This is a genomic window from Pontibacillus sp. HN14, assembly GCF_021129245.1.
Classification (GTDB): Bacteria; Bacillota; Bacilli; order Bacillales; family BH030062; genus Pontibacillus.
Map to the genome: position 1 here is coordinate 230,687 of NZ_JAJOLR010000003.1, position 56,783 is coordinate 287,469.

The 56,783-nt window shown below is 43.4% G+C and carries 63 protein-coding genes and 2 riboswitches; of the genes, 17 read left to right on the forward strand and 46 right to left on the reverse strand.

Annotated elements, in window-relative coordinates:
* Positions 1–335 precede the first annotated feature (335 nt).
* From hutP to LQ226_RS12355, 4 genes are all read right to left on the reverse strand, one after another.
* Entirely contained in the window at positions 336–776 is a 441-nt protein-coding gene (hutP, locus tag LQ226_RS12340) for a histidine utilization transcription antiterminator HutP (RefSeq protein ID WP_231418214.1), read from the reverse strand.
* A 141-nt stretch (positions 777–917) separates the two neighbouring features.
* Positions 918–1,790 (reverse strand): DMT family transporter, encoded by an 873-nt coding sequence (locus LQ226_RS12345; RefSeq protein WP_231418215.1) that lies wholly within the window; start codon positions 1,788–1,790, stop codon positions 918–920.
* 289 nt (positions 1,791–2,079) lie between these two features.
* Complete coding sequence (locus LQ226_RS12350) at positions 2,080–3,123, reverse strand: Gfo/Idh/MocA family protein (RefSeq protein WP_231418216.1); 1,044 nt, start codon at positions 3,121–3,123, stop codon at positions 2,080–2,082.
* A 13-nt stretch (positions 3,124–3,136) separates the two neighbouring features.
* Positions 3,137–4,117, reverse strand: a complete 981-nt coding sequence (locus LQ226_RS12355) for a Gfo/Idh/MocA family protein (protein ID WP_231418217.1) — start codon at positions 4,115–4,117, stop codon at positions 3,137–3,139.
* Between the two features lie 533 nt (positions 4,118–4,650).
* Positions 4,651–4,759: riboswitch (TPP riboswitch) on the forward strand.
* 115 nt (positions 4,760–4,874) lie between these two features.
* Between LQ226_RS12355 and LQ226_RS12360 the strand changes: the two genes are divergently transcribed.
* The 8 genes from LQ226_RS12360 (at position 4,875) to LQ226_RS12395 (ending at position 10,838) form a co-directional block, all read left to right on the forward strand.
* The gene (locus tag LQ226_RS12360) at positions 4,875–5,864 is read left to right on the forward strand and encodes an ABC transporter substrate-binding protein (RefSeq protein ID WP_231418218.1); all 990 of its coding nucleotides are present in this window, start codon (positions 4,875–4,877) and stop codon (positions 5,862–5,864) included.
* Between the two features lie 5 nt (positions 5,865–5,869).
* Positions 5,870–6,163: a thiamine-binding protein gene (locus LQ226_RS12365; protein ID WP_231418219.1), complete on the forward strand. Its 294-nt coding sequence runs from the start codon at positions 5,870–5,872 to the stop codon at positions 6,161–6,163.
* Positions 6,160–6,930, forward strand: coding sequence for an ABC transporter permease (locus tag LQ226_RS12370; protein WP_231418220.1), 771 nt, complete (start codon positions 6,160–6,162; stop codon positions 6,928–6,930). The genes LQ226_RS12365 and LQ226_RS12370 overlap by 4 nt, the downstream gene beginning before the upstream one ends.
* The gene (locus LQ226_RS12375; RefSeq protein WP_231418221.1) at positions 6,923–7,663 is read left to right on the forward strand and encodes an ABC transporter ATP-binding protein; all 741 of its coding nucleotides are present in this window, start codon (positions 6,923–6,925) and stop codon (positions 7,661–7,663) included. The genes LQ226_RS12370 and LQ226_RS12375 overlap by 8 nt, the downstream gene beginning before the upstream one ends.
* A 216-nt stretch (positions 7,664–7,879) precedes the next feature.
* Positions 7,880–8,428 (forward strand): NAD(P)H-dependent oxidoreductase, encoded by a 549-nt coding sequence (locus LQ226_RS12380; RefSeq protein ID WP_231418222.1) that lies wholly within the window; start codon positions 7,880–7,882, stop codon positions 8,426–8,428.
* 72 nt (positions 8,429–8,500) lie between these two features.
* Positions 8,501–9,286 carry an SDR family oxidoreductase gene (locus LQ226_RS12385; RefSeq protein ID WP_231418223.1) on the forward strand — a complete coding sequence of 262 codons (786 nt, stop codon included), beginning with the start codon at positions 8,501–8,503 and terminating at the stop codon, positions 9,284–9,286.
* Positions 9,287–9,534: 248 nt separating this feature from the next.
* Entirely contained in the window at positions 9,535–10,182 is a 648-nt protein-coding gene (locus LQ226_RS12390) for a peroxiredoxin-like family protein (protein ID WP_231418224.1), read from the forward strand.
* Between the two features lie 416 nt (positions 10,183–10,598).
* Positions 10,599–10,838 carry a hypothetical protein gene (locus LQ226_RS12395; RefSeq protein WP_231418225.1) on the forward strand — a complete coding sequence of 80 codons (240 nt, stop codon included), beginning with the start codon at positions 10,599–10,601 and terminating at the stop codon, positions 10,836–10,838.
* 62 nt (positions 10,839–10,900) lie between these two features.
* On the opposite strand, the gene LQ226_RS12400 is transcribed toward LQ226_RS12395, so the two are convergent.
* Genes LQ226_RS12400 through LQ226_RS12410 form a run of 3 tightly spaced genes read right to left on the reverse strand, consistent with a single transcriptional unit; the run spans position 10,901 to position 12,766 of the window.
* The gene (locus LQ226_RS12400; RefSeq protein ID WP_231418226.1) at positions 10,901–11,266 is read right to left on the reverse strand and encodes a GntR family transcriptional regulator; all 366 of its coding nucleotides are present in this window, start codon (positions 11,264–11,266) and stop codon (positions 10,901–10,903) included.
* A complete protein-coding gene (locus tag LQ226_RS12405; RefSeq protein ID WP_231418227.1) occupies positions 11,266–11,919 on the reverse strand; it encodes an ABC-2 transporter permease in 654 nt (217 codons plus the stop codon). The genes LQ226_RS12400 and LQ226_RS12405 overlap by 1 nt, the downstream gene beginning before the upstream one ends.
* Positions 11,912–12,766, reverse strand: a complete 855-nt coding sequence (locus LQ226_RS12410; protein WP_231418228.1) for an ABC transporter ATP-binding protein — start codon at positions 12,764–12,766, stop codon at positions 11,912–11,914. The genes LQ226_RS12405 and LQ226_RS12410 overlap by 8 nt, the downstream gene beginning before the upstream one ends.
* 702 nt (positions 12,767–13,468) lie before the next feature.
* On the opposite strand from LQ226_RS12410, the gene LQ226_RS12415 reads away from it, so the two are divergent.
* The 3 genes from LQ226_RS12415 to LQ226_RS12420 all read left to right on the forward strand — a co-directional run bounded on the left by LQ226_RS12415 (position 13,469) and on the right by LQ226_RS12420 (position 15,523).
* Positions 13,469–14,710 carry a dicarboxylate/amino acid:cation symporter gene (locus LQ226_RS12415; protein ID WP_231418229.1) on the forward strand — a complete coding sequence of 414 codons (1,242 nt, stop codon included), beginning with the start codon at positions 13,469–13,471 and terminating at the stop codon, positions 14,708–14,710.
* Between the two features lie 207 nt (positions 14,711–14,917).
* A complete protein-coding gene (locus LQ226_RS21190) occupies positions 14,918–15,013 on the forward strand; it encodes a putative holin-like toxin (RefSeq protein ID WP_370635501.1) in 96 nt (31 codons plus the stop codon).
* Between the two features lie 228 nt (positions 15,014–15,241).
* Positions 15,242–15,523 (forward strand): hypothetical protein, encoded by a 282-nt coding sequence (locus LQ226_RS12420; protein ID WP_231418230.1) that lies wholly within the window; start codon positions 15,242–15,244, stop codon positions 15,521–15,523.
* A gap of 32 nt (positions 15,524–15,555) precedes the next feature.
* Here the strand turns inward: LQ226_RS12420 and LQ226_RS12425 are convergent, their stop codons facing one another.
* The 4 genes from LQ226_RS12425 to LQ226_RS12440 form a co-directional block, all read right to left on the reverse strand.
* Entirely contained in the window at positions 15,556–15,780 is a 225-nt protein-coding gene (locus tag LQ226_RS12425; RefSeq protein ID WP_231418231.1) for a hypothetical protein, read from the reverse strand.
* A 105-nt stretch (positions 15,781–15,885) separates the two neighbouring features.
* On the reverse strand, positions 15,886–17,172 hold the full coding sequence (lysA, locus tag LQ226_RS12430) for a diaminopimelate decarboxylase (RefSeq protein WP_231418232.1): 1,287 nt from the start codon (positions 17,170–17,172) through the stop codon (positions 15,886–15,888).
* A 93-nt stretch (positions 17,173–17,265) separates the two neighbouring features.
* Positions 17,266–17,440: riboswitch (Lysine riboswitch) on the reverse strand.
* A gap of 272 nt (positions 17,441–17,712) precedes the next feature.
* Complete coding sequence (locus LQ226_RS12435; RefSeq protein WP_231418233.1) at positions 17,713–18,162, reverse strand: YkvA family protein; 450 nt, start codon at positions 18,160–18,162, stop codon at positions 17,713–17,715.
* Between the two features lie 182 nt (positions 18,163–18,344).
* Complete coding sequence (locus LQ226_RS12440; RefSeq protein WP_231418234.1) at positions 18,345–18,644, reverse strand: putative glycolipid-binding domain-containing protein; 300 nt, start codon at positions 18,642–18,644, stop codon at positions 18,345–18,347.
* Between the two features lie 174 nt (positions 18,645–18,818).
* Here LQ226_RS12440 and LQ226_RS12445 point away from each other — a divergent pair, with 174 nt between their 5' ends.
* Both LQ226_RS12445 and LQ226_RS12450 read left to right on the forward strand, forming a co-directional pair.
* Positions 18,819–19,673 carry a DUF2268 domain-containing putative Zn-dependent protease gene (locus LQ226_RS12445; protein WP_231418235.1) on the forward strand — a complete coding sequence of 285 codons (855 nt, stop codon included), beginning with the start codon at positions 18,819–18,821 and terminating at the stop codon, positions 19,671–19,673.
* A 12-nt stretch (positions 19,674–19,685) separates the two neighbouring features.
* Positions 19,686–20,252, forward strand: coding sequence for a DJ-1/PfpI family protein (locus LQ226_RS12450; RefSeq protein ID WP_231418236.1), 567 nt, complete (start codon positions 19,686–19,688; stop codon positions 20,250–20,252).
* 58 nt (positions 20,253–20,310) lie between these two features.
* Here LQ226_RS12450 and rbsB read toward each other — a convergent pair whose 3' ends face one another.
* From rbsB to LQ226_RS12480, 6 genes are read right to left on the reverse strand one after another with little or no spacing between them, the layout of a single operon-like run.
* Complete coding sequence (gene rbsB / locus LQ226_RS12455; RefSeq protein ID WP_231418237.1) at positions 20,311–21,243, reverse strand: ribose ABC transporter substrate-binding protein RbsB; 933 nt, start codon at positions 21,241–21,243, stop codon at positions 20,311–20,313.
* A gap of 10 nt (positions 21,244–21,253) precedes the next feature.
* The gene (rbsC, locus tag LQ226_RS12460; RefSeq protein ID WP_231418238.1) at positions 21,254–22,210 is read right to left on the reverse strand and encodes an ABC transporter permease subunit; all 957 of its coding nucleotides are present in this window, start codon (positions 22,208–22,210) and stop codon (positions 21,254–21,256) included.
* Complete coding sequence (locus tag LQ226_RS12465; RefSeq protein WP_231418239.1) at positions 22,203–23,693, reverse strand: sugar ABC transporter ATP-binding protein; 1,491 nt, start codon at positions 23,691–23,693, stop codon at positions 22,203–22,205. The genes rbsC and LQ226_RS12465 overlap by 8 nt, the downstream gene beginning before the upstream one ends.
* Positions 23,694–23,709: 16 nt before the next feature.
* Positions 23,710–24,096 (reverse strand): D-ribose pyranase, encoded by a 387-nt coding sequence (rbsD, locus tag LQ226_RS12470; protein ID WP_231418240.1) that lies wholly within the window; start codon positions 24,094–24,096, stop codon positions 23,710–23,712.
* Positions 24,093–24,983 (reverse strand): ribokinase, encoded by an 891-nt coding sequence (gene rbsK / locus LQ226_RS12475; protein ID WP_231418241.1) that lies wholly within the window; start codon positions 24,981–24,983, stop codon positions 24,093–24,095. Before rbsK ends, rbsD begins: the two co-directional genes overlap by 4 nt.
* Positions 24,984–24,988: 5 nt before the next feature.
* Positions 24,989–25,966: a LacI family DNA-binding transcriptional regulator gene (locus tag LQ226_RS12480; protein ID WP_231418243.1), complete on the reverse strand. Its 978-nt coding sequence runs from the start codon at positions 25,964–25,966 to the stop codon at positions 24,989–24,991.
* A gap of 467 nt (positions 25,967–26,433) precedes the next feature.
* Between LQ226_RS12480 and LQ226_RS12485 the strand changes: the two genes are divergently transcribed.
* The 3 genes from LQ226_RS12485 (at position 26,434) to LQ226_RS12495 (ending at position 27,147) form a co-directional block, all read left to right on the forward strand.
* A complete protein-coding gene (locus LQ226_RS12485; RefSeq protein ID WP_231418245.1) occupies positions 26,434–26,592 on the forward strand; it encodes a hypothetical protein in 159 nt (52 codons plus the stop codon).
* Positions 26,568–26,870 (forward strand): hypothetical protein, encoded by a 303-nt coding sequence (locus LQ226_RS12490; RefSeq protein ID WP_231418247.1) that lies wholly within the window; start codon positions 26,568–26,570, stop codon positions 26,868–26,870. Before LQ226_RS12485 ends, LQ226_RS12490 begins: the two co-directional genes overlap by 25 nt.
* A gap of 91 nt (positions 26,871–26,961) precedes the next feature.
* Positions 26,962–27,147 carry a hypothetical protein gene (locus LQ226_RS12495; protein WP_231418248.1) on the forward strand — a complete coding sequence of 62 codons (186 nt, stop codon included), beginning with the start codon at positions 26,962–26,964 and terminating at the stop codon, positions 27,145–27,147.
* A 71-nt stretch (positions 27,148–27,218) separates the two neighbouring features.
* Here the strand turns inward: LQ226_RS12495 and LQ226_RS12500 are convergent, their stop codons facing one another.
* The 25 genes from LQ226_RS12500 to LQ226_RS12620 form a co-directional block, all read right to left on the reverse strand.
* Entirely contained in the window at positions 27,219–27,671 is a 453-nt protein-coding gene (locus LQ226_RS12500) for a DUF4181 domain-containing protein (RefSeq protein WP_231418249.1), read from the reverse strand.
* A 273-nt stretch (positions 27,672–27,944) separates the two neighbouring features.
* Positions 27,945–28,196: a hypothetical protein gene (locus LQ226_RS12505; RefSeq protein ID WP_231418250.1), complete on the reverse strand. Its 252-nt coding sequence runs from the start codon at positions 28,194–28,196 to the stop codon at positions 27,945–27,947.
* Between the two features lie 36 nt (positions 28,197–28,232).
* Complete coding sequence (locus LQ226_RS12510) at positions 28,233–28,433, reverse strand: hypothetical protein (protein ID WP_231418251.1); 201 nt, start codon at positions 28,431–28,433, stop codon at positions 28,233–28,235.
* Positions 28,434–28,693: 260 nt separating this feature from the next.
* Positions 28,694–29,113, reverse strand: coding sequence for an arsenate reductase (thioredoxin) (arsC, locus tag LQ226_RS12515; RefSeq protein ID WP_231418252.1), 420 nt, complete (start codon positions 29,111–29,113; stop codon positions 28,694–28,696).
* Between the two features lie 13 nt (positions 29,114–29,126).
* Positions 29,127–29,276 (reverse strand): hypothetical protein, encoded by a 150-nt coding sequence (locus tag LQ226_RS12520; RefSeq protein WP_231418254.1) that lies wholly within the window; start codon positions 29,274–29,276, stop codon positions 29,127–29,129.
* 25 nt (positions 29,277–29,301) lie between these two features.
* Positions 29,302–30,594 (reverse strand): arsenic transporter, encoded by a 1,293-nt coding sequence (locus tag LQ226_RS12525; RefSeq protein ID WP_231418256.1) that lies wholly within the window; start codon positions 30,592–30,594, stop codon positions 29,302–29,304.
* Positions 30,595–30,609: 15 nt separating this feature from the next.
* Positions 30,610–30,954: an ArsR/SmtB family transcription factor gene (locus tag LQ226_RS12530; RefSeq protein ID WP_231418258.1), complete on the reverse strand. Its 345-nt coding sequence runs from the start codon at positions 30,952–30,954 to the stop codon at positions 30,610–30,612.
* Between the two features lie 413 nt (positions 30,955–31,367).
* Positions 31,368–32,873 carry a glycoside hydrolase family 32 protein gene (locus LQ226_RS12535; protein ID WP_231418261.1) on the reverse strand — a complete coding sequence of 502 codons (1,506 nt, stop codon included), beginning with the start codon at positions 32,871–32,873 and terminating at the stop codon, positions 31,368–31,370.
* Between the two features lie 25 nt (positions 32,874–32,898).
* Entirely contained in the window at positions 32,899–33,501 is a 603-nt protein-coding gene (locus tag LQ226_RS12540) for a YesL family protein (protein ID WP_231418263.1), read from the reverse strand.
* Between the two features lie 27 nt (positions 33,502–33,528).
* A complete protein-coding gene (locus tag LQ226_RS12545; protein WP_231418266.1) occupies positions 33,529–34,557 on the reverse strand; it encodes a LacI family DNA-binding transcriptional regulator in 1,029 nt (342 codons plus the stop codon).
* A gap of 245 nt (positions 34,558–34,802) precedes the next feature.
* A complete protein-coding gene (locus tag LQ226_RS12550; RefSeq protein WP_231418268.1) occupies positions 34,803–36,992 on the reverse strand; it encodes a GH32 C-terminal domain-containing protein in 2,190 nt (729 codons plus the stop codon).
* 82 nt (positions 36,993–37,074) lie between these two features.
* Positions 37,075–38,673: an ABC transporter substrate-binding protein gene (locus LQ226_RS12555; RefSeq protein WP_231418270.1), complete on the reverse strand. Its 1,599-nt coding sequence runs from the start codon at positions 38,671–38,673 to the stop codon at positions 37,075–37,077.
* A gap of 96 nt (positions 38,674–38,769) precedes the next feature.
* Positions 38,770–39,687 carry a carbohydrate ABC transporter permease gene (locus LQ226_RS12560; protein ID WP_231418272.1) on the reverse strand — a complete coding sequence of 306 codons (918 nt, stop codon included), beginning with the start codon at positions 39,685–39,687 and terminating at the stop codon, positions 38,770–38,772.
* 12 nt (positions 39,688–39,699) lie between these two features.
* A complete protein-coding gene (locus LQ226_RS12565; RefSeq protein ID WP_231418274.1) occupies positions 39,700–40,665 on the reverse strand; it encodes an ABC transporter permease in 966 nt (321 codons plus the stop codon).
* A 379-nt stretch (positions 40,666–41,044) separates the two neighbouring features.
* Positions 41,045–41,278: a hypothetical protein gene (locus LQ226_RS12570; RefSeq protein ID WP_231418277.1), complete on the reverse strand. Its 234-nt coding sequence runs from the start codon at positions 41,276–41,278 to the stop codon at positions 41,045–41,047.
* A 107-nt stretch (positions 41,279–41,385) separates the two neighbouring features.
* Positions 41,386–41,715 (reverse strand): four-helix bundle copper-binding protein, encoded by a 330-nt coding sequence (locus LQ226_RS12575; protein ID WP_231418447.1) that lies wholly within the window; start codon positions 41,713–41,715, stop codon positions 41,386–41,388.
* A 138-nt stretch (positions 41,716–41,853) separates the two neighbouring features.
* A complete protein-coding gene (locus LQ226_RS12580) occupies positions 41,854–43,353 on the reverse strand; it encodes a multicopper oxidase family protein (RefSeq protein ID WP_231418279.1) in 1,500 nt (499 codons plus the stop codon).
* Positions 43,354–43,498: 145 nt separating this feature from the next.
* Positions 43,499–45,511 carry a heavy metal translocating P-type ATPase gene (locus LQ226_RS12585; RefSeq protein ID WP_231418281.1) on the reverse strand — a complete coding sequence of 671 codons (2,013 nt, stop codon included), beginning with the start codon at positions 45,509–45,511 and terminating at the stop codon, positions 43,499–43,501.
* 33 nt (positions 45,512–45,544) lie between these two features.
* Complete coding sequence (locus LQ226_RS12590; RefSeq protein ID WP_231418282.1) at positions 45,545–45,772, reverse strand: SHOCT domain-containing protein; 228 nt, start codon at positions 45,770–45,772, stop codon at positions 45,545–45,547.
* An 81-nt stretch (positions 45,773–45,853) separates the two neighbouring features.
* Positions 45,854–46,543 (reverse strand): response regulator transcription factor, encoded by a 690-nt coding sequence (locus tag LQ226_RS12595; protein ID WP_231418283.1) that lies wholly within the window; start codon positions 46,541–46,543, stop codon positions 45,854–45,856.
* Entirely contained in the window at positions 46,536–47,924 is a 1,389-nt protein-coding gene (locus LQ226_RS12600; RefSeq protein ID WP_231418284.1) for a sensor histidine kinase, read from the reverse strand. Before LQ226_RS12600 ends, LQ226_RS12595 begins: the two co-directional genes overlap by 8 nt.
* A 209-nt stretch (positions 47,925–48,133) precedes the next feature.
* Positions 48,134–49,072: a F510_1955 family glycosylhydrolase gene (locus LQ226_RS12605; protein ID WP_231418285.1), complete on the reverse strand. Its 939-nt coding sequence runs from the start codon at positions 49,070–49,072 to the stop codon at positions 48,134–48,136.
* A gap of 94 nt (positions 49,073–49,166) precedes the next feature.
* On the reverse strand, positions 49,167–49,709 hold the full coding sequence (gene resA / locus LQ226_RS12610) for a thiol-disulfide oxidoreductase ResA (protein ID WP_231418286.1): 543 nt from the start codon (positions 49,707–49,709) through the stop codon (positions 49,167–49,169).
* 111 nt (positions 49,710–49,820) lie between these two features.
* Complete coding sequence (locus tag LQ226_RS12615; protein ID WP_231418287.1) at positions 49,821–50,459, reverse strand: class D sortase; 639 nt, start codon at positions 50,457–50,459, stop codon at positions 49,821–49,823.
* Between the two features lie 63 nt (positions 50,460–50,522).
* Entirely contained in the window at positions 50,523–52,745 is a 2,223-nt protein-coding gene (locus tag LQ226_RS12620) for an LPXTG cell wall anchor domain-containing protein (RefSeq protein WP_231418288.1), read from the reverse strand.
* 365 nt (positions 52,746–53,110) lie between these two features.
* Between LQ226_RS12620 and LQ226_RS12625 the strand changes: the two genes are divergently transcribed.
* Positions 53,111–53,854 (forward strand): STAS domain-containing protein, encoded by a 744-nt coding sequence (locus LQ226_RS12625; RefSeq protein WP_231418289.1) that lies wholly within the window; start codon positions 53,111–53,113, stop codon positions 53,852–53,854.
* A gap of 47 nt (positions 53,855–53,901) precedes the next feature.
* On the opposite strand, the gene LQ226_RS12630 is transcribed toward LQ226_RS12625, so the two are convergent.
* The 4 genes from LQ226_RS12630 to LQ226_RS12645 form a co-directional block, all read right to left on the reverse strand.
* Positions 53,902–54,792 (reverse strand): YitT family protein, encoded by an 891-nt coding sequence (locus LQ226_RS12630; protein ID WP_231418290.1) that lies wholly within the window; start codon positions 54,790–54,792, stop codon positions 53,902–53,904.
* Positions 54,793–55,013: 221 nt separating this feature from the next.
* On the reverse strand, positions 55,014–55,202 hold the full coding sequence (locus LQ226_RS12635) for a hypothetical protein (protein ID WP_231418291.1): 189 nt from the start codon (positions 55,200–55,202) through the stop codon (positions 55,014–55,016).
* Between the two features lie 352 nt (positions 55,203–55,554).
* Positions 55,555–55,782, reverse strand: coding sequence for a YdbC family protein (locus LQ226_RS12640; RefSeq protein WP_231418298.1), 228 nt, complete (start codon positions 55,780–55,782; stop codon positions 55,555–55,557).
* Between the two features lie 141 nt (positions 55,783–55,923).
* The gene (locus tag LQ226_RS12645) at positions 55,924–56,694 is read right to left on the reverse strand and encodes an SDR family NAD(P)-dependent oxidoreductase (protein WP_231418299.1); all 771 of its coding nucleotides are present in this window, start codon (positions 56,692–56,694) and stop codon (positions 55,924–55,926) included.
* Positions 56,695–56,783: the final 89 nt, after the last annotated feature.

Genomic DNA, 56,783 nt, shown 5'->3' on the forward strand with positions numbered 1-56,783 from the left:
GTCTAGTTCCAGCGTGGAGGACCTAGCGAGACAAGTCATCTTTTTTCCAAAGGCTTATCGCCTTTTCCAAAAAGCAGCCTTGCCCGTACGGTCCTAGGCACCACGCTTGCACATTTCTATCTAGGGGAGACCCCACAGAGAGCGTAAGCGAACGAGGAGGCTTCCCAGCTCGCCGCGGAAAGCGAGTGATTTCCCGAACCACCTTACACCCCACCAAACTGACGGAAACTTCCTCTCAACTTCGCAAGAGATATTGAGCCAAAAAAAGGAGGCGACAATGGCATAGGAATACCATTGTCGCCTCCTCATAACTAATGACTATAGGCAACTCTTAATTATCCAATATGATTAATACCAAGACCAAAGGCCTCGTGCTCAAGCCCTTTTACAGGTGCTCCGATGGTGCCGTAAAACGCGACGGCGATCCATTCTCCTTCTTCTAACTCGACGTACGGGGAGCCTCTCACGATGGCGAACTTTAAACCAACGGTTCGCATCATATCCCCAGCACCGATCTGACCTCTCATGACGCCGTTTAATGCTTCTAAAATAGCATGGTAAAGGGCGTGGGTTTCTCTGTATACGTCATCTACTATAATATGATTTCGCTTCGCTGCTGTTTCCACGGCAGCGATAATTTTTTGCATATTCATGGATCCGGCTTTGCCTGTGCAATACTCGACGTCTTTTAACTGATCCGTGAACGGCTCTAATTCTTCATCTGTTAAGGATGATACTAACAGCGCTAACTTCCCTATCGGAATCTTTGGACTCATTGACTTCACCTAAATTCCACATAAACTGTACGAATGACTAGTAACTAACTTAAATTGTAAGCGTTTACTTAATATTCTGTCAATCTACATTTTAGCCTATGAGGATTTCCGTGCGTCTAGAACACTTCCCTAGCCCCCTTCCTAAGAAGATTGTTTCACGCTTAAAATGGTAATGGTGGCTAAGATTAGTCCCATTCCGGCATATTGCATTAGCGTTAACTCATTTCCAAGTAACGCAATACCGAACAAGGAAGCTGTTACAGGTTCCACCATAGCTATTATGGAAGCTGTAGAAGGAGCTGTTCGTTTGACCCCGCGGACATAAAGGATAAACGACAGACCAGCACCGATAATTCCTAAAATGATAAACATTCCAATATCATCTGAGCTTACGACGGAAACCGCTTCTCCGAAGTCTATACGGAGGGCAAGCACCAGAATAAAGAATAGGAAAGCAACCGTTAGTGTAGCTTGAGGACTACCTAATTTAGCGGCTTTCTTAAATCCAAATATAAATAAAGCGTAAGAGATCCCTGCACTTAAACCAGCGACGATCCCCATAAACGAAACAGAACTACCTGAGTTGTAAGCCCCTGTTAACAAGATTACCCCTACAAGAACGAAAGCAATGCTTGCCCATTTAAATAGGGAAGAGCGCTCAATGCCAAGTAAAAAGGAAACGAGTAACACAAAGATAGGTGCTGTATACATTAACGTTGCCGCAATCGGGATGCCGGTTGATTCTATCGCTAGAAAGTAAAACAGGAAGTTCCCTGCTACACCTATTCCAGCCACCGCTGCCCATGAGTAAAAGTAAGGATTTTTGTTCTTGATCTTAATGACTTTCCGTCTGATTAAGTACCAGAGTGCAAAGCAAATAAACCCTATAAACCCACGGTAAAAGGCAATAACCGCTGGATTCCAGCCTCTGTTCATCAAAATATCTCCAACGCCGCCTGTAATCCCCCATAAAACTGCAGAAGTCAGAATAAAAAGTATGCCAGTATAATTCATTGTGTCCCTCCTCTTGATTGTTCTTATTACAGACCTCTTCTAATAGATCGTGCTCAGATTACGGAGGATCTGCCTCGTCTATCGCTATAGTATCGGTCTTTTACTATTCATTCCATCTATACCAACTTTTCAAACTTCTTTCTTAAAACCTCAGAATATTAATCCTGTATAACCTTAAATATGTTATGTTAGTACATCAATTTTTGGGTACTTTGTAGGATACCTCTGCCCGAGTGCATGTGAGCATTGCGCATAAAAAAAGCGTTTGTGCCGAAGCACAAACGCTTTTTTACATCTCAACCGCTTTTCCAGTAGCTGCTGATTCGTATAAAGCTTCAATAATTCTTTGAACAAGCGTTCCTTGGTGGGTGTGTCCACTCGTTTTTTGACCCATAAGAATCGATTCAATAAAGTGGTGCACCATGTCTTTATGGGCATTGCCCTTATCCACATAGGGAGGCGTGAGATCCAGAAGGGTATCGTGTTTTTCCTGATACATCGTGAGCGGAAAAACATCCGCCCCTCCCTGGTCACCCATTACTTTTAGAACTCTCGCATCCTTATCAGCAATGTTCGCCGCGAAGGAGGATTCAAATAAAAGGGAAGCGCCGTTTTGGAACGCAATCATGCCCCGGGCCATGTCTTCGACGGAAAAGTTCTCATGATCCCATTCCCCTAAGAGACCTACACCAGGACGTTTCCCAATTTTATCGTACGTCACTCCAAGTACCGTTTTTGGTTCCGGATACCCCATCAAATACAAGGCTGAATCAAGCATATGGATGCCATTATCGATTAGCGTTCCACCACCTTGAAGCTCCTTGTTCGTAAAGACGCCCCAGCCTGGGATGCCTCGCCTTCTGTTCCATTTCGCTTCCGCTGCATAGATCTCTCCCATTTCCCCTTCATCTATGAAACGCTTCACTGTTTCGACTTCCGGACGAAAGCGAAAGTGGAATCCATACATAAGGTGCTTGCCTAATCGGCTTGCCGCTTCTTCCATCTTCTCTGCATCACTCGATGAGATCGCTGGTGGCTTCTCACATAACACGTGGCAACCTGATTCCATCGCGGCGATCGCCTGCTCCGCATGAAACGCGTTCGGGGTGCAAATGCTGACCGCATCTAAATCCATTTCACGAAGCATATCCTGATAATCTTCGTACGCATGGGAGATGGAGAACTCACGGGCACAGTCTTCAGCCTTTTCCTTATTGTGATTCGCCACGGCAACGACTTCTACTGCATCTCCGTAGTTTTGATAATTGGGAATATGAGCACTCCTTGCGATGCCTCCTGCGCCGATAATCCCAATTCTAAGTTTCCGATTCATATCGTTCGCCCCTTTATCCGTTATAGTAAGCTTGTACCATTTCATCCATCACTCGGTTCGTCCGAAGCGCAGAACGCCTGGTACTCGGTGATTCTCCTTCTCCTAACAGCTCATCGACAATCGTTTGAATCAGGTGCTGCTGAATCGGACTTGGGCGATCGATATGAAATTCCTCTGTTCCGAAACGATTGATTAATTTGATTGGCACTTCATCAAACGTTGAGAAAATAATTTCCCCTTTCGTCCCAACAATTCGGTTTCGATCTTCATTCTTATAGGAAGAAAAGTTCCACACACCAGTTCCCATAACCCCGCTTTCAAATCGGAACGTTCCACTTACACTATCTTCAGCAGGGTAAGAAGCTGCCAGATTGTCCGCATACCCTTTTACCTGTTCAATTGGTCCAAGAAGAAAGTCAAAGAGGTCAAGTGTATGAGAAGCGACGTCGTAAAATAAACCTCCACCGCTCACTTCAGGCCGAACCCTCCAAGGCCATTCTCCGTTTTCATCCTTTTCTAATTGCCTCTGGGTTTGTTCCATCGTCACAAAGCGCACATCCCCGATGGCACCTTCATCGAGCAGTTCTTTTACTTTAAGAAAACGAGGCAGACGGCGGCGATAATAGGCCACATATAAAGGCACATGATGTTCCTCACAAACATCGATCATCGCCTGGCATTCCTCTGTGTTCAGTGCCATTGGTTTTTCGACGTATACAGGCTTTCCCGCTTTCGCCACGAGGTCTGTATACTCCTTATGTGAACCTGGTGGCGTTGCTATGTACACCGCATCTACTTCAGAATCTGACACAAGATCATCTGCTTTGTCATACCACTTTGGCACGTTGTGTCGCTCTGCATAATCTTTCGCAAGCTCACCACTTCGTCTCATCACAGCCACGAGCGAACTGTTTTCCGCTAGTTGAAACCCTGGCCCGCTTTTCACTTCAGTCACATCGCCACAGCCAATGATCCCCCATCGAATCTCTTTCATATGTATGTTCCTCCTTCTTTTATAAAGCCCTTACAAAAAAAGTTACAAAATAATTTATTTCCCCAATTCCGACCAAGTGTAACCTATGAATGTAAAAAAGAGCAATCCCCTCAGCAAAGAGATTGCTCTTTGTCATTAATCTACGAAAACTTCCGCAAAGTGATTGTGAATTTGTCTCTTGTATTGCTCCACGTCCGTACCTTTTACTAGAGAAGAATCATACGGCTACAGGGCTATCTGTGACTTTTTAAAAGCACTTTGTTCCTAAAAGGTCACAGAGCCCACGTCTCTCTTACCTTTTCACCCTTTCAGCTGCGAAAAGGTCATAGATTCGACCTATCTGTTCCCTTTTGAAGTCATAAAGCAACGAAAATGTCACAGAGAGCGCTTCTCTCTTACTTTCCGAGCCCTTCTCCCCCGAAAAAGGGAACAGATCTCAGAATCTCTCCTCTACGAAAAGCCCTCTTGCAATTCCGAAACGAGTGTGGCAAAGTCTTAAGAGAAAGAGCGTTAATCATAATTTAATAGGAACACGTAACATGTAGGGGAACCAGTGTGACTGGTTGAGACGTCCTGTAGACAGACGGACCCTTAGAACCTGATCTGGTTGAGACCAGCGTAGGAAACATATCTAAACGTTTTTAATGATATGCACCCTAGGTATGGTACCTGGTGCTTTTTTTATTGGAAAATTTTCTACGATTCTCTAAAAGTCCCTTACCGTTTAACGCTCTCATTACAAAAGGGAGGAATCATTTTGAAGAAACTATGGATCTTGACGTGTCTAATCGTCCTCTTAACCGCTTGCTCAAGTACAAGTGGGGAAAATGGAGGCGAAAGGGAGTCTCTACAAGACGTGACACTTGTCCTCGATTGGACGCCAAACACGAACCACACCGGCCTATATGTAGCGAAAGAAAAAGGCTATTTCAAAGAACAAGGCTTGAATGTGGATATTATTATGCCAGGAGAGGCCGGAGCTGATCAGCTTGTCGCATCAGGGAAAGCAGACTTTGGCATTAGCGCACAGGAAGCTCTTACGAAAGCGCGCGTGCAGGACATCCCGGTCGTATCAATCGCAGCAATTATTCAGCACAATACATCAGGGTTCGCTTCTCCAGCGGAGAAAAATATTGAATCACCAAAAGATTTTGAAGGAAAGACATATGGCGGCTGGGGCGACCCAGTTGAGCAAGAAGTCATCTCTTCTCTAATGAAAGGAGAGAACGGGGATCCTGACAAAGTGGACATCGTGAACATGGGAAATACCGACTTCTTCACAGCCGTTGAGAGAGATGTTGATTTCGCATGGATCTACTACGGGTGGACAGGCGTTGAGGCCGAGCTCCGTGGTCAGGAATTAAACATGCTGTACTTAACTGATTACTCAGAGAAACTTGATTATTATACCCCCGTCCTCACAACGAACCAGAAACACATCGATGAAGATCCTGAGCTCGTTGAATCGTTCACGAAAGCCGTGTCCCAAGGCTATCAATTTGCGATCGACGAACCAGAGAAGTCAGCTAATATTTTAATAGACGCCGTACCAGACCTTGACAAAGAGCTCGTCAAAGCAAGTCAGAAATGGCTGTCACCGAAATACAAAGACGACGCGGAACAGTGGGGCGTACAAGATCAAGCCGTTTGGGAAAACTATACCGATTGGATGTACGAAAACGGGTTGCTCGACCAAGAACTGAAGGCAAGTGAAGCCTTTACGAACGAATTCTTACCAGAGGAGTGATGACAATGGCCAATTCATTAGTCAGTATTCAAATCATACCAAAGACACCAAACGGAGAACCAACCATTCCGATGGTGGACGAAGCGATTTCCATTATTCAAGAATCCGGAGTGAAGTACGAGGTCCATCCCCTTGAAACGACGATGGAGGGAGATCTATCCGAGCTGTTTCAGATCATCGAAAAGATGAATGCGCGCATGGTCGAACTAGGGTGCCTGAATGTGATCTCACAGGTTAAAGTGCTCTATCAGCCAAGTGGTGCTTCAATGGATGCGTTAACGGAGAAGTATTCCGAGTGAAACAAGCAGTCTTAAAAGGATGGCGGCCTGCACTGGTCATCATCCTTCTCTTTATTAGTTGGGAAGGCGCTAGTCGACTATTTGATATTCCAGAATGGCTCATCCCCTCCCCATTTCAAGTGTGGGAGGAAGGAATAGCCGGATGGTCGTTGTATAACCATCACCTCTACTCGACCATCTGGCTCACCGTGATTGGATTTCTGATCGGGTCCACGTTTGGCATCGTCGTGGCGATTCTTTTGCACGTCACCCCTGTGTTCCGAAACATGTTTTACCCGCTTATTATTTTCTCACAGAATATCCCGATCATCGTGCTCGCACCACTCCTTGTCATCTGGTTCGGATTCGGTATGTTGCCAAAACTGATCATTATCACACTCGTTTGCTTCTTCCCGATTGCCGTTTCAACGATGGACGGATTAAGACAGACGAGCACGGAATTGCTTCATTATATGAAAATGGCGGGCGCAACAAAACGCCAGACGTTTTGGAAATTAGAGTGGCCCCATGCGCTGCCTTCTTTATTCTCCGGGTTAAAGATCTCTGCTACATACAGTGTAATGGGCGCCGTCATTTCCGAGTGGTTAGGGGCGAAAGAAGGGATTGGCGTTTATATGACGCTCGCCTCTTCCTCATTCCGAACTGACCGAGTTTTCGTGGCGATCTTTTTAATTATGGTGTTGAGCCTCACTTTCTTTGCGCTGATCACACTCGTCGAGAAGCGAGTCATTGCCTGGAAAACGAAAGGAGTTGAGACAGATGGCTGAACTCACATTACAACACCTATCAAAGTCTTTTGACGGCCAACTCATTTTAAACGACGTGAACCTCCGGGTCGGAGATGAGGAATTCGTCTCCATCCTCGGCCCCTCCGGCAGCGGGAAAAGTACCCTCTTTAACCTGATCGGAGGCTTGTACCAACCTGAACAAGGCGAGATCACACTAGGTGGTAAAGACATTAAGGGCACAAGAGGATCGATTAGTTACATGCCACAAAGTCCTTCCCTTTTTCCGTGGCGGACGATTGTTGAGAACGTAATGCTCGGGAGTGAAATCGCAGGAAAGACAGACAAACGTGCTGCGCTCTCAATGCTTGACCGGGCAGGTTTATCAGGCTATGAGAACACTTATCCTCATCAGCTGTCTGGTGGAATGAAGCAACGAGCCGCTTTTGTCAGGAGTTTACTTAGCCCACAACCTTTGATCTGCTTAGATGAACCCTTCTCTGCACTCGATGAATTCACAAGGCTCGAGATGCAGAAATGGCTCCTTGATCTTTGGAGCGAGCATAAGCGGTCTGTTCTATTTGTGACGCATAACATTGAAGAGGCTCTGTTCCTATCTGACCGGGTTGTGGTGTTATCAGAACGACCGGCTACAGTACAAAGGGAATTTCAGGTTCCGTTTCCTCGGCCGAGGGAAGAGTCGCTTTTTTTATCAGAGGAGATGCTTCGGTGGAAGCGGGAGATTTATCAGGAATTGAAGGGAACAATACAGTGAAAAAAGCATTCCAACCATGTTGGAGTGCTTTTTTAGCATAGAACGATCGCTTATGAATTTTAGTAAGACATTCACCCATCCTCCTTCAGCGTTTGCTAAAAGAAATAACACTGATTCATCAAAAAATCGAAATGATTGCAATCCACATAAAGTGATGCTATTATTTTCAACAGTTCAATGGTTTTCGAACTATAAAACCACTTAGGAGGAATAATCATGGAAAACATCTTAGTCATCAATGGACATGAATATTGGTCATTTGCACCAGGAAGACTGAACAAAACGTTATTTGATGAAATCATAAGCCAATTGGAAGGCTCCTATAACATCAAGACCACTGTTGTACAGGAAGGATATGATGTGAAAGAAGAACAGGAAAAATTCAAATGGGCAGATACAATTATCTTCCAAACACCCATCAATTGGTTTAGCTTGCCAGGCGCCTTTAAATCATATATTGATGCCGTATATGAACCAGGTGTCTTCTTCGGAGGCGATGCTGAATATGGCCATAATGGAATGATTAATGGCAAGTATATGTTCTCGACAACATGGAACGCTCCAGAGTACGCTTTTAATGCCAAAGACAAATTCTTTAAAGGGCAGGATATTGAAGGTGCCCTTGATCACTTCCACAATATGAATAAATATGTCGGACTTGAGCCACTTAAGAGTTTCGGAGCTCATGACGTTATGAAGAACCCTGACATCGATAAATACCTCACAGAACTTCGCGCACATTTAAAAGAAGTATTCAACGTTTAATTTAATTACAATTATGGCAGATGGAAACGTTCCTAATAAACAAATCCTTATCTCTTATAGGAGGAAATCAGAATGAGCAAAACTGTTTTTATCACGGGCGCAGGCAGCGGCTTAGGTAAAGGTGCAGCCATTGGGTTAGCTAAACAAGGACATCGTGTAATCGCTTCTGTTGAAATTCTTTCCCAAATTACCAGCTTAAAAGAGGCCGCTTCACTAGAAGGTGTAGAGTTAGAAATCATCAAACTCAACATCAATAATAAGCGTGATCAGGAATTAATCCGTGAGTATGATTATGATATTTTCGTAGCCAATGCAGCGATTGGTGAAGGTGGTCCCGTCGCAGAGATCCCCGTTGATCGTGTACGGAATATCTTCGAGACGAATGTGTTTAGTACCTTGGAAAATGCTCAAATTGCAGCCAAAAAATTCGTAGAAAAGAAAGCAGGAAAAATCGTATTCCTTAGCTCTATTGCAGGTGCCGTTAGCATCCCTTACCTAGGGCCTTATGTAGCATCTAAGCATGCAGTTGAAGCGATAGCGAAGAATATGAAGGCTGAGCTTGAAGAGTTTAACGTCCAAGTCGCCACAATCAATCCTGGACCATACGAAACTGGTTTTAATGACCGAATGTTTGAAGAGAAGCAGAAATGGTATGATGAAGACAAAAACTTTACACCTCGCAAATCTATGGCTGGAACAGGAAAAATGTTAGAAAATCAATACCATCCTCAAGAAATGATCGATAAGATGGTAGAGGTAATCGCAGCTGACCACCATGCTTTCCGAACCGCATATCCACAAGATGCAGAAGATATGATTAAAGAAGCGGAAGCGCAGAATTGGGAAGCGAAAATATAAGTATAGCAGGACTACAGACTCCTATAATATGCTTTTTGCAATCAATAGTTCGATTGTTTTTGAATTATAGAACAATTGCGTCGGTCTTAAGCCACTGAAAAGTTTCGGAGTTCACGACGTTATGAAGAACCCTCATATCGACAACTATTTAACAGAACTTCGGGCATATTCGACGCTTCATTCATATTGCGATAGATTAAAGTAATTTTTTAAGAGATACCATTCAAAAGAAATCTTGAGGTGAGAGTATGTTAAAGGACGAACTACAAGCAGTTCGGGAGAAGTTCTTTTCAAAAGCTCCTGAGCACGTGACGAATAACGTAACACAAGCAACTAACGAGCTTATCGAGTCGGGAATAGCCTCTGGATTGGCGGAAGGTGACAAAGCCCCAGATTTCACATTGGAAAACGCCAGCGGGGAATTCGTTACTTTATATGATGAACTGAAGAAAGGCCCTGTTATTTTGAATTTCTACAGAGGAGGTTGGTGTCCTTACTGTAACCTTGAGTTGAGAGCTTATGAAGAAATTCTGAATGATATAAAAGCTGAGGGAGCTCAATTAATCGCCATCTCCCCTCAAACTCCTGACCAATCCTTGACTACACGTGAGAAGAACAACCTCTCATATGAAGTAGTAAGTGATCCAACACAAGAAGTTATCAAGCAGTACAACTTGTTGTTTGAATTACCCGACTACCTTGTCAAAACGTATAAAGAAGATTTCAATATCGACTTGAATCTCTACAATAACCAAGATAATCCTTGGAGATTGCCTGTTGCTGGAACGGTTGTCATCAATCAAGATGGAACCATCATCAAGTCGAGTGCAAATGTTGATTATATGTACCGGGCTGAACCAAGAGAAGTTCTAATGCATCTCAAAAGCTCGAAATAATAAGTATAACCAGAAAAAAGGTACACGATGTACCTTTTTTCTGGTTTTATATATGAATAGAAGGAGTATATTGATGAACAAGTTATTGCCCTAATCGAGTTCGAATCATGTGTCTGGAATCATATTCATAACTCGAATGGGTTACATTCGCTGGTACCTTAAAATGCAACCACTCCTATAATCGCAAATATTACAAATAACACCACAATACCTATAATGATCCCTTTTAGTAGCTTCAAAACACAATCCCCCTATTTCCCTCTTAAACCTATCATAAATTTTTCTGACCCCATTTTACTGGATGATATATGGAAGTAAAACCCTTAATTACGTTATATTAAAATCTTTGCTAAACTGTGTTTATACAAAAGAACGTATTACAGTAGTGTCTATATTTTGAAAGGGTGTTAGTAAATATGTCGATTGTAAGGCTCCCTATTTTCAGGGCGGTCGTATATTGCTTATTGGTTCTAGTGTTATTATTCTCTGATTCTTTAAACTATCTTAACTTTTTTGCTATTAGTGTAATCTATGTCGTGATCCAAAGACTAGCTCTAAGGTATGAATTTGACCGATCCACTAACAATAAACTTATTGATTTTGGTTGGTTACCTATTGTTATTGCAACCATGGTGACAGTTATGGTGACAGTATAAAAGAGCCGCATAAAATGCGGCTCTTAGTGGGTTTCATTCGTATTTCCATTTTTTAAATCCACTTAATAAACCTTCTTCAGAAGTTCCATAACTTCTTCTATCGTCAGACCAAAGGATTTGTAATACGAAATATCAACAGCCATTTGCTCTTCGACCATTTCATTACGCTTTTGAATCATCTCTTCAGAGGAGAGTTCAGCCACGAAGCATCCCTTCCCCGTTATTGTATAGATCAACCCACATCGCTCAAGCTCTTCCCACGCTTTTTTGATCGTTATAATACTCACACGCAGTTCCTTCGCAGCTTGGCGTATGGAGGGTAAGTGATATCCTTTTTCAATTTCACCCTTGAGGATTTGAGCACTAATCTGTTCAAAAAGCTGCTGATAGATTGGTTTTTCAGAGGTATTTGAAATAGCTATGTTCATTAAATATCCACTTTCTTAAATCGTTTAATAGCAATATAATAAGCAATAATCGTAAATCCTGCAAATATTGCCATTCCAGCTAATAGAATGGGAACGTGGATCGCTAGATTATCTGAACCGCTGCCTTTAAACAGATCAAACATCATAGAATTTTTGATTCCTAACCACTCAGCACCTCCCGCAAATAGCATCGCACCTGTGATGGCAGCTATGGTAGGGGCGCCAAATTTGTAGGCTGTCTTAAAATACATAGATATGAAGATTAGATTGAATATGGCTAGCATGATAAAACCAAGTCCCCAAAACCCTACCGTTGGCCCAAAGAAGAAGTTTTGGATATTCGGATATAAGTGCGTACTAATGATGCCAAAGAACACTGCCGTTACAATGTGCAATAATTCTAAGATTACAATAACGGCCACTTTCGCTTTTACTATATCGTTTTTCGTGACAGGCATCATAAGAGAAAACTCTAAATCATTCTGTGATTTATAAGCCCCGCATATATTAGGTACTGTTATCCAGCAAAAGTACAGGAGTACAATAAAGTATAACCATCCTGGAATTAACATTAACGCTCCGGTCAGAAAGGGTAATAGATAAAAGAAGGGATTTACGCCTAGCTTTAATTCCTTCAAAAGTAAATTATACATACTGCCCCTCCCTTTTTGAGAAATAGATCATGATCTCTTCAAGATTAGGCCGCGCTGAGCGAATATCGAGCGTCGGGTCAAAATCTTGATTATGGATCAATCCTGTAAAGCCAAATGAATTCTTTTTGTAGGAAATTAAATCGTCTTTAACCTTTTCAAGTTGACTTTCATCCCCATTCAACAACCGATATGTGTTAATAAATTCATCTTTCTCAGCGCTATTAATGATTTCTCCGTTATGAATATAGGTAATATAATCCGCACATTTTTCTAAATCAGAAGTAATATGAGTCGAGAAAAGAATACTAATTTCGCCTTCCTCCACCAACTCTTGAAATAGGTCTAACAAATTGTCTCTTGCTACAGGATCAAGTCCACTTGTCGGTTCATCAAGGATAAGTAGTTTCGAACCATGGGATAAAGCAAGCGCCAAATTGTACTTTACTTTCATCCCTTCAGACAATTGGGCGATTTTTTTGTTCTCATCTAAGTCAAACCTTTTAAGATAATTGTTGTAGGTTTCTTCATCCCAATTCGTATAAAACTTCTTAATCACATTCGTCACGTTTTTGATTTTACTTCTCGTATAATAATTGACCCCGCCAAAGGCATACCCAATCACTTGCTTCATTTCGAGTTCATGCTCGATGAAGTTCTTACCCAAGGTACTAATTTCCCCACTATCAAACTGAGTCAGATTCAAAATGGATTTTATTGTGGTTGTTTTACCAGCCCCATTCGCACCGATAAATCCCATGATATATCCTTTCTGTAGTTGAAAAGAAACATCTTTTAACTGAAATTGCTCATATTTCTTGTTCAGATTTTTGACTTCCAAAGCCATCATAGGAAAGCTCCTCTCCAAAACCGTATATACTGTGTATACCTTATATACACAATATACCCTTAGGACAAGACTTCTGTCAATTACTTTTGGAATTCATTTCAAGTCATTATAAAAGGACCAAACACGTTAGATGGATCTAAACTGTCCTACATTCCGAACAACAGAACTATCCCTTCTACACAATCCATGATAAAATTCGTAAGGACATCATAGTAGATGGGGCCGTCTTTATTGACTAGTGCTTGGGGTGTCTGGGGAACGACTCGCTTTCCACGGGCGAGCTGTCGAGCCTCCTCGGGCAAAAATCGTGCCCTGCGGGGTCTCGTCGACTTCTTTCTCCCGCAGGAGTCTCCCCGTTCCCCAGACACTCCTTATCTAAGTTTGATGAGACGGCCCTCCAGCTTTGGGTGGTCGCGTAGATTCAACTCTATTTTCTAATATGGCATGTTTTCCGTTCTTCTAAATATGGCAAAGGTGGTTCGGGAAATTGCGAGACTCCTGCGGCAAAAGGAGCCAGTCTAGTTCCAGCGTGGAGGAGGCTTTTAAGGGAATAATGAAGTTCGACTAAGACCGTCACGTCAATCGCCAACGTCGAATGACCCCACCTCGTGTGGGGCCCGTGGAAAGCGAGTCGTTCCCAAGACACCCCAACCACTCATCAAACGTAACGGTCCCAATTATAAAGACAAAGGAGGAAACTCGTTGAAAAAACTCTTCAACACCTACATAGAAACATCTTTCGTACTTAAAATGTTTGTCGGCTTTCTAGCCGGTACACTGCTCGCCCTTGCGATCGGGGAACAGGCAACAGTGGTTAAACCACTAGGCGATTTATTAATTAACTTGTTAAAACTCATTGCGATTCCGGTCATCTTCCTAACGGTCGTCCTAGCTGTGGATCAAATGAACCTACCCACTCTCGGCCGTATGGGTGGAAAGCTCATCCTTTACTATATCGCTACAACGGCAGCTGCGGTGTTCATCGGTCTTGGACTTGGCTTTCTAGTCGACCCTGGTAAGAATCTTGAGCTTCCGAATGCAGACGTCGAGAAACCAGATACACCGTCTTTCGGTGATGTGTTGATGAACATTATCCCGGACAATATTGTCGCACCGTTTGTAAACGGGGATCTGATGTCGATTCTTTTCTTATCGGTCATTATCGGCATTGCGATTTCAACGATGAAGTTCTCAACTGATGAGAAGATGAAGGAATATGGTGAGCTTTTAGACCGCTTCTTCCAGGCGCTAAATGAACTCTTTTACAAGCTCTTAAAAGGCATTCTGTTATATGCGCCGATTGGAATCTTCGGGGTGAGTGCCTCGTCCTTTGGTGGCCAAGGATGGGAAACGCTTCAGTCCTTGCTTAGCTTTACAGCTGTCTTTTATGCAGGTGTGGCTCTTCTATGGATTCTTGTGTATACATCATTCCTTAAGCTATCAGGTCATTCGCTGAAGCCGTTCTTCTCTGCTACGAAGGACGCCTATACAACAGCCTTCTTCACTTCAAGTAGTGTGGCGTCCCTCCCAGTTGCCATTGATACAGCTAAGAAGGCTGGCATCTCAGAGCGTGTCGCTCATTTCACCCTTCCGCTCGGGGCAGTCTTCAACTCTGATGGCGGAGCCCTGCGTATGGGCGTTTCGATTGTGTTCGCGGCAAACATTACAGACTTATCCCTGTCTGTTGGAGACTTCTTCACGATCGTAGTGATCGGAACCCTTCTATCCGTCGGAACAGCAGGGGTTCCAGCAGCTGGTCTTGTGACCTTATCTGCAGTATTAACGATGTTCAACCTGCCCCTTGAAATCGTCGCGCTCATTGCGGGTGTCGATGTTTTAATTGGTATGGCCGGTACGGCTTCGAACGTATTTGGAGATATTGTTGGAGCGGCCGTCGTGGATCGTTCAGAAGAAAAGGTTGGGAAGACGAAGAAAACAGCCTAGACCTTGATAAAAAAAACGGACTCCCTATTCCAATTAGGAGTCCGTTTTTTATGTAACTTTAGCACCATCCCTTGTATAAGGATTGATGGAAGCAAGAACCTTATGACAATAAGTTAAATATTGTAAAACAGTTATGGTATACTGTTCCTAACAGTTTAACCGTTGGGGTGGGCGGTCTATTCCTCTGCGAAGGCGGAGGTGAAAGCCGTGGATTTACAAGTTGTAATAACGTTTGGCATTTTTCTTGTAGCGTTGCTCAACTTAATTGTCGTATTAATCGAAAAGATTAGTAACAAAAAATAATCCACCCCAACGCCGCCGGAAAGGTGTTTAGGGTGGATTATTTCATCTCTAAAATCATCGCAGCCGGCCGCTCTTCAAAGCGGATAAGCTGTTGTTGAGTCCAGTGTACCAGCACTGGGCTCTTTCTTAATAGTATGGTTAATCTACTTTAATTATACAATACCTTATACGATTTAAAAAAGGAATATACACAACCCATTAAATGAAAAAAACAAGGAGAGGATCACATTGAATTACGTTATTCTTTTATGTTCTTTAGTTTTATCCACTTTGGGATCTGTTCTGCTACTCAAAAAGAAAAGCCACAAACGTTTAAGCATGCTACTAGCGCTTGTCTTAAACGCCTCTCTACTCGGAACGCTGACATGGATTTCTTACCGCATGAGTGCGGAGGCAACGGTATTTGGAATCGGGCAGACGAACGTTTATGAACTGATCTTTGCCATCCCGATCCTGACTTGGTTCAACTTTATTATCCTTCAGTTTGTACCAAGCACGGAAATGGAATAACGGGGCGAACGAATTCGCCCTGTACTCATACTTTACAAGAGTGCTGCGATAAACAGGCTCAAAGATACAGCTAAATAAACAATCCCCCGCCTTTTACTTTTATCTCTTAATTCTTCTATCCCAAATCCTAAATTCAGAACAGCCACAAGAGGAAAAATAACCTCAATCGGCCAATCAATCGGATTGATCAACAGATGATACACACATAAACCGATCATAACAGCTGCCAAACCTAAGTTCACTTTCTGCAAAACCATGTTTAAGCCCCCTCTTAAACGAACCGAACCTTCACCATCCAAAAGTTGGTAAATATTGTACTAAGCTTAACATAGGGAGGAATCCTTTACCACACATATCCTTTTCTATTGATCTTTCCTTACCAAATCCTCATACGTCTCACGCTCGATTACGACGCGGGACTCCCCCTTGTCGGCGAATACAACAGCGGGTCGTGGAATGCGATTATAGTTGCTCGCCATGGAATACCCGTAAGCTCCTGTACTGAACACAGCGAGAATATCTCCGTAATTGGTAGGAGGCAACATCAGATCCCAGATCAGCATATCTCCTGATTCACAGCACTTTCCGGCTACGCTTACGAGTTCTGTCGAATCCTCGTCCGGTCGATTGGCTAACATCGCCTGGTACCTTGCCTGATAAAGCGCTGGGCGGATGTTGTCTGTCATCCCACCGTCCACCGTGATATACGTGCGGAGATCGGGGATGATTTTCTTCGATCCGACTTTATAAAGCGTTGTCCCCGCTTCTGCTACCATGCTTCTACCTGGTTCTATCCACACTTCCGGATAAGGGAGTTCGTGAGTCGTATAATGCTTTTTCACACTTTCTGAAATAGCCGTAACATATTCAGAAATGGTCAGCGGCTGATCGTCTTCTGTGTATCGAACGCCAAATCCTCCTCCAACGTTCAGAACAGGTAGCGCTAATCCGTACTTCTTGTTCATCTGATACACAAATCCTGTTAAGATCTGAATCGCCTGATCAAAACCTTCTGTTCCAAACATTTGCGAACCAATATGAGAATGGATGCCTAGCAGTTTATATTGAGGTTTACGGGCAGCAATTTGGATCGCCGTTTCAGCCTGGCCGTTTGATAAACCGAATCCGAATTTCGAATCTTCTTGTCCCGTCATAATGTATTCGTGCGTATGAGCTTCTACACCAGGCGTTACACGGAGCAGGATACTCACTTCTTGATTACGCTTGCTGGCAAGATCATGTAGCATCTCAAGCTCTAGGAAGTTATCAACGACAAAACAGCCGATCTCTGCATCGAGTGCCATCGCTAATTCCTCTTCTGATTTGTTATTTCCATGAAAGTGAATGCGGGCTGCCGGGAATCCAGCTTCAAGAGCCGTGTAAAGCTCACCACCTGAAACGACATCTAGGGATAACGCTTCTTCATTAGCTAATCGGGCCATTTCTTTACATAAGAAAGCTTTACTCGCATAAGCCACCTGAAAGTCGAGTTCGCTTGACTCGAAAGCGCTACGGAAAGCACGGGCGTTACGTCGAATCATGCCCTCATCATACACCATGAGCGGTGTGCCGTATTCTTCTACTAGCTTATCCGTACTCACCCCACCGATTTCTAATGAATGTCGTACGTTCGCTTCAACTGTTTGCATGTATAAATCTCCTTTTGTCTCCTCTGCAACACAAAAAAACCGTATGAAGCGATGTTCATACGGTTCTTCTTATTTGAAGAATATGTACAACATCTCTTCAATAGTGCTCCACAATTTAACATTGCGACAGTCTGGCATTTGTTTAATACCAGCCCAACAAAGAATAGAATGGCTATTCTTAGTCTCGGCGATCTGCCTTTCCCTTCCCTTCGCCGGACCCATTGTCCTCTGGAAAGCTACTCATCATACTCGCGCCTCTATTGTCAGAGAGAGTTATTATATAGTTTATTATGGTTCAAAACTATACCATTCTTTTTGAACGACTGTCAATCATACGCCTCTTGGAAAAAGTATCTTACCTTAAGAAATATTCGGTTGCTGCAATAAACAACACGACGACAACTGCCGTCATCCACACAAACCAGTCCGGAACGTATGCCCATTCAAACATCATTCCCACGCCCTTCCCGAATTTCAATCTACTCTCATCATACAGAAAAAGACTTTTCTAAGTAACCCTACTCAGAAAAGTCTTCACGATCAGCCTTCAGCGGGGCGGTCCGATTCATGGGGATCTTCTAAGTCATCCACATTAATCGAATCTCCGAAGAGCTTCTTCATGCGCTCCTTCGCTTCAGCGCGAACATCGTCATTGATATGAGACAACACCTGGTACACGGCGTAAATAATAACGGCACTGTCATCAGCGAACCCAACTGCCGGAATTAAGTCGGGGATTGCATCTACTGGTAGGATTAAGTATCCGAGTGCGCCGGCAATGGTTAGTTTCGCTTTCTTTGGGGTGTCTGGATTTTTGAATGCGTAGAATAGGAGCAGGCTATAGTATACGCCTTTCTTTCCAAGGCGACCGCTATAGGCGCGTACTTTCTCGCCGAATTCTTTTTCTGAGAAATAGGCACGCCCTCGTTCTATGGCGCGGGCTGGGTTTAGGTTTTTTAAGCGTTGTTGATAGGTCTTCTTTTCCTCCATGGTCCCTCTCCTTTAATGGAATGATCATGGTTTCTGTTTTCCCTGAATAGTGCGGATTTATTCCTGCTCACTAAATGTTGAGGAATTGTTTCCGTTTGCTTTAATGGAGGATAAGGCGGGCCTGGAAACCACTCGCTTTCCGCGGCGAGCTGGGAAGCCTCCTCGTTCCTGCGGGGTCTCCCCTAGGCTCCTCTTGCCGCAGGAGTCTCGCAGTTTCCAGGCCCGCCTTTGCCAAATTGGGAGGAGACGGAAACGCGCCATACAGTGGATGAAGAGTAGGAATGATTCTCGTCTTCTTGCACATCAACGCGTCTTGTTAGCCAATTCTTGTCCATGGTGATGCGGTAGGTAATATGATGAATATCTTCTTTTGAGGCAAAAAGGACGACTCCTTGTGCTGTAATGTTCCCTTCCTCTTTACTAATCTTTAAGTGTTCACTCCCTGAATGTTCGATATGCTGCCAGAATACTTTTTTCTCCATACCTTCACCCCTTCTATTTCATCCTCTTCCTATTATTCTATAGATGATCCATAAACCTCAGTTTCTGTCTCTACTGAATACGATGACATTATTACTACGTAACATTATAACAAGGTTTATGGAAATTTTTGTAGAAAGGTAGTGTGAAGGGATATAGAGGAAAGGGGAAGGTTGATGAAGATTATTGATGTGGTAGAGCCTTTTGTAAAGGATTACAAACCAACCGTCTTTTACTTAGATGAGTATTACAGCACCTATCAGCAAGATTATGAGCAGTACTTCATGTATCACTGTTTACATAAGGAACAAAAGAAAGAGCGAGCGATTCGTCTACATCCTAAGAAACTACCAGAGCTTTTGCCTATGCGGGATGTATTCCTGAGAGAGATTCCGCGGATTGCTGGTGAGTATGAATCAATGTTTTCGATTCAATTTACGAAAGACGTCCATTTACTGGTTGGGTTATATGGAAGTAATGCGTTTACCTATCGTCAATATAACCCGGAAGTGGCTTTTTGTTTAGAGAAACTTCCTTACAATGAGAAATCGATTCGGTTAATTATTGCCCATGAATTCGGTCATGCCACGCACTTTGTTTATAGCAATCAGAACAACCTTTCTTGGGACCTTGTCGATTGGAATAGTCCCTACACTTGGCTATTGCAGGAAGGGATTGCTACTTACCTTTCCACAAGAATCGTTGAAGCTGATCTTGATGAATACTTCTCGTTTGAAGCAGATGTAGAATGGATTTCCTTCGCTCAAGAACAGGAGGCAAGGATCGCTAGCTTATTCCAAGAAGACGTCGAAAATATAGACGCTCGTTCCATGATGAAAGAGTGGTTTTCTATAAATGGTGGAGCTCATCTTGGAGTTACGCGTTTGGGGTATTACCTTGGGTACCAAATCGTTACCAATCTGCTCAAACGGTATGATATAGAAGAGATCTTAATGTTATGGGAGAAGGATTCGTTTACGGCGATCATGAAGGAAGAACTACAACAGATAAGGTACGTATCAAGAAAATAAAAAAATGAAAGGATGGATCCATTGAAAGCATTATTCCTATTATATGATGGCTATGTTGATTGGGAGATTAGCCCTCTTTCCTACATCCTAAGCGTGACCAATTGTGAGGTTGAAACGACGGCTCTCCAGTCGGAGGTGACGCACTGCGGACAATTTACAGTGAACGTTACAAAAACGATAGACGAATGCGTGGCTGATGAGTATGATCTTTTCATTATTCCAGGAGGAGATCCTGAGCCGCTTTTAGAAGAACGTCAAATCTTGAACCTCATTCAGGAATTTGATCAGAAGAACAAGTGGATTGCTGCGATTTGCGGAGCTTCTACTTTCTTAGGGAGAAGCTCTGTTTTACGAGAAAGGGAGTATTCTACATCGATCGAAATAGAAGACTTTCCTACTTGCTTTGATCCGGCTTATAAAAGTAAAGCTGATGTGACGGTGTGCGAGAATTTGATTACCGCTGAAGGAAATGCGTATGTTGAATTTGCGGTGGCTGTTGGGAAAGAGCTTGCTTTATTTGAAGATCGTGAGGATGAACTAGAGACCGTTTTATTCTTTAAAAATCAGTTAAGAAGTTAATACGAAACCCGGGTCTTAGACAGTTTACTGCATAAGACCCGGGTTCTCTATAACATTTTTATTCTTCTACATTTTCTTCTGTCACAAGTTTAAGCGGTACCGGAATTGTTTCTTCAACTTCTTCTCCATCAAGGACATCTTGGCCAGCTTGTACAGCAAGTTTACCGATCTCAATCGGTTGCTGAGCGACGGTTGCGGATAGGTTACCGCTCTTGATACTACTCATGGCATCGTCATTACCGTCAAATCCTACAACAAGAATATCGCGGCCTGAGCTTTGTATCGCTTGATACGCCCCAAGGGCCATTTCGTCATTGTGCGCGAAGACGGCTTCGATGTCTGGGTTCCCTTGTAGCATGTTTTCCATCGTATTCAGACCTTCTGTGCGGTCGAAGTTGGCGGTTTGTTTCGCCACAACGTCTAACTGTTCATCAGCGATATTGTGGAATCCTGCTCCACGTTCACGGGTAGCAGATGCACCTGGAACGCCTTCTAGTTCAGCGACTTTGGCGCCTTCACCAACTTGCTCCACAATGTACTTCCCGGCCATTTCGCCGCCTTTTTCGTTATCTGAGCTGACTAACGTTTCGACGTCTCCTTTTTCAGCGGAGCGATCCAGTGTAATGACTGGGATGCCTAGACTGTTAGCAGACTGAACGGCTGTTGAGATTGCTGCTGAGTCCGTTGGGTTAATGAGCAGAACATCAACGCCCTGTTGAATTAAATCCTCTACATCGTTGACCTGTTTCGCTGCGTCATTCTGAGCGTCAACGACTACGGCTTCCATTCCCTGTGCTTTCGCCTCTTGCTCGACGCCTTCTTTCATCGATACGAAGAAAGGATTATTTAATGTAGAAACGGATAGTCCGACCTTCACGTCCCCTTCCCCGTTGCCTGAGCTTGGCTTCGCCCATTCAGGCGGTTGCAGGGAACAGGCGCTAAGGAAAATAAGGACGAGGCTCATCGTTAATAATAGACGTAATTTTCTCATGTTTATCCCCCTATGCTGCTTTCTTTCGGTCAATTAATACGGCGATGATAATAACGACACCCTTCACAACCATCTGGAAGAAGGAAGAAACGCCAAGTAGATTCAAGCCATTATTCAGCGTACCGATAATAAGTGCACCAATTAGTGTTCCTACAATTAAACCACGTCCACCTGATAGACTCGTTCCACCTAGTACAACAGCGGCAATTGCGTCTAACTCGTACGCTTCACCCGCTGTTGGCTGAGCCGAATCAAGACGGGATACTAGAATTGCACCTGCAAGGGCAGACAATAGACCTGCAAGGGAATACACCATTACTTTCACGCGTGATACATTAATTCCTGAAATAAGAGCCGCTTTTTCATTTCCACCAATCGCATACGTCTTACGACCGAATGGCGTTTTGTGTAAAATCACCCACAGAACAGCGAAAGCAAGAAACATCGTAATCGCTGGTACCGGAATGCCTAGGAAGTACCCACGTCCGAACAACTGGAATGCATAGCTATCGCCAAGACCTGTAATCGGGTTTCCGTCTGTATACACAAGCGTTAAACCGCGGAACATCGTCATGGTTGCAAGAGTTGCGATAAACGGTGCCATTTTTCCTTTTGTCACGAGTAGACCGTTCACAGCTCCCATTACCGCACCTAGTAAACAACCAATAATAATTGATAGAATCGGATCAAGACCAGACACCATCATGCCTGCCATTAAAGCACTCGACAATGCCAGTACGGAACCGACCGATAAATCAATTCCACCTGTTAAGATAACGAACGTCATTCCATAAGCGATTAGTGCATTAATCGCGACTTGCCTGAAAAGATTTAATAAGTTCAATGGATCTAAGAAACTTGAGTTAAAAATCGATACAACGATAATAAGAGCGAGCAGTCCGACAAACGGACCTAATTTCTGTGTGATGTTTCCTACCTGTTTTGCCCCTTTGATTGCACTATCCATTCACTTGACCCCCTGTTGCTAATGTCATTATTTTCTCCTGATCGGCTTCATCCCGGTTCAGCTCTCCTGCAATGGTCCCCTCATGTACAACGAGAACACGGTCGCTCATGCCAAGAACTTCTGGTAGTTCTGAAGACACCATAATGATGGCTACTCCGCGGTCTGTCAGTTCATTCATTAACTGATAGATCTCCCGCTTCGCCCCGACGTCTACTCCGCGAGTTGGTTCATCTAAGATCAGCACTTTCGGACCAATCCCAATCCATTTCGCAATGACGACTTTTTGCTGATTTCCGCCTGATAGATTCTTCGCTTCTGTTTTAGAAGATTCTGTTTTAACCGTGAGGCGTTTAATTAGCATGTCGACAAATTCTTGTTCTTCTTTTTCCTGAATTAAGCTATTCTTCGTAAAGCTCCGTAAGCTCGGTAAGGCAATGTTGTCTTTAATCGGAAAGTCTAAAACAAGACCTTCTCCTTTTCGGTCTTCTGTAATAAATCCTAGACCTAGCTTCACCGCCTGACTTGGATTCTTTACATCTACTTTCTGGCCATTGACGAAGATCTCGCCTTCGTACTTCCCATCTAAGCCAAAAAGCGTACGCATGATCTCTGTGCGGCCTGCTCCCATTAATCCGGCCACTCCGACAATTTCACCAGCGCGAGCGGTAAAGTGAACATCCCGAAAGACCCCTTTTCGCCCGAGCCCTTTCACTTCAAGCACTGACTCACCCGGCTCGGGAGTTCGTTCCGGGAATCGGTCTGTAAGTTCTCTTCCGACCATCTTCCTTACGACATCATCAAAACTCGTCTCTGGAATTGGTGTGGTATCAACCGTTTGACCATCTCGCATGACGGTAATCCGGTCGCAAATCGTAAAGATCTCTTCCATACGGTGCGAAATGTACACGATTGATACCCCTTGTTTTTTTAACGAACGAATAACATCGAATAGCTTCTCAATCTCACGGTCAGTAAGAGCAGCTGACGGCTCGTCCATAATGATCACTTTCGCATCGGTCATGAGTGCTTTTGCGATTTCAATCATTTGCTGTTCCCCGACTGAGCACTGACCAGCTTCTTTATGAAGGGGAATCGAAACCGCTAGTTTCTCAAATTGCTCGTTCGCAATCGCTTTCATTTTTTTCGTTTGAATAAGACCAAACTTGGTCACAGGCTCTTTATTGATAAACAAGTTCTCTAATACCGTTAGATCCGGCCAAACATTGAGCTCTTGATGGATAAACGCGATCCCAAATTCCTCGGCTTCTTTTGGATTAGCAAACGTACGCGCTTCCCCGTCGATCATAACGGTCCCTTCGTCTTTCTGATGAAGGCCTGTGAGAATTTTCATTAATGTCGATTTCCCCGCTCCGTTCTCTCCCATTAGAGCGTGAACCTCTCCTGATTCAATTTCCATATCCACACCTTCGAGCACCTTATTGGTCCCGAAGGCTTTGTGAATGTTCTCCATAGAGATCTTCATGTTTCATCCCCCTTTGTTAGAACGTAACGCCAGCGTGCAGGATACAGTTTGCATAAGGGGTAACTTCCCCTGTTCGAATGACGGCTTTAGCGTTCTTCAGCTGTTGTTTCAACGATTCATGTGAGATGTAAGCAACGTCTTCGAATGATTTCTTAAACCCCTCATGTACGTCTTGATTCTGTTCCATTTCGTTCGCAACGGTCGTTTTCTCCACAACCATCTCTTCCTTTAATAGAGCAACGACATCCAAGAAGCGGGGAACCCCCTGCTGTAAGGATAGGTCGATCTTAGGCACCCCAACTGGTATCGGAAGGCCGGCATCGGCCACAACAATGGTGTCGGTATGACCGAGATCAGCGAGTATTTTGGCTATATGACTGTTTAGGATCCCGTTACGCTTCATTTGTTCAGCTCCTTCTCTACTTCCGTTCTGGTTGGCATGCCACCCTGGGCCCCGAAGGCTGTAACCGATAAGGCAGCTGCTTGATTCGCAAATCGCAAGGAGTCAAACAACGCTTTACCTTCAGCGATGGCTGTTGCAAAGGCTGCGTTAAACGTGTCTCCTGCCCCTGTTGTATCAACAGCTTCTACCGGGAAAGATGGCACAACGACCTCCTCCTGTTCATTAAAGAAACGAACGCCCGCTTTTCCTTCTGTTATAAACAGCTTGTTCGGATAACGCTTCAATATATCTGAAAGGGTCTCTCCCTCAAATAAAAGGGCAGCTTCGTGTTCATTAGGCGTGAGATAACTCACTTGTTCAATGACCTCTTGTGGGATCTCTCTCGCTGGTGCCGGATTTAATAGAAGTGGAACGCCTAACTCTTTACACAAGCGAGCTGTCTCGATCACCGTTTCTTCTGGTATCTCTTGCTGAATTAAGACCACATCACACTCGGCTAGTCGCACGCGAGCTTTGTTCACGTAGTCTGGCGTAACGTGATCATTCGCGCCTTTCACAACTACGATGCTGTTATCTCCTTCAGCTAAAATAATGTGCGCCGTTCCACTCTTGGTATGTGTAACCGGTTCCACATAGTCGGTATGAATCCCTTCCCGGTTCAGATTCTCCAAAATTTCCGTTCCATATGGATCATCTCCTACCCGTCCGATCATGTGGACGTCAGCTCCAAGTCTAGCGGCCGCAACGGCTTGATTGGCTCCTTTTCCTCCTGGGACGGTTTCAAAAGACTCCCCTAAAACCGTCTCCCCAGCTAATGGACGTCTGTCCGAGGTAACCACTAAGTCCATCGACGAACTGCCTATAACTGCAATTTTTGGTTTATTCATGATCTTCATTCCTTTCTAGTCGTATCTCGTTCTATAAATTCAACTGGCATCTCAATCGTCGTCTCGATCCCTGGTTCTTTCTTAATCGTCTGTAAAAGTAACTCCGCTGCCGCTTGCCCCATTTCATAAGCTGGCTGGCGGATCGTGGATAGGGGCGGGTAAGAAAGACTGCTTTGCGGGATATCGTCATACCCGATAATTTGTAAGTCTTCAGGAATTCGCTTACCGAGCCTAAGCGCTTCGTGGATAATGGCGATTCCAACAATGTCATTACTGGCGATGACCCCGTCTGTGTTCGGATATTTCTGAAACAGCTCTTCCGCCCATCCTTTTGCGTCTTCAAAAGAATAAGACGTGGTGGCGAGTACAGAAAAATCAATATCCGCTTCACTCAACACTTCTACCGCTCCTTTGAAACGGTCTTGTGCAGGTTTCACGTGGGCAGGCCCTTTCATGAGTGTAATCCTCTCGGCTCCTTTTTCAATGAGGGTGCGCGCCGCTAGCCTTCCACCTTCCCGACCATCGCTATAAACAGAAGGATACTGATCTGTTGTACGATCTAATAGGACAAGGGGAATCTGTAAGGCGTCATAAATATTTTGATCCACATGGTTTGTCGCTGAAATCATGCCAACGACGTTATTCTGGACGAACGTCTGAATATAATCAAGTTCTTTCTCTAGTTCTTCATCGCTGTTTCCAAGTAACAGCCGATAGCCCGACTGATTCACTGTATCTTCAATCCCTCTGGCAAGCTGAGGGAAGAATGGGTTCGTTATGTCTGGTAATAATAGTCCGATCAGTTTCGATTCCCGTTTATACAGGGAGCGAGCGACTTCGTTCGGACTATAATTTAATGTATTCATGGCCTTCTGGACTTTCTTTTTCGTTTCTTCCCCTACGTAGCCATTTTCGTTTAGCACGCGTGAAACGGTGGCTACTGATACACCTGCCTCACGGGCAACGTCTTTAATGGTAATCATGTTTTCACTCCCTGGGTTATGTGTAACCGGTTACACATAACTTAACATAGGTTTGTAATCGTTTTCAATACTATTTTTTTAATTTAATTGTTTCTTTGTGTTAACTCAGGAGGTTTAGAGAATGTTTCCGTTAGCTTATGTTGGAGTGAAAGGTGGTTCGGGAAATCACTCGCTTTCCGCGGCGAGCTGGGGAGCCTCCTCAATCGCTACGCGCTTTCCGGGGTCTCCCCTAGGCTCCTACTGCCGCAGGAGTCTCGCAATTTCCCGAACCACCTCTGCCATATATGGTGTAACGGAAACATACCATATGCGGAAATTCAAGTACCTTCCCGCTCTTAAGAGGGGGCCGTGAAAAGCGAGTAGTCTCCCATTCCAAGACTCTTCAAACATGACGGTCCATTCAGGTTAGAAGGTTCGTGCAGATTCATACATTAAATGGTAATATATTGGATATAGGAGGGATGGATATGTTAGCTACACCCTTTGGTCCTCTTCAACTGATTGTAGATGGCAGGGACATTCCGTATCAGGCTGTTCGTCTCCCAGTTGATCGCTCCTGTCCGGATGTTGAGGGTTGCTTTAGAGGAAGGAGTGTTTTGACTTGGGTAAACGTCATGCTTTTTTGAGCCAGTCTTTCATTGGCCTCATGTTATGTGTGGTCTGGTTTTTCTTATCTGCTTTTTCAGAAGGGTTTCATCGATTTGTTCTGCATGAGATCGGATGGCATCCGTTACTAGTTACAATCATCGTTCCTCTTTTTGTTTTTGTGTGGGGAATCGTTGAGTTGGTTAAAGTGAATCAACCTATAACTTCTTTGGTTAATCTAGGCGTCATGATCGGATCACTGCTTCTTTCCGCGGTTTCTTTATTTACTCTTTTCATGGGCCTCCTTTACTTAGATTAGATATGAACTTAATCGACTATACATTTTCTGTTAACTCTAAATATTTTTGTGTTAACATTATAATAAAGAAAATGTTGGTTAGGGGGATTTAATGAATAATCGTGTTCGATTTATAGTTGGGATCATTGGCTGTATCTTGTTATTTGGCATGGGGCTATACCAACTTGCCTTTGGACCTGAGGGAAACTATCCCGACTGGTTGTTGTGGTTTTTTGTCATCAGTTCTCCTATCTCTGCGATGGGAATGTATAGAAATTATAAGAGTGCGTCTCCGTGATGCACAAACGGCAAATAAGAACGCTTGGGTTATAAAACCCAAGCGTTTTTAAATCTTATTTATTGAGTTTACTAGCTACTAATCCATCCTAATAGAGATTCTATATTAGCCATAATAATAAGACCAACTATTAGCACTATGGTTGTACTAATATACTGTTTTGAATCTTTTATATAGATAAACTCTATAACTGCCTGAAATCCTAACAATAAGGCTAGATAGGTCATCCAATATAACTTCACAAAGTGATCTGAACCTTCTTCGATGGCAAACCATAATGTGCTTAAGAAGATGACTAGTAAAATCCCCCGGCCCCATCTATCGATATGTTTACCAGGTGTTTCCGAAACTTTTTTCTTTTGTATCCCAAATGTTTTGTTTGTTACTTTTTCTATAACAAGCATCAAAAGAAGTAAAACTAGAAAAAAAACTACATATTTCATATAATCCCCTTTGCTATTTAAACATTTAACCCACCCCGTTAATACTACAAGGAAAATTTCTATTAGATTTAATAGTTCCATTATGCTATACTAGTCTAGCGATGAGCTGAATTGCATAAGACGAGATTGACGCGCCTTTATGGCAAGGCACTAATGTGGAGTGCTGTCTCTCGCCGCAATACGCAAAGACGTCCTTCATAGGACGTCTTTTATTTTTGGAAAAATGGGCTCCTCGATATGTTAAACCCTTGTGCAATTTGTCGTAAACATAAATTCTTCTAGCATCTCTCAATATTAACTGCCACATTTGACAGTTTCTTGTTCAGCTATCGCACCCCTTAGTGCAGTAACAAATTATTTTCTTTTGAACCATTCACATAATTTGTTTACACCAAACGCAAATCCAAATAATGTTAATCCAAATAGTAATCCAAGAAGTGCCATAGGTAACATTACAAAAAGTATAAAAAAGTTACTTGGTACTATTTGAGGCAATACAAAATATAGTAATGCACTAATAACCATAACTATTAATGTAATTACAGCCACTTTCATTACATTGTTCATCTTATGAAAACATGAACAAGTAGCCCATACATTTGTCATTAGTTACTCCCCCTTGCGTTTTGTTATATCTGTATTTCAATTTAACTTATCCGCTATATCCCATAATAAACCGACAATAACACCTAAAAATATTGATATCCCATAAAGGTGAGTCATGTCGGAATCTGACGAAATACTTAATACAGCATTAACCGTCCATCCTGCTACGCCTCCTCCAATTACAGATATTAATGTTAGTCCTTCATTTCTCTTTTTTTCAGCTTTTTTCACTTTCACTATGTAACACTCCCTGTTTAGCCATATTCATAATTCCTTTATTAAACAATCTTGCCGCGTTAGTTTACGTACATCCCTTCACAAACTCACCAATCATTTTAACATATTCTAACAGTCCACTATCCTAATTTAATAAATCAGCAAATGTATAAACATTTACTCCAAAAAAGAAATAGCACAAAGACAACAGCTATTGTCTTTGTGCTAGTTGATCTGCTATTCGAATGTTTCTAACAAAAGTGCAACTGCTTTTCTTAGATTTATTCCCCTGTTTCAGCAAAGTGCTTAATGCGCTCGCCAATCTCGTCACGGACACGCTGGAAGAATGCCCATTTTTCTTCTTCTGTTCCTTCTGCTTTCGCTGGGTCATCAAATCCCCAGTGCTCTCTTCGAACGTGAGCCGGTGTCATTGGACATTTGTCGTTTGCATCGCCACAAAGGGTTACGACAAAGGCAGCGTTATTTAGGATCTCTGGATCAATGATATCTGACGTTTGATCTGTGATATCCATATCCACTTCTTTCATCGCTTTTACCGCATTCGGATTCAGGCCGTGTGCCTCAATACCAGCGCTTTTCACGTCCCATTTGTCACCAAGGTAGTGTTTGCCCCACGCTTCAGCCATTTGGCTACGGCAAGAGTTTCCTGTACATAAGAAGTATAAAACGGGTTTGTTCATGTTGGTGTCTCCTTTATTGTTCGTTATTTTTAATGATGATTTTAAGAAGAGACTTCATCTCTTCCTGGTCTTTTTGCTGCTTTTTTAGCATCGTTCCAAGATGATGAACTTTGAACGATAGATAAATGATGATTAGAAATGAAACTAGTATAACGAATGGCATTCTTTTCTCCTATTTAAGGTTAGACTTACAGCAGTAGCAACGTGAGATAAAGCCCCACTAGTGTAATAAATAGTGTTGGTACCGTAAGAATAATCCCGATCTTGAAGTAGTATCCCCATGAGATCTTCACGCCTTTTTGAGATAGAACATGAAGCCAGAGTAACGTTGCCAGGGAACCGATTGGCGTAATCTTCGGACCTAAGTCACTTCCGATTACGTTCGCATAAATGAGTCCTTCTTTCATAATGCCCGTTGCACTAGAATCAGCGATCGCGATGGCATCAATCATGACAGTCGGCATGTTATTCATAACAGAAGATAATAGCGCAGCAATGAAGCCCATCGCTACTGTGCCGACAAACAAGCCTTGATCCGCTGCTGCTTCAATCACGTTCGCTAACACGTCGGTTAATCCAACATTACGAAGTCCGTATACGACAACGTACATGCCGATCGAGAAGAACACAATCGCCCACGGTGCTCCTTTTACAACCTTACCTGTCTCCACAACCGAGCTTCTTCGTGCCATCAGTAAGAAGAAGATCGCAACAATTCCTGCGATAATCGACACCGGTACGGTCAAAAATTCACTGGCGAAGTAGCCAACAAGGAGGACCCCAAGTACCCACCACGAAAGGCGGAACATCGTGTGATCCTGAATGGCTTCTTTCGGCTCCCGTAACTGAGTGACGTCGTATTTACGCGGAATGTCTTTGCGGAAATACAAGAAGAGCACAATAATACTAGCCACTAATGAGAAGATATTCGGAATAATCATGCGGGAAGCATATTCAATAAATCCGATATCAAAGAAGTCAGCTGATACGATATTCACGAGGTTACTCACCACAAGTGGCAATGAAGTCGTGTCGGCGATAAATCCACTTGCCATAATAAATGGAAAGATCTTTCTTTCCTCGAAGTTCAGCGCCCGTACCATCGCAAGTACGATCGGCGTTAAGATCAAAGCAGCCCCGTCATTTGCGAAAAGAGCAGCGACCCCTGCCCCGAGTACAGATATGAATATAAACATTTTTAATCCATTACCGTCAGAAAGGCGAGCCATATGAAGAGCGGCCCATTCGAAAAATCCAATCTCATCTAAAATTAATGAAATGATAATAATAGCAATAAACGCTAAGGTCGCGTTCCATACGATGCCGGTTACCGTTACAACGTCTCCGAAATCCACAACGCCCGCCACTAATGCCAATACAGCTCCGGCACATGCGCTCCAACCGATTCCAAGGTTCTTCGGCTGCCAGATAACAAAGACAAGCGTAATGAGGAAGATCGCGACTGCAATTCCTACATTCATTCTCTAAAACTCCTCCTACTCACACACAATCCGTTTACCAGACTGCTCGAGTGCTTCTATTTTCTCCTTCTGATCAGGCATATGCGTAAGTATGTCTGAAATGAGATCAACGGCCGCATGATCCTCATTAAGAGAATAAAACATCCAATGCCCTTGCCGCTTCTCCTTCACAATTCCCGCGCTGCGTAATTTTTTTAGATGCTGACTGACAGAAGGCTGAGACATCTCCAAGATCTCCACCAGTTCACACACGCAAAGTTCCTGATCCTTCAAAAGCCCAACAATCGTCAAGCGCGTCTGATCCCCTACTAGTTTCAGAACTTTAGAGCTTTCCTCTACTGATAATAATGGTTGACTCATCTACCTGACCTCCTTTTTAAGGGGTGATATGTAGTTTCATATGCAAATCCAATACGATTATATAAGCGTTCTTTTATATAAGTCAATGCTTATATTCAAAAAAATCCCCCCCTTCATTATCTGGATTCATCTGTGCCCTTTTGAAAGCTCTTAACCTTCGAAAGGGCACAGACTCAAAGGCTCTCTTACCTTTTAAGGTCTAATGTCATGAAAAAGGTCACAGATCTAGCTCTTCTATGACCTTTTCACACTCTTTAACAATGAAAAGGTAACAGATTAAGCCTCTCTCTTCCCTTTTAGACTAAAATGTACCCCGAAATGTCACAGAACCACCAGCAGAGCCACCCGAGACAGACCCCGCTTCAAAAGCCCACAAAAAAACACTCTGACCTAAAAGACCAGAGTGTTTCCATTTATTCTGAAACCTGTTTCCACACCGATTTAAGTGGCGAAACCCTTGCTTTGTGCACATAAGCCGTTCCATCTGTTGAGAGCTCGAGCCCAAGACTTTCTTCACCTGGGAAAACAAGATTCGTCAGCACGACCTCACCGTCTCCACCGAACACCTCAACAGATGACCAATCCACAAACACCCTGAGTTTCAGACGTCCATCAGGTACGTTTAACGTAATCGATTGCGTCATGGCGAAAGATTGATGGAAAGAGGCATCTCCTGAGCGTCTTCGATCAAATGATAGCGTGCTGCTTGAGACATCGTACTCGATGACAGTCTCTTCTTTCTCTGATTGTAAAAGCCCGAGTCGAACGCTCCCTGTATACGTCACATCAAGATCAAGCTCAAGATCAAGTGCATTCCCTTTAAGCCCTTTAAACAGATTCCCACCAGACTTTAACTCCATATCTTCAAACGTTTGACCCTCATTACGAATCGATTCAATATCAGGAACTGGTGTCTGGATTAAGCGGAACCCTTCGCGCGTTGTTTTTAAAGAAAGTTCTCTAGGAAGCGTCATCGCACTTCTCCAGGTTGAGGTCGGCGTATCAATGGCATAGCGCCAGTTGCTCATCCATCCCATAAATACACGTCTCCCTGACGCCATCGGAAGGTCAGACCATGTGACTCCTGCATAGTTATCCCAGCCACGGTCTACCCACAGAACCTTCGCACTATCGTGGTCATTTACAAACGTCTTGCCATCGAACTCGCCTACAAAGTACTGCGTTTTCGAGCCTTCTTCTACATCCGGTTCATCTCCAAGGCTGACGAGAAGCACCCACTTCTTCTTATCCGTCGAGTGATCAACCGGAAGCTGAAACAAGTCCGGGCATTCCCATACACCCTGATGAGACCCTTCTCCGTCGCCAAACTCACTTACAAACTCCCAGTCTATAAGATTAAGAGACGTATACATGCTGACCGTTTGGCCAGAAGCAATCACCATCACCCAGCGCCCTGTATCCTCGTGCCAGAATACTTTCGGATCCCGGAAATCTATAATTCTTGGCTCAGCGAGAACCGGATTTCCATCATAAGGCGTCCATGTCCGTCCATTGTCTTTACTATACGCAAGACTCTGGCGCTGACGGGGTTTATCCGTTCCAGGATACTCATCCGCATGTGTAAAAATGGCCACAAGCCCGCTTTCGCCTCCAAAGAAGCCGGTAGTATCATGCCAATCCACCACGGCACTTCCTGAGAAAATCATGCCGTTCTCATCTGGCTTAAGCGCAATCGGCAAGTGCTCCCAGTGTACCAAGTCTTTACTGACCGCGTGGCCCCAGTGCATCGGTCCCCACACATTACTATTAGGATGGTATTGGTAGAAGAGATGATACTCCCCGTTGTAATACACCATTCCATTCGGGTCATTCATCCAGTTCTTCTCTGGCGTAAAGTGGAACTGCGGCCGGTATTTCTCCTGGTAATAGCTTGTTGATGCTGTATGCTCGACTGTCATCGTGAACATCCTTTCTACTCCATCGTTAGGATTCATATACGCTCAGCGTGTTAAACGCTTTTAAGAAAATGAAGCAAACAAAATAGGCAAAGAAACTCGTTATGAAAAATAAGCCTGCCGGATTCATAAATAAAAAGTATCCGGTTCCAATTGAAACGAAGCTTAAAAGGATGGTATAAAGCGGATTAGCTATTAATAAAAGAAGCGCATTCCGGATTAGGAAATACCACGTCGTTTGTACATGAGCCATCATTGGGAACACATACATCGTAAGAAGACCATACAAGAGCGCTACTGCGATGGTTAAACAGAAAAGAATCGTTTGGGTGATAGAGCCTGAGGGTTCAATCAGCTGAAAGTTCCCATATAGAGAAAGACCGATAATCGTCCATATGACAGATAGCCCTATACCTTGACGGAAGTTTTCTTTAAACAGCTTAAAGAATGGACGGAAAACGCCGTCCTCCTTGTTCTCTAGCTGCCACGCTCTCACGACACCAAACATCGCCACAGTAGAAGGGAAAATCGTGATAACAGGGATACAAGAAATCGCCCAAACAACGCTTAAAAGCAGAAAGTCAACGAGCTTCTCGATATATACGAACAGCTTACTCTTATAAATCCCCATTTCGTGTTCCTCCCTTTCTTTAGCGCGTTAGCATGACTGTCTTTCTTCAAGGCGCGAAGGTAGACTGATATGCCTCGTCTCCGCCTCACGATCTTCCAATCTCGCAATCAATAATTCAGCTGCTTGTTCTCCGATTTCATGAATAGGCTGCTTGATCACCGTCAGAGGCGGATTCGTAGCCTCCGTCCACTCGTAGTTATCATAACCAATCATGGCGAGGTCGTCTGGGACTTTAATATTCCGTTCGTTCAATGTCACCACAGATCCTAAGGTGAGGATATTGTTGGCCACCATCACCGCTGTACAGTTTGTTTCCTCAAGCAATTGCGCCATCGCTTTTTTACCCGCTTCTAATGAAGGCTCTTCAATGACTACATGTTCTTCTTTATAGGAGAGATCATACTCTCTTAAAGCATCTTTATATCCAGCTATTCGTTCATTACTTGTGGTTAATCCGAGGGGACCTGAGATATAGCCAATATCTTTATGACCTTTCTCGATTAATAAACGAATCGCATCGTATGTGCCCTTATAGTTATCGACAAGAACGCAGTCACAATCTATGCCCATTGGTTCTCGGTCTATAAACACGATTGGCATTTGTTGCTCGAATTCCTTCAGGTAACTATGATCCCCGTAGGTCGGGGCCATAATGAGGCCATCAATCATTTGGTTTTTGAACATGTTTATTTGCTGCATTTCACTCTCAATATCTTCATTAGAGTTGCTTAAGATCAGCTGATAACCGACTTCCTTCAGCTTCTTCTCAATGCTATGAGCCACAGCCATAAAGAAGAATCCGGATGTATCCATTTCTTTCGCCGGAATAATCAAGCCAATCGTTTTAGAAGCATTACTCCTAAGACTTCTTGCAATGAAGTTCGGGCTATAGTTGAGTTCTTTCATCGCGTCGTATACTTTTTTCTTTGTATTCTCCGCGACATACCGCGTTCCGTTAATCACATGAGAAACGGTAGCAGTTGAAACCCCCGCCTGTTGTGCGACATCCTTCATTCTTGATCTCATTCCGTTTCCATCATCTCTTATGGTGCTCATAGCATATTCTCCTCTGCATTAAGTACTATTTTTCCATTCATATCTAAAAAATCTAGCAAGTATTATAATGATCGAACGTAATCGATTACGTTTCTAGTAAAAAAATTTAGCAAACACGAATAGAAACCGTTTTCATTGTTGATCTATCAATAGTATACGGTTTTCATAGTCTTATTGTCAAACCTCTTCCTTCCCCTACAAGGAGGGGAAGGAAGCCCTTTTTGATGTGCTCTTTCACATGAATATTAGTGAATCGAATTCATCTCCCAAACGTCTAAAGAAACAATCTCTGCCTCATCACTTCCCCAGAGCTCAACTCCCTCTGCTATAACTCTAGGATATGTCCTTGTCGTGATGCTTTTTAACCCATTGGCATAGCACTCAACCATAGAACGATCCACATAAATGTGAAGATCTATGTCCTTCCCACCAATATCAAGGGGGCCTCCTTGTTCCTCTCCATTAGCCTTTCGAACATTTAACGTCCCTTTCTCCCGGTTGTAATAGACAAGCGTCCCTTCTGAACGGTCTTCCGATTGACGCACTTTCACGCCAGCTCTGTCTCCACTTACCTTTAAGCGAATCTCAAGCCGATCTCCTTTTACGTGAGCTAATTGTTCACTGGCCTGATCCAACGAACCATCTTTAAATGTGAGCAACTTCTCCCCGCGTAAACGTTGAAGCTCCTCAATTGGCCTCATACCTAACTGACCATCTTCCCTGAGCCACAACTCAACAGGAAGTCCTCCATTGTGAGCCCAGCCCGCATCATATTCTTCCTGCAAACTTCTCCGCCCCTGAGCAATTGTAAACAGGATGACTCTCCCTGTTTTCGGATCTTTCATGGCGCTTGGTCCTGTGAAATGAAAATCTCCAAGGTCCATAAGCTTTGGCTCATCAAAGTCAGCAGTAAACGTAAGGGAGCTTACATCCCACTCTCCAATCCAGTAAAACACTTCAACATCAGCTCCTTCTCCAACAGGGCTAATAATGAAGATGTGTTTCTTGTCACTGATTGGCAGCAGAATCGGCAACTCCCACACTTCACCTAAATAAGGGTAGTTCTGCTCCCGATCTGAACGAAGAACGCCTTTATACTCCCAATCTACTAAATTATTAGAAGCAAAAAGTAGAACAGCGCCACATACTCCCTCAATTCCTGAAGCGACAATCTGATACCACGTCTCCCCTTCTTTCCATACAAACGGATCCCGGAAGCCATCGTGATGAAGCCCTTCACCCTCAGGTTGTAACGTGACAGGTTCAGGATGCTTCTCCCACTTCGTTAACATGGGGTCTTGATCCTCGGTGTATGTACTCTGGGCGAGACCCGTCATTTGATTGGGGGCTTTTGTTTTGTTCCCTGCTGTAAAGAATAAGACAGGTGTCCCGTCTTCCCCGTAAGTGGCATTGCCTGACCAAATTCCATCAGGAGCAAGGTCATCGTCTTCAGTTTCAATGGCTACAGGTAAATCGCGCCAATGCACCAAATCCTCACTCACCCAGTGGCCCCATTGAATATTGCCCCAGTAAGGTCCTTGAGGATTATGCTGGTAGAATAAATGATAATACCCATTAAAATAGAGGGGCGCATGTGGTTCATTCATCCAGTGACCTGGTGCTGTTAGATGATACTTCGGTTTATGTGGGTCCTGGTCATAGATCTCACGCCTGATCGATATTTCTTCATAGCTAATTGATGGAAGGATCCCCTTCGTTTTATTAAGCTTATTTTGAAATCGCTCCTGAATCTCTTGATCGGACTGCACTTCATTTTGAATAGAAATTTCATCGATAAGTCCACCAAACGTGTTCAGATTAAAAACGCCGCCAATAGAGATTGGATCATTATGCCTTCCGATATAGAAAGGACCAGGAAAGGGTTCCATTTTAATAGGAGAGGCAAACGATTCACAGGCTACTCGCTCCCCATTCAAATAAAGAGTAATAGCCTCGCCACTAAACGTTGCAACGATGTACGACCACTCTCGAATCGGGAGAGATTTAGAGGCCCATACTTTAATCAATGTTTCCCCAGTCCCTACCTTTAGAGCCCATTTTCCGTGCTGATGCAAGCCTAACATAAACCCTTGCTTGTTCCTGCTATTCAACTGGCTTACGATACCAGTTAACCGTTCATCCTCATTGCCTCCAAATGAACGAGGGGCAACCCAGGCCTGAATGGTAAAAGAATCTGTCATCGCATCTCTTATCCCCTCTTCACGTTCAATCCACGTTGAGTATCCGTCAAAGAGGAGCGCTTGATCCACTATTCCTTGTCGCCACTGTGGTTCACGGATGGCTTCAACGGAATGGTTGCTGAACACATAATGAATTGAGTCCTGTTGCCTACTCACCCCATCATTTACCTTGCTCCCATAGCCTTCATTGAAAGCCCAGTGCGCCACAATCTGTTTTGTTTCATTTGAGAACATTCCATCACTTCCTTCATGATAGAGAAAGCCAGAACATGTATAGATCTGTTCCAGCTTTCTCAGGGGATGTGCTATTTATCCATTATTGGTTTTCGTTAAAACGGTCTAGTCCGTCCTGATAAATTTCCATCATACGGTCTAAGCCCATTGCTTTAAGCTGATCCACATATTGATCCCACTCATCATTTACGCCGCCTTTCATTAACCAGGTCGCTTTCTTCTGGTTAACGAATTCTTTAATGTCTACTTCAAGACGGTTCAGTTCATCAAGTTCTTCTGGTGTGAAGAAGATCATTGGGTAATTCTCATCAGCTAAATAAGGAGCATAGATTTCATTTAAGTCTTCAAGACGCTGCTTGGCACGTGGTTCCATTTCAACTGTGTTCTCAAAGTCTTCTTTTAAAATGGCAATTGGTCCGTTCGGTGCAACTTTTTGACGAAGTTCGCCCATAATCACATCATCTGGCTGCTCTTTAAGAACGAGTTGGTCTCCTTTTTCTTCAAAGATCGTACCAATTGGGCCCCAGTTAATCTGAGCAGACATCTTCGTATCATAAAGCTGATCAACCCAGCGCATGGTAAGTGCAGGATTCTTGTTCTCTGACGTAATCGCAAATGCACCACGACTGTAATCAGAGTTGTTCGCACGACCAACAAGGATGTCACCGTTTGGCCCTTCTAGCGGAGGAAGTAATACGTAATCATCACGTAATTCCGGTCCTACCACCTCTGCAGTTTCCCACCAGATGTACGATCCATATCGTTCGCCTTTACCCTTAGCAAAGTATTGAGATACATCTTGTGTGAAGGATTCTTTATCAATTAACCCTTCTTCTACCCAGCCATGGTAGTAATCGATTGCTTCTTTAAATTCAGGCTGTACCGCTGTAAAGAGGACTTCTCCGTCACGAACGATGCGGTGTTCTGTGTTATCTGGGACACCGAATGCTGCAAACATATCTCCAAAGTTCCCAGTCCAGAAGTTATACATGAAGCTAATTGGAAGTTCATCCTGCTCCCCGTTCCCGTTTGGATCTTGTTCTTTAAATGCGACTAACACGTCTTTATACTCTTCAAGCGTCTTAGGCATTTCTAAGCCTAGTTCATCCAACCAAGCTTTATTAATCGAAGTAAAGTTCGGTACAGCTCCAAGTCCTGCTTCTTCAGCTCTTGGAAGAGTATAGATATGACCGTCTGGAGCAGTTACCATGCTCTTTAATTCCGGCCGTCGTTCGAACAGCTTCTGAATGTTTGGAGCATGTTCTTCAATCAGATCTTCAAGCGGGATTAACGTGCCGTTACTACCGTACTTTACAATATCAAGATCCGTTAAATTCGCGCCATAGAAGGCATCTGGAAGATCTCCACTTGCAAGCATCAAGTTCTTCTTCTCTTCATACCCATCCTCTGGGATGTTGTTCCATTCAATATGAACATTTGTCATATCCTCTAACGTTTGAATAATTTCCATTTCATTGTAGTTTGGAGCGAGTGGTGCTTTCGGTGATACAAACTCAAGGGTTACTTGATCATCAACAATCGGTAAACCTTCTTCATTAAACTCAGCCGCATCTTTCTTCTCTTCAGAATCAGCTTCAGACTGACAAGCACTCAATACAAAAAGTGAACAGAGCATCACACTTAATAAAATAAGAGACCAATTTTTCCGCTTTAGAACCATTTCATTTCCCCCTCGATTAAATTGTGGTAAGTAACCCAAGAAATTGACCAGTCGAGCTCCAAGCCTCACCTCCATCAAGCCTTTTAAAACTTTCTATTATCCTTTAATACTTCCAATCATGGCACCTTTCACGAAGTACTTCTGAATGAAAGGATATAAGATTAGAAGTGGAACAGCTGCTACAATAATGACCCCGTACTTAATTAAGTCAGCTATACGCTGTTGAGCTGCAAACGACTCCACGTCCCCAAGCATGCTGGCTGATGCTTCGTTTTGAATTAAAATCGAGCGAAGCACAAGTTGTAAGGGGTATAGTTCTTCATCGTTTAAGTAGATTAGAGCGTCAAAGAAAGAGTTCCAGTGTGTTACAGCATAGAAAAGAACCATAACAGCTACAATCGGCTTCGACAGTGGAAGCACAATTTTGAAGAAGAATTTCGTATTGGAGCATCCATCCATTTGAGCTGATTCTAGTAATTCATCTGGAATAGTAGATTGGAAGAATGTCTTTGCTACAATCAGATTCCACACGGCAACAGCTTTCGGTAGGATCAGTGCCCACATCGTGTTTACAAGACCCAGGTTTTTCACAACGAGGTAAGTCGGAATCAGACCACCTGAGAAGAACATAGTAAACAAGAACATAAACATGAAGAAGTTCCGACCTGCTAAGTCTTTCCGAGACAGCGCATAAGCAGCCATCAAGGTAAGGGCTACATTCACAAAGGTTCCAACCACCGTGTACACAATCGTATTCTTGTACCCTGTCCAGATCCGTCCATCCTGGAAAATTCGTTGATACCCTTCAAAGGTAATCTCCTTCGGCCAGAGCCATACCTCACCGTTATAAACGTAGTCTGGATTACTAATTGAAGCGATGACGACAAAATAGAGTGGATAGAGGACAACTAACATGAGACCGGATAAGAGAAAGAGATTTAAGACATCGAAGATCTTATCTTCTCTCGACTTCCGCGCCCAAAACTTTGTACGATTCATGACGAAATTACTCATCTTCGCCCCTCCTTACCACAGGCCAGAGCCTGATAGTTTTTTAGCCGCACGGTTTACAGCCCATAATAAGATAAAGTTAATCACCGCGTTAAAGAGACCAACAGCAGCAGCAAAGCTATATTGTGCAGACTGCAAACCAACCTTATACACATATGTAGGAATAATTTCTCCTGCTGAGACGTTCAAAGGCGTTTGCATGAGGTAAGCCTTTTCAAAACCGATATTCATTAAGTTCCCAACGGACAATACGAGTAGAATCATAGCCGTTGGCATAATGGCCGGGATATCAACATGCCTGATCCGCTGCATTTTACTCGCGCCATCCATTATGGCTGCTTCGTGAACTTCAGGACTCACACCAGCCAGGGCCGCCAAGTAAATAATTGCTGCCCAACCGGTCTCTTGCCATAACCCTGAAGAAATATAGAGCGGCTTAAACCAGGACGCTTCCGACATAAAGTAGATGGGGTCTCCTCCAAAGATCATGATGAAGTTATTAATGAGTCCGTTTGGAGAGAAGAATACGTACACCATCCCAACAAGAACAACGACTGAGATAAAGTGCGGGGCATAGATGACTGTCTGTACGAACTTCTTATACTTCTGATTTCTTAGCTGGTTTAACAATAGCGCTACAATAATCGGTAGCGGGAAACCAAACAGCAGCTGTAAGAAACTAAGTTCAAGTGTATTTTCTAACAGATTCCAGAATTGAAAGGAGTTAAAGAAACGAATGAAATGTTCAAACCCTACCCAAGGGCTACCCCAGACGCCTTGTGTGGGCATATAATCTTGGAAAGCTATGAGGATGCCATACATCGGAATGTAGTGAAAGATAATAAAGTAGATAATGGTAGGAAGAAGGAATAAATACAATTCATAGTTTTGCCAGATCTTTTTCTTCGAAGAACGCTTTACTTTAGGCTCCGACTTCGTCCTAGTCCTTCGCCAAGGCAACGTCTTAACTTTGGTCTCCATAGATCTCACCTCACCTTTTATAAAATCGTTTACGTAATCGATTACCTAAGGGGTAAAAAAAGATGAACGGCTCTCGTTCATATCATGTGTAGAAGCTTCCAATTCAGCTCATTTAATCGTTTACGTATCCAACTTTTAATAACTTTATTGTAAACGGTTTCAAAAAGGGTGTCAATCAAATCTTGGAAATAAAAATTCTTTTCTTTTTAAGAATACGAGAATGAGAGATTGCATATAGGAGGGGGATGAAAATCTAAAAATCAATTGGCATCAACAACCCGCAAAAGCCATGTTGGAGGGGCGGCTGGCAGACTCTACTGTAAGATTGTTGATGTCAGGCAAAGCTCAAGGTGAGGACCTTTTGCTTTTTCACTACAATTTATTTACCTTTTTGGACATATATAATCTGTTTACGACTCTCTTCTACACTGACAAAATACGGTCTAGCGTCGAAGGGGAAATATTCAATTCGAACAGGTTGAATGTTTAATTTAGAGTAAAGCTGCATATCGTCACGTATATCATTCAAATTGAAATAAATCGGTCTACTCTGTTGATCGTGAACGATCGTCTCGGAGTACCCTTCATCTTTCAAGAACTGAAGTAGTTCCATGGATGAAAACTCCTCTTTTTATGTGACGTGTTCCCACTATAACATTATTATATTAGAAAAACAAATAAAGCACCCACCTAAAAGGTGGGTGCTTTTGGAATTTCTTCTTATGCGATTAATTTCTTACAAGCTTCTGCACAATTGAAACATGCATCTGCACAATCTTGGCAATGCTTATGATCGTGCTTTTTACACTCTTCACCGCAACGCTCACAGATGGTCGCACACGCTTGTGCTAATTCTGCTACGAACGGAGTCCCTCTTGTAATCGCTTGTTCTAAGTACGCACAAATATCTGCACACTCACGATCAAGGCGAACACAGTCTCTCATACTGTTTAAATCTTCTTCTTTCAGGCATGCATCATAACAATGGTTACAAGCCTCCATGCACTCATGCAATGCTTTAATCGCTTCTGGATGGGTCTGGTGTGCCATCATCAATCACTCCTTTAAATTAGTTTACATAGTAGTTATGCCCAGATAATGTGCAGATCTTGTGCAGTTTTTAAATTCAAGGATTAATATTCCAGTTTCAGAGCTTCCGCAGTTTATCATTTACTTATCAGGACAATGTTAAGGTGTATTTTTGGAAGCTTCTCCAAACTTAAATGGAGAGTAGACGCTTTTGTAATCTACAATGGTAATCATTCCACGGTCTGCATGGTTATTGTCATGACAATGGAAGAGCCATTCTCCTTTGTTATCAGCTTTGAAATAGATTTCATAGGTCTCTCCTGGTTTTACATTCAGTAAGTCTTTCACGATTGGCTTTTCTAGCTTTCTTCCGTCTTTAGAGACGACCTGAAACTTATGGCCATGTAAGTGCATGGGGTGATTCAACATTCCTGTATTTTTAAGTTCTACTTTCACCAAGTCCCCTTCTTTTACTTTAATAGGAGGCGTATCGGGGAAGGTGTCCTCGTTGATCTGAAACACCATTCCTTCACCCATGTTCATTCCCATGTTTAGGTTCATCTTATAGGTGACGTCAGGATTCTGTGGAATGTCTTTGAACAACAACTCTTCACTTTCATAACTCGTTCCACTCACAGTCCTTCCCTCATCTCTTGCCAACGAACTAGTTGATGACTCTTGGTTGCCTAGAGGAATGGTCACATCATCGACTTCCTCTGACTGTGATAATAAACGTATGGCATTGCCTTCATTCGTCCACTCCACATCGATTCTTTCACCTGGAGCAATCTCTAATTCAGAGCTCTTCTCCTCACTTTTCACTTTGTCTCCGTCGACTGCGATAACTCGCATTTGATTCGGGAATTGAACATAGTGCGTCTGGTAGCCGGCATTTATAAACCGTAGTCTTGCTTTCTCTCCTTCTTGTATATCTAAAGGCTTTACAGCTTCCCCATTCTTCCCATTGATGGTCACTGTATCATACATCGCTTTTGTGTCAGCTTCACCGTCCCCGGACATTCCACCTGTCATCATACTGCCCATATTGGTGAGGCTTTGCTTATCTTCATACACGGCCCATTCATCTACAATAAACGCCTGATCGATGGCATAGTCTGGCTTCTCTTTCTCCACAATAAAGGCCCCATACAATCCTTTGTCTACTTGCTTTGAGCTATGCTGGTGAGAGTGATACCAGTAGGTGCCCGGATGATCTGCCAGAAACTCGTACGTAAACTCTTCCCCTGGCAGTACCGCATCTTGTGTTACCCCTGGTACGCCGTCCATTTTGTTTGGCAGCAATACACCATGCCAATGGATCGTTACAGGTACATCCAAGTTATTCTTTAAATGAACTTTTACATAGTCCCCTTCCTGCACTCGCAGTTCCTTCCCGGGAACAGATTGATTATACGTCCATGCTTCGACACTAGTGCTTGAATTAATGTTCCATTGTTTCTTTGAAGCTGTTATATCAAATTTCTTAATAGGATGACCTTTTGCATCGTCCCCTTTAAGGTCCGTGATGCTTTCGCCTTTGGCTTCATTAAGGACCGAGGCCGTACTCTCCCCTGATCCATCTTGGAATTGCATGACTCCCCAGATTCCAATCAACAGAACTCCGGCTCCAAGTAAAAGGGAGATCACCATTTTCTTCATATCCTTCATCCTTTCTTAGTTACTTTTATGTACCCCTAGGCGTACTATATCCGAGAAATGTGCAAGAAACGTGCAGATTCTTTGAAGATTAAAAGAACATGATCATATAAAAAGCCAGGGCTTTACACCCTGGCTTTGTTGAGATTTAAGCTTTTAATAATTTAGCGTTTACCGCTACCACAACCGTACTCAGACTCATTAATACCGCTCCTACTGCCGGACTTAAAATAACGCCTATTGGGGCAAGAACGCCGGCCGCTAACGGAATGGCCAGAATATTATACCCAGCCGCCCACCAAAGATTCTGAATCATTTTTCTGTAGGTTTTCTTTGATAGTTCCATTATGGAAAGGACATCTTTCGGATTGCTTTTAACTAGAACAATATCGGCTGATTCCATTGCGACATCTGTTCCTGTGCCAATGGCAACGCCAAGATCCGCCGTAGCTAAGGCTGGGGCATCATTTACCCCGTCTCCTGTCATGGCCACTTTCCATCCTTTTTCTTTGATCTTTTTCACCTGTTCCGCTTTCTGGTCTGGCAGAACTTCTGCGTACACCTCATCTATTCCTAACTGGTTGGCAACCCAGTCTGCCACTTTTTGATTGTCTCCAGTAAGCATTATGGAGTGGACATCCAATTCCTTCAGGGCGTCTATGGCTTCTTTAGCATCCTCTCTTACGATATCCGCTAGTGCAATCATTCCGAACAGCTCTTCATTTACAACGACAAAGACAACTGTTTTCCCTTCTTCAGAAAGGTCAGCAAAAACCTGCTGATCATAGGTATAGCCCCGATCATCCACAAAGCCTGGACTCACTACATTCACTTCATGTCCATCTACAGTGCCCCTCAATCCTTTGCCGGTCAACGATTCAAATTCTTCGATTGACTTTAAAGATACAGAATCCTTCTTTGCCTTTTCTACGATTCCGGCTGCAAGGGGGTGTTCAGAGTTTTGTTCCAAAGAAGCAGCCCATTGTAGCACTTCTTGTTCTTCGTGGCCTTCTACTGGAATAATATCGGTTACTCCAAACTCTCCTTTTGTTAGTGTACCTGTCTTATCAAATACAACCGCATTCAACTGCCTTGCACCTTCAAAGTTGGCACGATTACGAATTAAGAGTCCCTTTTTCGCTGAAATCGACGTTGAAACAGCTACAACTAACGGAGCCGCTAATCCTAACGCATGGGGGCAGGTAATAACCATGACGGTCACCATGCGCTCCATTGCAACATCAAGTGGAAAACCAAGTGCTAACCAAATGATAAATGTAAGTAGTCCGCTTCCAAGCGCTAAGTAAAACAACCATTTCGCGGCTCGGTTGGAAATGTCCTGAGTTTTCGATTTGGAGTCCTGCGCTTCTTTCACTAATTGTATGACTTGGGATAAATACGTGTCATCTCCGGTCTTCTCAACGCTAATCGTCACAGACCCTTCCTGATTCACGGCACCACCAATTGCCTCTTCTCCTTCACCCTTCTCAACAGGTACCGATTCTCCTGTGAGCATGGATTCATCTATGGTTGTCTTCCCATCAATGATCTGCCCATCTACTGGTATTTTCTCACCTGGTTTGACTAGTACATGATCTCCTTCTTGTAGCTTGGAAACTTCTACATCTTCAACATTTCCATCTTGGTCGACCTTGTGAGCCTCATTTGGCATTAGCTTGACTAATTCTTCTAACGCATTGGATGCTCCCATAACAGATTTCATCTCAATCCAATGGCCAAGTAGCATAATGTCGACGAGAGTGGCTAGTTCCCAGAAGAAGTTTCGCCCCTGGAGTCCAAAGACCACTAGTGAGCTATAAAGATAAGCAACCGCTATGGCCAGACCAATAAGTGTCATCATGCCTGGACTCTTTTGCTTTAGCTCGTCTTTGGCCCCTGTAAGAAACGGCCACCCACCATAGAAGAAAACAAATGTAGCTAACAGAAATAATACATATTGATCGTAAGGAAATGTCCAATCAAATCCGATAAAGTCTTGAATCATGGGTGACAAGAGTAAGATGGGGATGGTAGCGACTAAAGAAATATAGAAACGTTTTTTGAAATCTTCAACCATCGCCCCATGATCGTGATGATCATGGCCTTCGTGATCTCCATGATCGTGTTCTTCATGTTCATGTTGGTGATGTTCGTGCTCCATACTTTACCCCTCCACATGTAAGTCATTTTGATCTTAGTGTTCCTCTAGTTTCTTTTTTAAACGATCGTATTCTTCTTCTGAAATTTCTCCTCTAGCTAACCGTTCTTTCAGAGAATCGAGTGAGGAGGATGATTGCTTCGGTTTACTCGAATTGAATCCTTTCATTAAAAGAATTGCGACAGCGATAAAAATGATGCCTATTACAAGCATCCAGGTGAATCCCATTCCACCAAATCCACCCATTCCTTGTCCATTCATCATAAGTGATTCCTCCTTTTTAAAATACTTACCAGGGTATATAAAAGATTGTCGTAGCCCGATCGCTACGTTCTATGCCAGCTATCATGGCACAGCTTTCCCTTTTCCCTTCACCCATTTATACCCAACTCCCCAAACGGTTTGAAAATATTCATCAATGGGGAAACCGGTTTGTCTCACTTTCTCTCTTATATTCCTCACGTGCGAATCAATCGTTCGCCCTTCTGTTTCGGCATTAATGCCCCAAACCATATCAATCAGGTGTTCACGGCTGAATACACGATCTGGTTTCTTCATTAAAAGGCCCATCATGGCAAACTCCTTAGGCGTAACAGGAATGAGGTGTCCTTGGTAACTTAATTGGTATTTCTCCCCGTCCCATATTAATCCATCTACTTCGATTCGATCTTCATTCGTCGTTCTTCTAAGCAGTGCATTTACTCTTGCTAACAACTCATCCTCATCAAAGGGCTTCGTCACATAATCGTCAGCCCCCATATTTAGGCCCTTAACGATATCCGTTTTTTGATCCCTGGCTGTTACCATAATAATTGGAACTTCAGAGATCGCACGAATGTTTTCGCACGTTTTCCACCCATCGTACTTTGGCATCATCACATCTAGTAAGATTAAATCGAACGGCTGATCTTCTACAGCGCGAATCGCCTCCTTACCCGATTGCACCTTTGTACATGTGTATCCGTGAGGAGATAAATAAAGCTCCAGTAACTCAAGCATTCGTTGTTCATCATCGACTAATAATAAATTACTCATAAGTAAGTAGATCCTCCTTCTTCAACACAATGGTGAGCGATGTTCCTTGCCCAAGCTCACTCTTCACAGCTACTTCTCCTTCATGCTTCTCTACTATTTCTTTTACAATGGAAAGCCCAAGTCCAGATCCTCCATATTCTCTCGAGCGCGATTTATCCACCCTGTATAAGCGTTCAAAAATGTAGGGTAATTCCTCCTCAGGGATGCCTTCTCCTTCATCTGTAACAGAAATACCGACTCTCCCATTTTCCACAGAAACACTCATGTCAATATGAGAGTGAGCAGGAGTATGTTTAATCGCGTTGTCGAGTAAATTCAAGAGCACCTGCTGGAAGCGCTCTGCATCCACATTCACCACCACCTTCGCGTCACAACGAACGCGAAGTGAAAGATCATGTTCAGATAAGATCGGCCTCACTTTCTCATGAACTTTAGCCATTAAATCACATAAGGAAACCGGACTCTTCTCAATGGAAAATTCATTTTGGTCCATCTTGGCAAGGTCAAATAAGTTCTTCACAAGCTGAGTGAGATGTTCCGTTTCTTCTTTAATAATACCAAGATAATGATTCTGCTCTTCCTCAGAGAGGCCTTTGCGACTCGCTATGTTCGAATACCCTTTGATATAGGTAAGAGGGGTTCGTAGTTCATGTGAAATACTGGCTAAGAAATCTTTCCGGTCTTGCTTGAGACGGTTCAGTTCGTTGGATAACGTAACAATTGAATGAGCCAACTGACCTAACTCATCGTTTTGCTTGTAATGGAGGTTAACTTGATCCTTCCCCTCAATTAAACCTTCTGTCGCTTTCTTCATTCTGACTAAAGGTCTTGTTATAAAATGGCTTAGGATAAAAATCGCAAGTACTGTAAGAAATAAAGCAATGAACCCAACAAGAAGGAATTGATTTGATAACTGATTGATGACTCGTTGAACAACCATGGTAGGGGAGAACATATACACATACCCTGCCATCTCCCCTTCAAGCGTGATCGGACTGACCGTAGCCACGTATTGACTGCTTCGCCAATGTCCATCTAACACTTTTCCTGAATGGTTCACATCTTGAAGCGACTTATTTAATAGATGCTGAATTTCAGGCTGAAGAGGTTCCGATTGAACAATTACTTCCTTATCCCTGTTCGTGATGACCACAAGGGATTCTGCTTCAGATTCCATCAGGGCTACGTGGTTCAGGGTAGCCTGATCAAAGCGCTTCTCCAATACATCTCTGTGACTGTTTCCTCTTGCCAGCAGGTTTTCAAGCACTTCTTCCTCGCGACTGTTCGCCAAATTCGTATATAGAAATAGAAACAAGATCGCCTCTACTAAAATAATAATGGTGAAAATGAAAACACCTAATTTAAATGATAATTTATTCATTTGCCCGCCTCGCTTGTCTGATCTTTATTCTCAGTACGTATGATGGGTGAGCCCCCACAATTTCATCATATACATTTCAACGTGTCGTTCCAAGAATAAACATTGGTTGGCAGGACACCACTTATGAAGTCGACAGAACCACTGGCCTTAAAGTCATCCTCACCTGACAATAATAAAATAACCACTAAATTTGCAGATTCTATGCAATCTTAATGGTTATCTTCACGTTTTATTCTTTCACTTTTTCCTTGATCGACTATTTTACTCCAGTTCTTTCCTCCATTTTCTGTGTAATAGCCATCATTTTTAAAAGAGAAGATCATCATTCGATTCTCCTCTTCCGGATCGCTTGAAAAATAGGCTACCGCATCTTGCTCAAATTTAGGAATGGCTATTTCCTCAAAGCTTTGATCCTCTATCGCATATCGAATAACATGAGCTTGGCTATCGAACGTACCATAGGTTAGCGTATCCTCTTTAAAATAAACAAACGTTCCATTTGGTTTCTCTGAAAGAGCATCAAACGTTTGACCACCGTCTTCTGAGAGGAAAATTCCTTGTTTCGTAGCAACTGCTATCATTTCTTCATTTGTTGGATGGACTGCTAGATCCTTGATTTCTCCTTTAACCCCACTGCTCTCTACTGCTTCAAAGCTCTTGCCCTCGTCCAGGCTTTTGTGTAACCCTTCCTCTAATGCTTCATTCCCGTGCTCGTTCCATATATAAATCGCATGATTTTCATAGCCTACCCCCATGAGGTGGAAGTCAAATTCTCCTTCAAATGCTACCGCATCTAAATTTTGGCCAAGATCGTTACTTTTTTGAATTCCTATTGGATTCGGTAAAGGTGAATCCTTCCCTGGATGTCCACTCGTATAAAAACCGTTATCCACTGCATTAAATCCCATGTAGTCATTGTTCTCACTTGTTGTGCGCTGGCAGTTTCCATCACTATAGAACTTCAATCCATCGTGAGCTGCTAGTGCTAAATCATCTCCTCCAACAAACCCCACTCCATGTACGTGTTCGACTTTTCCTTCAAAGGGCTCTCTATAAGATGTGCTACTCTCTTCCTCACCTTGTCCACATGCCGCCAAAAGAAACGTCGCGGAGAAGAATACAGCTCCTACTTTTCTAAAAATCATCATCGTCATCCTTCCTTCCTTAAACCTTCCTTCACTATAAAAGAATTTTGTGGAGAATTTGTGCAGAAACGGTGGCGTTCCCGTGTCCATTTTCACCTTATTCTCGATAAGATTCTGGTTGAATTTGCTTCATGTACCCTCTTATATCTTCTTCTGTTAGACCGGCTGTAATACGATCCACCACCACACCATCTTCGTTAATCAAAAAGGTGACCGGAATCGGCCCCACTCCATACGCGTTCATAACCTCTTCATTTGAGTCCATGGGGATCGGAAAGGAAAGGTTATATTTCGTTACAAACCGATTCACCGTCACGCGGGGCTCTGCAACATCAACCGCGATCACCTGGACCCCTTCATCCTTAAAAGATTGATACTGTGATTCCATATAAGGCATTTCTTCTTTGCAAGGTGGGCAATAGGTAGCCCAAAAATTTAAGAACACCCCCTGCCCCCGGTAGTCACTTAGCTGAACCGTTTCTCCATCTAATGTTTCAAGCGTAAAGTCTGGAGCTTGGTCTCCTTCTGTGATCAACTTAGAACGACCATCCGAGAAGCTTTGCACAACCGCATAGCTAATAGCAGCTGCAAATAAGAGCAAAAGGGTTGTTCGGAATACCAATCTTTTTCTTTTTTTCACATTCCCACTCCTTTTCGTTACATAATCTTGTCCCTTTATATCAAATAGGTGTGGAGAAATGATGCAGAATGCCAAAACCACAAAAAAACGCTATAGATAGGTCTATAGCGTCTACATTGGGTAAGCATAAATCACATACCGATCTGGTGCGTTCCCAAGAAACGAGAACGGATAGCACGTCGACAACACAAGTTCCTCACGGTCCGAAGTTCGGATTACAGTCGTATCATCTGCAGCCACTATCTTTGAGCGCGTAAAGGTATAGGTATAACTCCCTTGACGAGTCCTTACGATAAACTGATCCCCTTCCTTCAGTTCACCCATTCTTGTAAACACTGTATCTCGGTGACCTGACAGAAGGATCTGTCCGCCTTCCCCCGGTAAGAGGGTGGTCGCATAATGCCCTACCCCTTTCCGGAGCTGATCGGCACTTGTTCCTTCAACAATAGGAAGTTCCGCTTGTAGTCTTGGAATTTCGAGTATACCGATTACTTCTCCTTGTGGATGCTCCTCAGTTTTTATGTTTGGTTTCTCTTCTTCCTCTTGATGAGGACTGTTACCCTTTCCTTCTGGTTCTTCCTCCCCTTCTTCCTTTTGCAGAGCTTGGGAGTGATCAGACGCTTTTGCTAAAGGAGCTGACGGGAGGAGGTCTTTCCCTGCTTGAACTCCTTGTTCCCGAATTAGGGCTTTCGCTTCTTCAAGAGAATCGCTAATACTTCGCTCATGGTGAACCATTTGAGCTATCGCCATCACAATCATGACTAAACCTGCTACTGCTAGGATCTCCCCCAGTCGTTTAATACGTGCCCCCTCCTATTCCTCTTCTTGTGGCTTTTTCTTTTTGCGGAATCTCATTCCCAAGCCAAGAAGCGCTGCACTAATGCCTGTAAACAGCCAGTTTGAAGAATTGGTCGCTGTATCTGGTAGCTTATCGCCCTTTGATTCCTCTTCATCATCCTGAACCTGCTCTTCTTCATCTTCCAAGATGATCGGATCATTCGGGTCTAACGGATCTGATCCAAGCACTTCATCTCCATCTGATAGGCCATCCCCATCCGTATCTGGATCTAGCGGGTCTGTGCCTAACTCCAATTCATTGCCATCCCAGATTCCGTCTCCATCAGTGTCCGGATTTAAAGGATCTGTGCCCATGTCGACTTCGGCTCCATCGTTCAGACCGTCATCGTCCGTATCTGCATTTTCTCGGTCCGTTCCCAATTCATCTTCTTCCCTATTCAACAATCCATCACCGTCCAAATCCTCTTCGGGGTTAAATGGATCATTTGGATCCAGTGGATCGCTTCCTCTGCTTCTCTCTTCTCCGTCATCCAAACCATCTCCGTCTGTGTCTGGATCAAGTGGGTCTGTGCCGTTTAAGACCTCACCTCCATCGCTAACGATGTCCCCGTCCGTATCCGGATCGGTTGGGTCGGTACCAAGGGAACGTTCCTCCCCGTCATCTAACTCATCCCCATCACTATCCGTACGGAATGGATCGGTCCCGTTCATCACTTCATCTCCATCACTGACGATATCCCCGTCTGTATCGGGATCAGTTGGGTCTGTTCCTAACGCTTTCTCCTCTCCATCTGTCAATTCATCTCCGTCACTGTCTTCTCGAAGCGGATCCGTTCCATCTAAAATTTCTTCTCCATCGTCTACCCCATCCCCGTCCGTATCTGAATCATTTGGGTCCGTTCCAAGATCACGCTCTTCATCATCCGTCAGACCATCTCCATCACTATCTGTTGGATCCGGGTCATTGGGATCAAGAGGATCTGTCCCGTCCTCTACCTCATCTCCATCATTAATCCCGTCATCGTCGCTATCTCCATCATTCGGATCTGTTCCGAGGTTACCTTCCTCTTCATCCGTCAGGCCATCCCCATCACTATCCGTTGGCTCTCCATCTCCGGGGTCATTTGGGTCTAGAGGATCCGTTCCATTTTCCACCTCATCTCCATCATTGACCCCGTCATCGTCACTATCCGCATCATTTGGATCTGTTCCGAGATCGCCTTCTTCTTCATCTGTTAACCCATCTCCATCACTATCTGCTGGCTCTCCGTCCCCTGGGTCATTTGGGTCTAGAGGATCCGTTCCATTTTCCACTTCATCTCCATCATTGATCCCGTCATCGTCACTATCTCCATCATTTGGATCTGTTCCGAGGTTGCCTTCTTCTTCATCCGTCAGGCCATCCCCATCGCTATCTGCTGGCTCTCCGTCCCCTGGGTCATTTGGGTCTAGAGGATCCGTTCCATTTTCCACCTCATCTCCATCATTGATCCCGTCATCGTCACTATCCGCATCATTCGGGTCTGTTCCGAGGTTGCCTTCTTCTTCATCTGTTAACCCATCTCCATCACTATCTACTGGTGCTTGAGGAGCTGCTACACTAGCCGTTGCACCACTACTTGAAAGTAAGCTAACTGTAGCGAGTGAATCAAACACCTGCCCATAGAATGTATAAGTCCCATCTGCTGAGGTTGGTAACTCCGGGAGCTGAATCGTTAAGCTATACGTCTGAGTACTGTTATCAAAAGATGTGAGAGCACCAAGGCTTAAAAGGGTTCCAACATCAAAGGAAACGACCCCTGTGCTTGAATTGACAGAAATAGAGGAAGAAGGTACATTTCCACTATCATTTAATAAAGATACTCCGCCGATCCCCACTAAAGAAACGCTGTAAGCTCCACTATAAGACGCTTGACTCACAAGACCTGCATCAATAAATTCCTGAGGCAATTGGTAGTACGCCGTTGCCTCGTTAAGTAAACTGAGGGCGACCGCTCCTCCTCCTGATAACGTTAGCGTAATCTGGTTGCCTGATTGAGTAGCTGATAAAGAAGCTCCTGTCAATACACTTACATCAGCAGCAGAGACAACCCGCTTTTGTATCAAAGAAGAAGAATCCCCATCTAGTACGGTAAACGTAAATGGTGTCGTAAGCACAAAGGTGGTCACAACTGTTGTAAGGATTGGTTTTAAGATATCTTTCTTCCCTTTCGGTAACCTCGAATGTTTTTCTCCCATTCATGCACCTCCATTAATTTTCCTTATAAAGGAATAAGGCTTTTGACGCGCATTATCATACCTATAGGGAACAACTTATCCACATTCCAACTTATTGGGAAAAACATTTTAGTTGAAAAATTTGCACTGGTTCAAACTATGTTCAAACGTCCTCACCACGCAAGAAAAACGGATAATAACATGAATAACATTTACCAAGAAAAAAAAGGAGACTTTTATAAAACTAATTTACTCTTAAAGCTATTCAAATTTTGCTTCCTTATATAAGAGGAGTATGATGAAGGTAGAAGAATTCTTATTCTTGTATAAAAAAGAGAGTAAGAATGTTGCTAAGAACCGCAATCTACTTTTAAGGAGCGTTTCATATGAGCCAGATGTCGAATCAAATGATGGATTATCTCTCGTTTGGAGTTATGGCAATCGACATGGAATACCGTATTACAGCATTAAACGAAGTGGGGGCTTGTTTACTTGAAGTGAATCAAGAAGAAGCCATTGGCCAGAACGTGTACGACCTATTCCCAGATGCCCCTGCCGATATCCGGCATATCGAAAATACCGTTCGCACAGGTGAAGAGATTGAACTAGAGGCCATGCCTTACAGATGGGGAAATTACCGCCTCTATCTCTCTCTTAAAACTAAAGTTCTGAAGGACGGCGACGAACAAATCGGAGCAATGGCTGAATTTCAAGATGTTACCGCCTATCAAGAGAAGCAGCAAGATCTCATTTCAAACATGGAGAATATGTCCGTCACGATCATTCCTGTCACCAACCATATTGCACTTTTCCCGCTTCAGCCGGTTATTGACAACCTGGAGTTTCATTACATACTTGATAAGGGAATTGAGAACATATCTAAAATGAACACAAAAGATCTTATTCTAGACTTCTCTGCCATTCATTCCATAGACTTAGAGTTTCTAAAGAAAGTAGAAAAACTCATTCAAACCGTTCAGCTAATCGGAATCAATGTGACCCTTACAGGCATACAAGCCGCTGTAGCTAAAGAATGGAGCACAAGTTATGAGCAACCAAACAACACCGCAATCTATCAAACTCTGCAAAATGCAGTAGAAGCGATCTATTCGAAGTCTCATACTGTTTAATACTAAAAAATCCTGACCCAGCATTCTACTAGGTCAGGATTTCTTTGTTAATGGATATTCTTCTTCTTAAAGCCCCCACCCTTAACGTCGTGGATATCGCCTAAAGCGAGAAAGGCTTTCGGATCTAAATCATTAATAATGTTCTTCACTTTCGCTTCTTCAAGCCGTGTAATAATAATTAAGATTACCTTTTTATTATCGCCGGTATAAGCCCCTTCCCCGTTCAGATAGGTTACCCCTCGTCCTAAACGGTCCGTCAACGCTTCACCAATTTCATTGTACTTATCACTGATTACCCAGGCGAATTTAGAGGATTCAAGTCCTTCTGCTGTCACATCGATCATTTTAAAAGCAATAAAGTAGGCAATCAAGGAATACATCGCATTGTTCCATCCGAAGACAAAACCCGCACTCCCTAGAATAAAGAGATTAATAAACATCACCGTTTCTCCTACTGAAAAAGGAGATAGCTTATTAATGAAAATCGCCAGAATCTCTGTCCCATCAGACGAGCCCCCATTACGGACAACAAGTCCAACGCCTAGACCAAGTAAAACACCGCCAAACACAGCAGCTAGCAGCAAATCGTCCGTGAATTTAGGTACGGGTATTAAAACAGTGGTCAGAACAGCTAAACCAATAATGGCTAAGATCGACGTAATAGAAAACGTCTTCCCGATTTGCTTATACCCTAAATAACAAAACGGAAGGTTAAGTAAGAATAAAAACGCCCCTAGGGGAAACTCCGTTATGTGATGAAGCATAATCGAAACACCGACAATCCCTCCATCAATAATGCCATTTGGCACAAGGAACATCTCAAGAGCAACCGCTTCTAACCCAATTCCGATCGCAATAATAACGGCCCTTCTGATGATTTCTAACTTCGAAAGCCCCCGATGAGCAGACGCTGCTTTTATTATTTCTTCTTCAGTCATTCGTTTTTACACACCTTTATTTCCTTTTCTTTGAATCGTTTTCAATCTATGTGTTACTGAAAATAAAATGGATCTCTACCACAATTTAGGTCTTGCTCACTTATGAGCATACGTCAAACTACTTTTACAATTTTATCAGAAGGGGGTGAAATTTGCTGAGTTGGGGATTTATAACTTACAACCAAATTAAAAACTCCTCCCTAAGGGGAGGAGTAAAATAATTAGTTTAAAGGTTCATACGTGACATCGTCTCCGTACGAAGTGACTGCCATTTCAATGGTGACTCTCACACCAACATCATCATGGTAGGCTTCCTCAATAGCTTCCCGGTCTTCTGTTGAAAAGCCATTATTCGCAATAATTCCTGAGCCATAAGGCAATAAGCCTGCTAGGAAATTAACACCTTTCATGATTCCGGTATCACCTTGAACGTTGTGGTAAAGGTGCTCTGTTTGTTCTTCTGATAACGTGTAGCATAGGCCAGTAAGGGTGGAGGGGGGGCGTTACGTTTATAGGTGCTTGGGATTGCCCGGGGACAACTCGCTTTCCTGCGGGGAGCTGGGAAGCCTCCTCATTCGCTACGCTCATTCCGGGGTCTCCCCTAGGCTCCTCTTCCCGCGGGAGTCTCGAAGTCCCCGGGCAATCCCTGTCTTAGTTGGAAGAACGCCCTACAGCTTAAAAGGGCTCACATCCCGCCCTCTCAATTAAAGACAACAAAAATGTTATACTTTCCCTTGATCTAACATATTTACAATTCGTTCGTTAATCTTCCAAATCTATCGCATTTAGCATATGTTTTAGCTGGACGAGCTCCTCTTTTGTCAGGGTGACCCCTTTCCCCATCTTCTCATGATCTGGAGCCCAATCTCTTAAATCATATTTCGGTTCTCTTCCATTCCAGCTTACTTCATTCAGTTCTTTCTTCCATCCTTTTGGGTTTTCAGAGATCGTCCCAATTTCAGAGATGATTTCGTACTTGATATTTGCCATGGTGATGCTCCTTTACTTCAATAATCTATTAAAAGTATAGCAAATCTCGTACTGGCAGAACATCAAGACTAGGACATCTAGCCGGAAAAGCCCATAAAAAAAAGTGCTTCTGCTATAAAGCAGAAGCACAGAGATCTTAAATCATGTAGCCCCCATACCACCGTCGATGCGATACTGGGAACCGCTTATAAACTGACTGTCGTCTGAGGCAAGAAATAGAACAAGCTTGGCAATGTCTTCACTTTCCGCATAACGCTGTAACGGAATGGCGCTCATTTGTTTTTGCTTTGCTTCTTCTCCACCGCCTGGGTTCATTCCTTCTTCTAAAGAACGCATCATCCGACCCTCTACAGGAGATGGATGAATAGAATTTACCCGCACATTGCTCGGTGCCCCTTCAAGTGCTGCAGTTTTGGTTAAGCCGATTACTCCATGCTTAGACGTTACATATGGTGCAACGCCTGGGCTTCCCATCAATCCTGCTACAGATGATGTATTGATAATGCTACCGCTACCCTTATTCATCATTTCTTTCATTACGTATTTTAATCCTAGGAAGACCCCGTTCACATTTACGTTCAATACATTCTGGAAGTTCTCAAGGGACTGCTCCACGATCGGGGCCACTTTCCCTTCAATTCCAGCATTGTTAAAGAACACATCAATACGACCATGTGCATCGATCACTTTTTCCACATAGTTGCTTACATCTTCTTCCTTCGTCACATCAGCTGTCAGGGTCATCACCGTATCTCCTGCATTTAATTCTTCTTTTGCATCCTTCAGCGCATCTTCGTTCACATCAACAAGAGCAACAGTTGCCCCTTCTTGTAAGAAAAGCTTCGCTGTAGCCTTTCCAATTTCACCGCTCCCACCTGTAATAACAGCTACTTTATCGTCTAATTTACCCATGTATGCTCACTCCTTTTAGATCATCCTCATTCTTCGTGTTCCTTTTTTTGTCATATGTAAAACACATTCTCTTAATCCATTATTTGGCC

What these genes read in the sequence shown, in the direction of transcription:
- hutP (WP_231418214.1), bottom strand. Translation starts at nt 776, where the DNA reads ATGAGTCCAAAGATTCCGATAGGGAAGTTAGCGCTGTTAGTATCATCC.
- LQ226_RS12345 (WP_231418215.1), bottom strand. Translation starts at nt 1,790, where the DNA reads ATGAATTATACTGGCATACTTTTTATTCTGACTTCTGCAGTTTTATGG.
- LQ226_RS12350 (WP_231418216.1), bottom strand. Translation starts at nt 3,123, where the DNA reads ATGAATCGGAAACTTAGAATTGGGATTATCGGCGCAGGAGGCATCGCA.
- LQ226_RS12355 (WP_231418217.1), bottom strand. Translation starts at nt 4,117, where the DNA reads ATGAAAGAGATTCGATGGGGGATCATTGGCTGTGGCGATGTGACTGAA.
- LQ226_RS12365 (WP_231418219.1), top strand. Translation starts at nt 5,870, where the DNA reads ATGGCCAATTCATTAGTCAGTATTCAAATCATACCAAAGACACCAAAC.
- LQ226_RS12375 (WP_231418221.1), top strand. Translation starts at nt 6,923, where the DNA reads ATGGCTGAACTCACATTACAACACCTATCAAAGTCTTTTGACGGCCAA.
- LQ226_RS12380 (WP_231418222.1), top strand. Translation starts at nt 7,880, where the DNA reads ATGGAAAACATCTTAGTCATCAATGGACATGAATATTGGTCATTTGCA.
- LQ226_RS12385 (WP_231418223.1), top strand. Translation starts at nt 8,501, where the DNA reads ATGAGCAAAACTGTTTTTATCACGGGCGCAGGCAGCGGCTTAGGTAAA.
- LQ226_RS12390 (WP_231418224.1), top strand. Translation starts at nt 9,535, where the DNA reads ATGTTAAAGGACGAACTACAAGCAGTTCGGGAGAAGTTCTTTTCAAAA.
- LQ226_RS12395 (WP_231418225.1), top strand. Translation starts at nt 10,599, where the DNA reads ATGTCGATTGTAAGGCTCCCTATTTTCAGGGCGGTCGTATATTGCTTA.
- LQ226_RS12400 (WP_231418226.1), bottom strand. Translation starts at nt 11,266, where the DNA reads ATGAACATAGCTATTTCAAATACCTCTGAAAAACCAATCTATCAGCAG.
- LQ226_RS12405 (WP_231418227.1), bottom strand. Translation starts at nt 11,919, where the DNA reads ATGTATAATTTACTTTTGAAGGAATTAAAGCTAGGCGTAAATCCCTTC.
- LQ226_RS12410 (WP_231418228.1), bottom strand. Translation starts at nt 12,766, where the DNA reads ATGATGGCTTTGGAAGTCAAAAATCTGAACAAGAAATATGAGCAATTT.
- LQ226_RS12425 (WP_231418231.1), bottom strand. Translation starts at nt 15,780, where the DNA reads ATGGTTTTGCAGAAAGTGAACTTAGGTTTGGCAGCTGTTATGATCGGT.
- lysA (WP_231418232.1), bottom strand. Translation starts at nt 17,172, where the DNA reads ATGCAAACAGTTGAAGCGAACGTACGACATTCATTAGAAATCGGTGGG.
- LQ226_RS12435 (WP_231418233.1), bottom strand. Translation starts at nt 18,162, where the DNA reads ATGGAGGAAAAGAAGACCTATCAACAACGCTTAAAAAACCTAAACCCA.
- LQ226_RS12440 (WP_231418234.1), bottom strand. Translation starts at nt 18,644, where the DNA reads ATGGAGAAAAAAGTATTCTGGCAGCATATCGAACATTCAGGGAGTGAA.
- LQ226_RS12445 (WP_231418235.1), top strand. Translation starts at nt 18,819, where the DNA reads ATGAAGATTATTGATGTGGTAGAGCCTTTTGTAAAGGATTACAAACCA.
- LQ226_RS12450 (WP_231418236.1), top strand. Translation starts at nt 19,686, where the DNA reads ATGGATCCATTGAAAGCATTATTCCTATTATATGATGGCTATGTTGAT.
- rbsB (WP_231418237.1), bottom strand. Translation starts at nt 21,243, where the DNA reads ATGAGAAAATTACGTCTATTATTAACGATGAGCCTCGTCCTTATTTTC.
- rbsC (WP_231418238.1), bottom strand. Translation starts at nt 22,210, where the DNA reads ATGGATAGTGCAATCAAAGGGGCAAAACAGGTAGGAAACATCACACAG.
- LQ226_RS12465 (WP_231418239.1), bottom strand. Translation starts at nt 23,693, where the DNA reads ATGAAGATCTCTATGGAGAACATTCACAAAGCCTTCGGGACCAATAAG.
- rbsD (WP_231418240.1), bottom strand. Translation starts at nt 24,096, where the DNA reads ATGAAGCGTAACGGGATCCTAAACAGTCATATAGCCAAAATACTCGCT.
- rbsK (WP_231418241.1), bottom strand. Translation starts at nt 24,983, where the DNA reads ATGAATAAACCAAAAATTGCAGTTATAGGCAGTTCGTCGATGGACTTA.
- LQ226_RS12480 (WP_231418243.1), bottom strand. Translation starts at nt 25,966, where the DNA reads ATGATTACCATTAAAGACGTTGCCCGTGAGGCAGGTGTATCAGTAGCC.
- LQ226_RS12485 (WP_231418245.1), top strand. Translation starts at nt 26,434, where the DNA reads ATGTTAGCTACACCCTTTGGTCCTCTTCAACTGATTGTAGATGGCAGG.
- LQ226_RS12495 (WP_231418248.1), top strand. Translation starts at nt 26,962, where the DNA reads ATGAATAATCGTGTTCGATTTATAGTTGGGATCATTGGCTGTATCTTG.
- LQ226_RS12500 (WP_231418249.1), bottom strand. Translation starts at nt 27,671, where the DNA reads ATGGAACTATTAAATCTAATAGAAATTTTCCTTGTAGTATTAACGGGG.
- LQ226_RS12505 (WP_231418250.1), bottom strand. Translation starts at nt 28,196, where the DNA reads ATGACAAATGTATGGGCTACTTGTTCATGTTTTCATAAGATGAACAAT.
- arsC (WP_231418252.1), bottom strand. Translation starts at nt 29,113, where the DNA reads ATGAACAAACCCGTTTTATACTTCTTATGTACAGGAAACTCTTGCCGT.
- LQ226_RS12520 (WP_231418254.1), bottom strand. Translation starts at nt 29,276, where the DNA reads ATGCCATTCGTTATACTAGTTTCATTTCTAATCATCATTTATCTATCG.
- LQ226_RS12525 (WP_231418256.1), bottom strand. Translation starts at nt 30,594, where the DNA reads ATGAATGTAGGAATTGCAGTCGCGATCTTCCTCATTACGCTTGTCTTT.
- LQ226_RS12530 (WP_231418258.1), bottom strand. Translation starts at nt 30,954, where the DNA reads ATGAGTCAACCATTATTATCAGTAGAGGAAAGCTCTAAAGTTCTGAAA.
- LQ226_RS12535 (WP_231418261.1), bottom strand. Translation starts at nt 32,873, where the DNA reads ATGACAGTCGAGCATACAGCATCAACAAGCTATTACCAGGAGAAATAC.
- LQ226_RS12540 (WP_231418263.1), bottom strand. Translation starts at nt 33,501, where the DNA reads ATGGGGATTTATAAGAGTAAGCTGTTCGTATATATCGAGAAGCTCGTT.
- LQ226_RS12545 (WP_231418266.1), bottom strand. Translation starts at nt 34,557, where the DNA reads ATGAGCACCATAAGAGATGATGGAAACGGAATGAGATCAAGAATGAAG.
- LQ226_RS12550 (WP_231418268.1), bottom strand. Translation starts at nt 36,992, where the DNA reads ATGTTCTCAAATGAAACAAAACAGATTGTGGCGCACTGGGCTTTCAAT.
- LQ226_RS12555 (WP_231418270.1), bottom strand. Translation starts at nt 38,673, where the DNA reads ATGGTTCTAAAGCGGAAAAATTGGTCTCTTATTTTATTAAGTGTGATG.
- LQ226_RS12560 (WP_231418272.1), bottom strand. Translation starts at nt 39,687, where the DNA reads ATGAGTAATTTCGTCATGAATCGTACAAAGTTTTGGGCGCGGAAGTCG.
- LQ226_RS12565 (WP_231418274.1), bottom strand. Translation starts at nt 40,665, where the DNA reads ATGGAGACCAAAGTTAAGACGTTGCCTTGGCGAAGGACTAGGACGAAG.
- LQ226_RS12570 (WP_231418277.1), bottom strand. Translation starts at nt 41,278, where the DNA reads ATGGAACTACTTCAGTTCTTGAAAGATGAAGGGTACTCCGAGACGATC.
- LQ226_RS12575 (WP_231418447.1), bottom strand. Translation starts at nt 41,715, where the DNA reads ATGGCACACCAGACCCATCCAGAAGCGATTAAAGCATTGCATGAGTGC.
- LQ226_RS12580 (WP_231418279.1), bottom strand. Translation starts at nt 43,353, where the DNA reads ATGAAGAAAATGGTGATCTCCCTTTTACTTGGAGCCGGAGTTCTGTTG.
- LQ226_RS12585 (WP_231418281.1), bottom strand. Translation starts at nt 45,511, where the DNA reads ATGGAGCACGAACATCACCAACATGAACATGAAGAACACGATCATGGA.
- LQ226_RS12590 (WP_231418282.1), bottom strand. Translation starts at nt 45,772, where the DNA reads ATGATGAATGGACAAGGAATGGGTGGATTTGGTGGAATGGGATTCACC.
- LQ226_RS12595 (WP_231418283.1), bottom strand. Translation starts at nt 46,543, where the DNA reads ATGAGTAATTTATTATTAGTCGATGATGAACAACGAATGCTTGAGTTA.
- LQ226_RS12600 (WP_231418284.1), bottom strand. Translation starts at nt 47,924, where the DNA reads ATGAATAAATTATCATTTAAATTAGGTGTTTTCATTTTCACCATTATT.
- LQ226_RS12605 (WP_231418285.1), bottom strand. Translation starts at nt 49,072, where the DNA reads ATGATGATTTTTAGAAAAGTAGGAGCTGTATTCTTCTCCGCGACGTTT.
- LQ226_RS12615 (WP_231418287.1), bottom strand. Translation starts at nt 50,459, where the DNA reads ATGGCGATAGCTCAAATGGTTCACCATGAGCGAAGTATTAGCGATTCT.
- LQ226_RS12620 (WP_231418288.1), bottom strand. Translation starts at nt 52,745, where the DNA reads ATGGGAGAAAAACATTCGAGGTTACCGAAAGGGAAGAAAGATATCTTA.
- LQ226_RS12625 (WP_231418289.1), top strand. Translation starts at nt 53,111, where the DNA reads ATGAGCCAGATGTCGAATCAAATGATGGATTATCTCTCGTTTGGAGTT.
- LQ226_RS12630 (WP_231418290.1), bottom strand. Translation starts at nt 54,792, where the DNA reads ATGACTGAAGAAGAAATAATAAAAGCAGCGTCTGCTCATCGGGGGCTT.
- LQ226_RS12635 (WP_231418291.1), bottom strand. Translation starts at nt 55,202, where the DNA reads ATGAAAGGTGTTAATTTCCTAGCAGGCTTATTGCCTTATGGCTCAGGA.
- LQ226_RS12640 (WP_231418298.1), bottom strand. Translation starts at nt 55,782, where the DNA reads ATGGCAAATATCAAGTACGAAATCATCTCTGAAATTGGGACGATCTCT.
- LQ226_RS12645 (WP_231418299.1), bottom strand. Translation starts at nt 56,694, where the DNA reads ATGGGTAAATTAGACGATAAAGTAGCTGTTATTACAGGTGGGAGCGGT.